The organism is Acidovorax sp. MR-S7 (genome assembly GCF_000400995.2).
GTDB lineage: Bacteria > Pseudomonadota > Gammaproteobacteria > Burkholderiales > Burkholderiaceae_C > MR-S7.
Genome location: NZ_DF238913.1, coordinates 56,806 through 111,899, shown reverse-complemented (window position 1 = coordinate 111,899; position 55,094 = coordinate 56,806). Strand labels below are relative to the sequence as shown.

General features: G+C 68.5%; 51 protein-coding genes, 1 tRNA gene and 2 pseudogenes (2 of these 54 only partly in view). 29 read left to right on the top strand and 25 right to left on the bottom strand.

Annotated elements, in window-relative coordinates; translation table 11 throughout:
* Together AVS7_RS09290 and AVS7_RS09285 are read left to right on the top strand one after the other, a co-directional pair.
* Nucleotides 1-918, top strand: partial view of a multidrug effflux MFS transporter gene (locus AVS7_RS09290; RefSeq protein ID WP_020228178.1) — the 3' portion only. It extends 321 nt beyond the left edge of the window; 918 of the gene's 1,239 nt are visible here — the last part of the coding sequence; its start codon lies off the left edge, out of view; its stop codon occupies nucleotides 916-918.
* A 50-nt stretch (nucleotides 919-968) separates the two neighbouring features.
* Nucleotides 969-2,306, top strand: a complete 1,338-nt coding sequence (locus AVS7_RS09285; protein WP_144425069.1) for an MFS transporter — start codon at nucleotides 969-971, stop codon at nucleotides 2,304-2,306.
* A gap of 26 nt (nucleotides 2,307-2,332) precedes the next feature.
* Here the strand turns inward: AVS7_RS09285 and AVS7_RS09280 are convergent, their stop codons facing one another.
* The 7 genes from AVS7_RS09280 to AVS7_RS09250 are packed head-to-tail and all read right to left on the bottom strand — an operon-like array spanning nucleotide 2,333 to nucleotide 9,291.
* Complete coding sequence (locus AVS7_RS09280) at nucleotides 2,333-3,307, bottom strand: tripartite tricarboxylate transporter substrate binding protein (protein WP_020228176.1); 975 nt, start codon at nucleotides 3,305-3,307, stop codon at nucleotides 2,333-2,335.
* A 22-nt stretch (nucleotides 3,308-3,329) separates the two neighbouring features.
* Entirely contained in the window at nucleotides 3,330-3,728 is a 399-nt protein-coding gene (locus AVS7_RS09275; protein ID WP_020228175.1) for a Zn-ribbon domain-containing OB-fold protein, read from the bottom strand.
* Nucleotides 3,725-4,897 carry a thiolase domain-containing protein gene (locus AVS7_RS09270; RefSeq protein ID WP_024001238.1) on the bottom strand — a complete coding sequence of 391 codons (1,173 nt, stop codon included), beginning with the start codon at nucleotides 4,895-4,897 and terminating at the stop codon, nucleotides 3,725-3,727. The genes AVS7_RS09275 and AVS7_RS09270 overlap by 4 nt, the downstream gene beginning before the upstream one ends.
* Before the next feature lie 5 nt (nucleotides 4,898-4,902).
* Nucleotides 4,903-5,883 carry a tripartite tricarboxylate transporter substrate binding protein gene (locus tag AVS7_RS09265; RefSeq protein ID WP_020228173.1) on the bottom strand — a complete coding sequence of 327 codons (981 nt, stop codon included), beginning with the start codon at nucleotides 5,881-5,883 and terminating at the stop codon, nucleotides 4,903-4,905.
* Nucleotides 5,884-5,910: 27 nt separating this feature from the next.
* The gene (locus tag AVS7_RS09260; protein WP_020228172.1) at nucleotides 5,911-6,711 is read right to left on the bottom strand and encodes an SDR family NAD(P)-dependent oxidoreductase; all 801 of its coding nucleotides are present in this window, start codon (nucleotides 6,709-6,711) and stop codon (nucleotides 5,911-5,913) included.
* A gap of 25 nt (nucleotides 6,712-6,736) precedes the next feature.
* Nucleotides 6,737-8,293 (bottom strand): class I adenylate-forming enzyme family protein, encoded by a 1,557-nt coding sequence (locus AVS7_RS09255; protein ID WP_034690469.1) that lies wholly within the window; start codon nucleotides 8,291-8,293, stop codon nucleotides 6,737-6,739.
* Between the two features lie 5 nt (nucleotides 8,294-8,298).
* Nucleotides 8,299-9,291 (bottom strand): tripartite tricarboxylate transporter substrate binding protein, encoded by a 993-nt coding sequence (locus tag AVS7_RS09250; RefSeq protein ID WP_034690427.1) that lies wholly within the window; start codon nucleotides 9,289-9,291, stop codon nucleotides 8,299-8,301.
* A gap of 90 nt (nucleotides 9,292-9,381) precedes the next feature.
* Here AVS7_RS09250 and AVS7_RS09245 point away from each other — a divergent pair, with 90 nt between their 5' ends.
* Nucleotides 9,382-10,404, top strand: a complete 1,023-nt coding sequence (locus tag AVS7_RS09245; RefSeq protein WP_034690424.1) for a LacI family DNA-binding transcriptional regulator — start codon at nucleotides 9,382-9,384, stop codon at nucleotides 10,402-10,404.
* A 91-nt stretch (nucleotides 10,405-10,495) separates the two neighbouring features.
* Here AVS7_RS09245 and AVS7_RS09240 read toward each other — a convergent pair whose 3' ends face one another.
* A complete protein-coding gene (locus AVS7_RS09240) occupies nucleotides 10,496-11,530 on the bottom strand; it encodes a DUF72 domain-containing protein (RefSeq protein ID WP_020228168.1) in 1,035 nt (344 codons plus the stop codon).
* On the bottom strand, nucleotides 11,531-11,935 hold the full coding sequence (locus AVS7_RS09235; RefSeq protein WP_020228167.1) for a hypothetical protein: 405 nt from the start codon (nucleotides 11,933-11,935) through the stop codon (nucleotides 11,531-11,533).
* A gap of 81 nt (nucleotides 11,936-12,016) precedes the next feature.
* On the opposite strand from AVS7_RS09235, the gene AVS7_RS09230 reads away from it, so the two are divergent.
* The 3 genes and pseudogenes from AVS7_RS09230 to AVS7_RS25130 all read left to right on the top strand — a co-directional run.
* Nucleotides 12,017-14,395, top strand: coding sequence for a Tex family protein (locus tag AVS7_RS09230; protein ID WP_020228166.1), 2,379 nt, complete (start codon nucleotides 12,017-12,019; stop codon nucleotides 14,393-14,395).
* Between the two features lie 86 nt (nucleotides 14,396-14,481).
* A complete protein-coding gene (locus AVS7_RS09225; protein WP_024001236.1) occupies nucleotides 14,482-15,306 on the top strand; it encodes an HDOD domain-containing protein in 825 nt (274 codons plus the stop codon).
* A gap of 27 nt (nucleotides 15,307-15,333) precedes the next feature.
* Nucleotides 15,334-15,495, top strand: a pseudogene (locus tag AVS7_RS25130) (phospholipase); the annotation flags it as partial.
* A 52-nt stretch (nucleotides 15,496-15,547) separates the two neighbouring features.
* Here AVS7_RS25130 and AVS7_RS09220 read toward each other — a convergent pair.
* The gene (locus tag AVS7_RS09220) at nucleotides 15,548-16,180 is read right to left on the bottom strand and encodes a glutathione S-transferase (protein WP_020228164.1); all 633 of its coding nucleotides are present in this window, start codon (nucleotides 16,178-16,180) and stop codon (nucleotides 15,548-15,550) included.
* A 33-nt stretch (nucleotides 16,181-16,213) separates the two neighbouring features.
* Entirely contained in the window at nucleotides 16,214-17,350 is a 1,137-nt protein-coding gene (locus AVS7_RS09215; RefSeq protein WP_020228163.1) for an iron-containing alcohol dehydrogenase, read from the bottom strand.
* Between the two features lie 63 nt (nucleotides 17,351-17,413).
* Here AVS7_RS09215 and AVS7_RS09210 point away from each other — a divergent pair, with 63 nt between their 5' ends.
* From AVS7_RS09210 to AVS7_RS09200, 3 genes are all read left to right on the top strand, one after another.
* Nucleotides 17,414-18,292: a 2-keto-4-pentenoate hydratase gene (locus AVS7_RS09210; protein ID WP_020228162.1), complete on the top strand. Its 879-nt coding sequence runs from the start codon at nucleotides 17,414-17,416 to the stop codon at nucleotides 18,290-18,292.
* 61 nt (nucleotides 18,293-18,353) lie between these two features.
* The gene (locus AVS7_RS09205) at nucleotides 18,354-19,274 is read left to right on the top strand and encodes an alpha/beta hydrolase (protein ID WP_020228161.1); all 921 of its coding nucleotides are present in this window, start codon (nucleotides 18,354-18,356) and stop codon (nucleotides 19,272-19,274) included.
* 13 nt (nucleotides 19,275-19,287) lie between these two features.
* Nucleotides 19,288-20,148, top strand: a complete 861-nt coding sequence (locus tag AVS7_RS09200; protein ID WP_020228160.1) for a YbgC/FadM family acyl-CoA thioesterase — start codon at nucleotides 19,288-19,290, stop codon at nucleotides 20,146-20,148.
* Between the two features lie 56 nt (nucleotides 20,149-20,204).
* Here AVS7_RS09200 and AVS7_RS09195 read toward each other — a convergent pair whose 3' ends face one another.
* Nucleotides 20,205-21,110, bottom strand: coding sequence for a folate-binding protein YgfZ (locus tag AVS7_RS09195; RefSeq protein ID WP_020228159.1), 906 nt, complete (start codon nucleotides 21,108-21,110; stop codon nucleotides 20,205-20,207).
* Between the two features lie 12 nt (nucleotides 21,111-21,122).
* On the opposite strand from AVS7_RS09195, the gene mltG reads away from it, so the two are divergent.
* Genes mltG through AVS7_RS09165 form a run of 6 tightly spaced genes read left to right on the top strand, consistent with a single transcriptional unit; the run spans nucleotide 21,123 to nucleotide 25,701 of the window.
* Nucleotides 21,123-22,145 carry an endolytic transglycosylase MltG gene (mltG, locus tag AVS7_RS09190; protein WP_369799096.1) on the top strand — a complete coding sequence of 341 codons (1,023 nt, stop codon included), beginning with the start codon at nucleotides 21,123-21,125 and terminating at the stop codon, nucleotides 22,143-22,145.
* Entirely contained in the window at nucleotides 22,142-22,801 is a 660-nt protein-coding gene (gene tmk / locus AVS7_RS09185) for a dTMP kinase (protein WP_020228157.1), read from the top strand. The genes mltG and tmk overlap by 4 nt, the downstream gene beginning before the upstream one ends.
* Nucleotides 22,794-23,792 (top strand): DNA polymerase III subunit delta', encoded by a 999-nt coding sequence (locus tag AVS7_RS09180; RefSeq protein WP_020228156.1) that lies wholly within the window; start codon nucleotides 22,794-22,796, stop codon nucleotides 23,790-23,792. The genes tmk and AVS7_RS09180 overlap by 8 nt, the downstream gene beginning before the upstream one ends.
* Before the next feature lie 16 nt (nucleotides 23,793-23,808).
* Nucleotides 23,809-24,168, top strand: coding sequence for a PilZ domain-containing protein (locus AVS7_RS09175; protein WP_034690418.1), 360 nt, complete (start codon nucleotides 23,809-23,811; stop codon nucleotides 24,166-24,168).
* Between the two features lie 58 nt (nucleotides 24,169-24,226).
* Nucleotides 24,227-25,033: a TatD family hydrolase gene (locus tag AVS7_RS09170; RefSeq protein WP_020228154.1), complete on the top strand. Its 807-nt coding sequence runs from the start codon at nucleotides 24,227-24,229 to the stop codon at nucleotides 25,031-25,033.
* Entirely contained in the window at nucleotides 25,030-25,701 is a 672-nt protein-coding gene (locus AVS7_RS09165) for an ankyrin repeat domain-containing protein (RefSeq protein WP_020228153.1), read from the top strand. The genes AVS7_RS09170 and AVS7_RS09165 overlap by 4 nt, the downstream gene beginning before the upstream one ends.
* Nucleotides 25,702-25,809: 108 nt before the next feature.
* On the opposite strand, the gene msbA is transcribed toward AVS7_RS09165, so the two are convergent.
* Complete coding sequence (gene msbA / locus AVS7_RS09160; RefSeq protein WP_024001233.1) at nucleotides 25,810-27,597, bottom strand: lipid A export permease/ATP-binding protein MsbA; 1,788 nt, start codon at nucleotides 27,595-27,597, stop codon at nucleotides 25,810-25,812.
* A 122-nt stretch (nucleotides 27,598-27,719) separates the two neighbouring features.
* On the opposite strand from msbA, the gene tolB reads away from it, so the two are divergent.
* The 5 genes from tolB (at nucleotide 27,720) to AVS7_RS09135 (ending at nucleotide 31,326) form a co-directional block, all read left to right on the top strand.
* Nucleotides 27,720-29,042 carry a Tol-Pal system beta propeller repeat protein TolB gene (tolB, locus tag AVS7_RS09155; protein WP_024001232.1) on the top strand — a complete coding sequence of 441 codons (1,323 nt, stop codon included), beginning with the start codon at nucleotides 27,720-27,722 and terminating at the stop codon, nucleotides 29,040-29,042.
* Nucleotides 29,043-29,085: 43 nt separating this feature from the next.
* Nucleotides 29,086-29,634 carry a peptidoglycan-associated lipoprotein Pal gene (gene pal / locus AVS7_RS09150; protein ID WP_020228150.1) on the top strand — a complete coding sequence of 183 codons (549 nt, stop codon included), beginning with the start codon at nucleotides 29,086-29,088 and terminating at the stop codon, nucleotides 29,632-29,634.
* Nucleotides 29,635-29,646: 12 nt separating this feature from the next.
* Entirely contained in the window at nucleotides 29,647-30,426 is a 780-nt protein-coding gene (gene ybgF, locus AVS7_RS09145) for a tol-pal system protein YbgF (protein WP_020228149.1), read from the top strand.
* Entirely contained in the window at nucleotides 30,423-31,208 is a 786-nt protein-coding gene (locus AVS7_RS09140; RefSeq protein ID WP_049696875.1) for a ThiF family adenylyltransferase, read from the top strand. The genes ybgF and AVS7_RS09140 overlap by 4 nt, the downstream gene beginning before the upstream one ends.
* A gap of 42 nt (nucleotides 31,209-31,250) precedes the next feature.
* Nucleotides 31,251-31,326: transfer RNA gene (locus AVS7_RS09135), tRNA-Lys, on the top strand.
* Nucleotides 31,327-31,540: 214 nt separating this feature from the next.
* Here AVS7_RS09135 and AVS7_RS23635 read toward each other — a convergent pair.
* Both AVS7_RS23635 and AVS7_RS25125 read right to left on the bottom strand, forming a co-directional pair.
* On the bottom strand, nucleotides 31,541-34,795 hold the full coding sequence (locus AVS7_RS23635) for a DEAD/DEAH box helicase (protein ID WP_234449991.1): 3,255 nt from the start codon (nucleotides 34,793-34,795) through the stop codon (nucleotides 31,541-31,543).
* 149 nt (nucleotides 34,796-34,944) lie between these two features.
* Entirely contained in the window at nucleotides 34,945-35,625 is a 681-nt protein-coding gene (locus tag AVS7_RS25125; RefSeq protein WP_020228146.1) for an N-6 DNA methylase, read from the bottom strand.
* Between the two features lie 16 nt (nucleotides 35,626-35,641).
* Between AVS7_RS25125 and AVS7_RS09115 the strand changes: the two are divergent.
* Nucleotides 35,642-36,319: pseudogene (locus tag AVS7_RS09115) on the top strand (Bug family tripartite tricarboxylate transporter substrate binding protein); the annotation flags it as partial.
* 27 nt (nucleotides 36,320-36,346) lie between these two features.
* Here AVS7_RS09115 and AVS7_RS09110 read toward each other — a convergent pair.
* Nucleotides 36,347-36,694: a helix-turn-helix transcriptional regulator gene (locus AVS7_RS09110; RefSeq protein ID WP_020228144.1), complete on the bottom strand. Its 348-nt coding sequence runs from the start codon at nucleotides 36,692-36,694 to the stop codon at nucleotides 36,347-36,349.
* Between the two features lie 80 nt (nucleotides 36,695-36,774).
* On the opposite strand from AVS7_RS09110, the gene AVS7_RS09105 reads away from it, so the two are divergent.
* From AVS7_RS09105 to AVS7_RS09070, 8 genes are all read left to right on the top strand, one after another.
* Nucleotides 36,775-37,833: an efflux RND transporter periplasmic adaptor subunit gene (locus tag AVS7_RS09105; RefSeq protein ID WP_020228143.1), complete on the top strand. Its 1,059-nt coding sequence runs from the start codon at nucleotides 36,775-36,777 to the stop codon at nucleotides 37,831-37,833.
* Between the two features lies 1 nt (nucleotide 37,834).
* Entirely contained in the window at nucleotides 37,835-41,056 is a 3,222-nt protein-coding gene (locus AVS7_RS09100) for an efflux RND transporter permease subunit (protein ID WP_024001227.1), read from the top strand.
* Between the two features lie 60 nt (nucleotides 41,057-41,116).
* Entirely contained in the window at nucleotides 41,117-41,479 is a 363-nt protein-coding gene (locus AVS7_RS09095) for a carboxymuconolactone decarboxylase family protein (RefSeq protein WP_020228141.1), read from the top strand.
* Between the two features lie 27 nt (nucleotides 41,480-41,506).
* Nucleotides 41,507-42,895, top strand: coding sequence for a TolC family protein (locus tag AVS7_RS09090; RefSeq protein WP_020228140.1), 1,389 nt, complete (start codon nucleotides 41,507-41,509; stop codon nucleotides 42,893-42,895).
* A gap of 75 nt (nucleotides 42,896-42,970) precedes the next feature.
* The gene (locus AVS7_RS09085) at nucleotides 42,971-44,320 is read left to right on the top strand and encodes an NAD(P)/FAD-dependent oxidoreductase (RefSeq protein WP_234449990.1); all 1,350 of its coding nucleotides are present in this window, start codon (nucleotides 42,971-42,973) and stop codon (nucleotides 44,318-44,320) included.
* A 23-nt stretch (nucleotides 44,321-44,343) separates the two neighbouring features.
* On the top strand, nucleotides 44,344-44,685 hold the full coding sequence (locus tag AVS7_RS09080) for a hypothetical protein (RefSeq protein WP_020228138.1): 342 nt from the start codon (nucleotides 44,344-44,346) through the stop codon (nucleotides 44,683-44,685).
* Between the two features lie 191 nt (nucleotides 44,686-44,876).
* Complete coding sequence (locus tag AVS7_RS09075; protein WP_020228137.1) at nucleotides 44,877-45,086, top strand: DUF2892 domain-containing protein; 210 nt, start codon at nucleotides 44,877-44,879, stop codon at nucleotides 45,084-45,086.
* Between the two features lie 17 nt (nucleotides 45,087-45,103).
* Nucleotides 45,104-45,484 (top strand): rhodanese-like domain-containing protein, encoded by a 381-nt coding sequence (locus AVS7_RS09070; protein ID WP_020228136.1) that lies wholly within the window; start codon nucleotides 45,104-45,106, stop codon nucleotides 45,482-45,484.
* A 43-nt stretch (nucleotides 45,485-45,527) separates the two neighbouring features.
* On the opposite strand, the gene bioB is transcribed toward AVS7_RS09070, so the two are convergent.
* From bioB to AVS7_RS09025, 9 genes are all read right to left on the bottom strand, one after another.
* The gene (bioB, locus tag AVS7_RS09065; RefSeq protein WP_020228135.1) at nucleotides 45,528-46,592 is read right to left on the bottom strand and encodes a biotin synthase BioB; all 1,065 of its coding nucleotides are present in this window, start codon (nucleotides 46,590-46,592) and stop codon (nucleotides 45,528-45,530) included.
* Nucleotides 46,593-46,937: 345 nt separating this feature from the next.
* The gene (locus tag AVS7_RS09060) at nucleotides 46,938-47,369 is read right to left on the bottom strand and encodes a PaaI family thioesterase (RefSeq protein WP_020228134.1); all 432 of its coding nucleotides are present in this window, start codon (nucleotides 47,367-47,369) and stop codon (nucleotides 46,938-46,940) included.
* Nucleotides 47,370-47,373: 4 nt separating this feature from the next.
* Entirely contained in the window at nucleotides 47,374-47,844 is a 471-nt protein-coding gene (locus AVS7_RS09055; RefSeq protein ID WP_024001225.1) for a VOC family protein, read from the bottom strand.
* 100 nt (nucleotides 47,845-47,944) lie between these two features.
* Nucleotides 47,945-48,709 carry an enoyl-CoA hydratase gene (locus tag AVS7_RS09050; RefSeq protein WP_020228132.1) on the bottom strand — a complete coding sequence of 255 codons (765 nt, stop codon included), beginning with the start codon at nucleotides 48,707-48,709 and terminating at the stop codon, nucleotides 47,945-47,947.
* Nucleotides 48,706-49,887 carry a CaiB/BaiF CoA-transferase family protein gene (locus tag AVS7_RS09045; RefSeq protein ID WP_020228131.1) on the bottom strand — a complete coding sequence of 394 codons (1,182 nt, stop codon included), beginning with the start codon at nucleotides 49,885-49,887 and terminating at the stop codon, nucleotides 48,706-48,708. The genes AVS7_RS09050 and AVS7_RS09045 overlap by 4 nt, the downstream gene beginning before the upstream one ends.
* Nucleotides 49,888-49,894: 7 nt before the next feature.
* Nucleotides 49,895-50,872, bottom strand: a complete 978-nt coding sequence (locus AVS7_RS09040; RefSeq protein WP_020228130.1) for a tripartite tricarboxylate transporter substrate binding protein — start codon at nucleotides 50,870-50,872, stop codon at nucleotides 49,895-49,897.
* Between the two features lie 115 nt (nucleotides 50,873-50,987).
* The gene (locus AVS7_RS09035) at nucleotides 50,988-51,875 is read right to left on the bottom strand and encodes a LysR family transcriptional regulator (protein WP_020228129.1); all 888 of its coding nucleotides are present in this window, start codon (nucleotides 51,873-51,875) and stop codon (nucleotides 50,988-50,990) included.
* A 34-nt stretch (nucleotides 51,876-51,909) separates the two neighbouring features.
* Complete coding sequence (locus AVS7_RS09030; RefSeq protein WP_020228128.1) at nucleotides 51,910-53,958, bottom strand: acetyl/propionyl/methylcrotonyl-CoA carboxylase subunit alpha; 2,049 nt, start codon at nucleotides 53,956-53,958, stop codon at nucleotides 51,910-51,912.
* Between the two features lie 21 nt (nucleotides 53,959-53,979).
* Nucleotides 53,980-55,094: the 3' portion of an acyl-CoA carboxylase subunit beta gene (locus AVS7_RS09025; RefSeq protein ID WP_020228127.1), read on the bottom strand. It continues 418 nt past the right edge of the window; only the last 1,115 of its 1,533 coding nucleotides appear in the window; the start codon falls outside the window, past its right edge; the stop codon is at nucleotides 53,980-53,982.

Sequence of the window (55,094 nt, the reverse complement as noted above, 5' to 3'; positions counted from 1 at the left end):
CTGGGCGCGGCGGCGGGCATGGTGATCCCGCGCGCCGTGGTGCGGGACCTGCACACGGGCACCGAGGCGGCGCGGCTCATGTCGCTGCTGATGCTGGTGTTCAGCGTGTCGCCCCTGCTGGCGCCGCTGGCCGGCAGCGGCGTGATCGCGCTGACCGGCTGGCGCGGCGTGTTCTGGGTGGTGGCCGTGGCGGCGCTGGCCGGGCTGGTGCTGGTGCAGCGGGCGCTGCACGAGACGCGGCCGGCCGCCCAGCGCGTGGAAAGCTCCCTGGGCAGCGCGGCATCCTCCTACGGCACGCTGCTGCGCGACTGGCACTACCTGGGGCTGGTGGGCATCGGCGGCTGCTCCATGGCCGGCTTCTTCGTCTACCTGGCGGGCTCGCCCTTCGTGCTGATCAACCACTACGGGCTGTCGCCCGTGCAGTACAGCGCGGCGTTTTCGGTCAACGCGGCGGCCTTCTTCGCCAGCGCGCAGTTCACGGCGCGGCTGGGGCGGCGCTACGGCATGGTGGCCGTGGTGAAGACGGCCGCCAGCGGCGCGGGCATGGTCATGCTGGCCCTGCTGGCGCACTACCTGCTGGGCGGCGACCGGCTGGCCGTGCTGCTGGTGCTCTACTTCATCGCCAGCGCGCTGATGGGGCTGGTGATTCCCACAACCTCCGTGCTGGCGCTGGAGGAGCACGGCGCCATCGCGGGCACGGCGTCCGCCCTCATGGGCACGCTGCAGATGCTGATCGGCACCCTCGCCATGGCGGCGGTGGGCCTGTTCGCCACCGACGCGCCCCTGCCCATGGTGGTGGGCATGGCCACGGGGGCGCTGGCGGGCGTGGCGCTCACCTGGATCACGCTGGGCCCGGTGGGCACGCAGCGCATCGCGCGAGGCACCGCGAAGGACACGGCCCAGGGGCGCCAACCGTGAGTGCGCCGCCCCTGGCCGACGGCCTGCCGCAGCCAGCGCGCCGGCAGGCGATGCTGGTCATCATCCTGGGGCTCACGCTGGCGGTGCTCGACAGCAGCATCGTCAACCTGGCGCTGCCCGACATCGCGCGCCAGCTGCGCTCCGGCGCCGCCCAGAGCGTGTGGGTGGTCAACGCCTACCAGATCGCCACCCTGGTGGCGCTGCTGCCGCTGGCCGCGCTGGGCGAGCGCCTGGGCTACCGGCGCGTCTACCTGGCGGGCATGCTGCTCTTCGCGCTGGCCTCCGTGGGGGCGATGCTGGCGGCCAGCATGCCTGCGCTGGTCGCGGCGCGCGCGCTGCAGGGGCTGGGCGCCTCTGGCGTGATGGCGGTGAACGCGGCCCTGGTGCGGCTCATCTACCCCCGGGCCCAGCTCGGGCAGGGCATGGCCGTCAATTCGCTGGTGGTGGCCACCGCATCCATGGCGGGGCCGTCGGTGGCGGCGGCCATCCTGTCGGTGGCGTCGTGGCCCTGGCTGTTCGCCATGAACCTGCCGCTGGGCCTGCTGGCCTGGTGGCTCGCCCGCCGGGCGCTGCCCGACAACCCGGCGGCGCAGCGCCCGGCGCCGCGCTTTTCCGCGCTGGACGTGCTGCTCAACGGCGCCATGTTCGCCCTGCTGTTCCTCGGCGGCGCCCAGCTGGGCGTGCGCGCCGCAGGGCAGGGCGGCGGGGCATCGGGCTGGCTGCTGCTGTGCGCCGGCCTGGCGGTGGGGGCGGTGCACCTGTGGCGGCAGTGGGGGCGCGCGGCGCCGCTCTTTCCCGTTGACCTGCTGCGCATCCCCGTGTTCGCGCTGTCCATGGCCTCGTCCGTGGGCGCGTTCTGCGCGCAGATGCTGGGCTTTCTCTCGCTGCCCTTCCTGCTGCTGGAGTCCTACGGCCGCAGCCACCTGCAGGCAGGCCTGCTCATCACCGCCTGGCCCCTGGCCACGGCGGTGGTGGCGCCGCTGGCGGGCCGGCTGATCGGCCGCTACCCGGACGGCCTGCTGGGCGGCATCGGCATGGCCGTGTTCGCGGCCGGCCTGCTGGCCCTGGGCCTGCTGCCAGCGCAGCCGGCGGACGCGGACGTCCTGTGGCGCATGGCCCTGTGCGGCGCGGGCTTCGCGCTGTTCCAGTCGCCCAACAACCACACCATCGTCACCTCGGCCCCGCTGCACAGGAGCGGCGCGGCCAGCGGCATGCTGGGCACGGCGCGGCTCACGGGGCAGACACTGGGCGCGGTGGTGCTCGCCGCGATCTTCGCTCTGCGGCCGGGGCACGACGGCAGCGCGGAGGCGCTGGCGCTGCTGGTGGCTGCGGGGTGCGCGGTGCTGGCGGGGGTGTGCAGTTCGCTGCGGGTGAAGCGGCAGGACTGATCTTCCTGCGCGCCTGGCAATGCCGCCTACTGCACTGTCGCGCCCGACGCCTTGACCACCTTCGCCCAGCGCTCGATCTCCTGGTGCACATAGGCGGTGAAGGCGGCAGGATCGGTCACCTGGGCCTCGGCACCCATATCGGCGATGCGCCGCAGCACGTCCGGCTGCGCGAAGATCCTCGCCATCTCGGCATGCAGCTTGTCGACGACCGGCCTGGGCAGGCCCGCGGGGCCCATGAGGCCGAACCAGGAGCGCACATCGAAGCCGGGCACGGTTTCCGAGATGGCGGGCAGGTCCGGAAAGGCCGGGTTGCGCTTGGCGCTGGTGACGGCCAGCGCACGGAGCTTGCCTGCCCGGATGTTGGGGGCCGCGGCGGGCAGGTTGTCGAACATCAGGTGCACATGGCCGCCCAGCAGGTCGTTGGTGGCGGGCGCGGCGCCTTTGTAGGGGACGTGCTGGTACTTGACGCCGGTCTCCATGCGGAACATCTCGGCGGAGAGGTGCTGCGACGTGCCGTTGCCGGAGGACGCGAACACCAGCGTGTCGTTGCTGCGCGCGTACTGGATGAACTCCGCCAGGGTCTTCACCGGGAGCGATGGATGCACGACGAGCACGTTGGGAATGGACACCAGGTGCGCGATGAAGGTGAAGTCCTTCACGCTGTCGTAGGGCAGCTTGCCGACCAGGCTGGCGTTGATGGTGTGGTTGATGGCGCCCATGAGCAGGGTGTGCCCGTCGCCGCCCGCGCGGGCGACCACCTGCGTGCCGATGACGCCGCCGCCGCCCGCGACGTTCTCGACCACCATGGGCTGCGGCCAGGCCAGGCTGGCCTGGTGGGCGACCAGGCGGCCGACGATGTCGGTGGCGCCGCCCGCCGCGGCGGGCACGATCAGCCGCACGGGCTTGGAGGGGTAGGCGGCTTGCGCGCGGGCGTGAAAAGGCCCGGTGCCGGCAGCTGCGGCAAGGGCCTGCAGCAGGCGGCGGCGTGTAAAGGGTGTCATCGGTCGTCTCCTTCGTTGTGATTCATGCGGGCCGGAATACCGGCGCGTGCCGGCCCTCGGCGGTCGCGCGGAAACCGCAGCGCAGCACCATTCCGATGTGTAGATGCTCCGGGTCCGCATCGACGATGTTGGTCATCAGCAAGGGGCCCTCTGTCACCTGCACGTAGGCCAGCACGTAGCAGGCACCGGGGCGCCGGATGACGGTGTAGGTGTGGAGCACCCCCTCGCCGCCGGCCTGCTTCCAGCGGACGGCATCCGAGCGGCAATAGGGGCAGCGTGGGCGCGGGTGCCAATGGAACTGGCCGCAGCTTGCACAGTGCGGCAGCAGGAGCCTGCCCTGTTCGGCAGCCTCCCAGAAGGGCCGGTTTTCGGGGAAGGCGGCGACGTAGGGGTCGCCGGCCAGGGCGTGGGCATCGTTCATGGCAGGCGCTCCAGCAGGACGGTGGCGTGGGCGTGGCCCGCGCCCATGACGAGGCCCGGGCCGCTCGCCAGGGCGATGTCGCAGCCTGGGACCTCCACGGCGGGATGGGCTTCCCCGCGCAGCTGGCGCACGGCCTCGATGACCTTGGTGATGCCGCCACGGTTCTGCGGGTGGTTGTTGCACATGCCCCCGCCGTCGGTGTTCCAGGGCAGCTTGCCCACGCCCGAGATGAGGTTGCCGTCGGCCACGAAGCGCCCGCCTTCGCCCTTGGCGCAAAAGCCCAGGTCTTCGAGCTGCAGCGCCACCATGATCGTGAAGTTGTCGTAGACCGAGGCGTACTTCACGTCGGCGGGCGCGAGGCCGGCCTCTGCGAACGCACGCGGCCCGGTGACCGCGGCGCCGGTCTGCAGCAGGTCCAGGCGCCCGGCCTCGTTGGTGCGGATGGTTTCCGCGAACCCGCGCACACCGACCAGCGGCCGCTTCAGCGACCGCGCGATGGACGGGTGGACCAGCACCAGCGCGCCCCCACCATCGGTGATCACGCAGCAGTCCAGCCGACGCAGCGGATCGGCCACCAGGGGAGAGGCGAGCACGTCGTCCGTGGTGTACACCGTTCGCAGCAGCGCATGGGGGTTGTGCTGGGCATGGTGCGATGCGGCGACCTTGACCCACGCCAGCTGCTCCATCGTCGTGCCGTATTCGTGCATGTGCCGGCGGGCCAGCATGCCGTACATGCCGGCGACCGTCCACGCGTAGGGTTGCTCGAAGGGGGCGGCGGGGCGCTCCGGGGGAATCTGGCGGATTTCGGTGCCCGTGGCCTGGCCGCTGCTGCGCGGCTTGCCGGCCAGGGTGACGAGCGCGACGGAGCACCGGCCCTGCGCGATCGCGGTGGCGGCGTGGCCCACGTGGGCGATGTACGAGCAGCCGCCGGACTCGGTGCCGTCGATGTGCCGCAGGCGCAGGTTCATGTAGTCGGCCATCAGCGCGGGGATGCCGCCCGGCGCATCGGCGGCGCAGAAGTAGCCGTCCACGTCGTCCAGGGACAGGCCCGCGTCGGCCAGCGCGCCGTGGGCGCATTCGGCATGCAGCTGGGCCACCGACTTGTCCGGCGCATGGCGCGTGGGGTGCTCGAAGGCACCGGCGATGAAGGCGGGGTGATGGAAACCCATGGCGTTCACCGGGACGCGGCGCAGCGCTCGGGCACCGCGGCGCAGGGCAGTTTGCCGATCACTTCGCCCCACTTGGCCGTTTCGGCTTTCAGGCGCGCTTGCAGATCGGCGGGCGTGCCTGGCAGGGGTTCGTAGCCAAGCGCGGCGAGCTGCTCGCGGAAGTCGGGCGATGCCTGGATGCGGTTGAGCTCCGTGTTCAGGCGCTGCACGATCGCTGGCGGCAGGTGGGCCGGCCCGATCAGCGCGAACCAGCCTCCCGATTCGTAGCCCGGCACGGTGTCCGCGATGGGCGGAACGCCGGGCAGTAGCGCGTGGCGCCTGGTGCCGCTGACACCGAGGGCCTTGACCTTGCCCCCTTCGACCTGCGCGATGGCGCCTCCCACCACGTCGAACATGAAGTCCGTGCGGCCCGCCATCACGTCCAGAATCGCCGGGCTGCCCCCGCGGTAGGGAATGCCGTTGAGGTCGGCCTGGGCGAGCTGGCCGAACAGCGCGGCCGCCAGGTGGTTGCCCGTGCCTACGCCGGAAGACCCGTAGGACACCGTGCCGGGGTTCCTGCGGGCGCGCTCGACCAGTTCCGCGGCGCTTTTGTACGGCGCGTCGGGCGCGGTGATCAGCACGTAGTCGAAGGCGGCGTAGATGCCGATGAAGCTGAAGGCGTTCAGGGCGTCGTACGGCAGCTTGCCCATGTGCGGCGCGATGGTGTGCAGGCTGTTGGCCGTGGCACCCAGCGTGTAGCCGTCGGGCTCGGCCTGCGCCAGCCGCTGCAGCGCGATGGCGCCCGAGGCACCGGTGATGTTTTCCGCGACGACCTGGTGGCCCAGCGCGGTTCCCAGCCGCTGGGCCAGCAGGCGCGCGGCCTTGTCGGTGGCGCCGCCGGCGGCCAAGTGAATGATCATCTTGATCGGTTTGTCGGGCCAGGTCTGGGCGCTGGCGCCCTGCGCAACGCACAGGCCGATGGCAGCGACGAGCGTCGTCCATTGCATGGGAGTCTCCTTCAGGGGTGCGCTGCCTCAGTGCGGCAGGGCGCAGGTGATGCCGCCATCGACGGGCATCACCACGCCGGTGACGTATCGGGATTCGTCCGAGGCGAAGAACAGCGCCGCGTTGGCGATGTCCCAGACGTCGCCCATGCGCTTCATCGGCACCGCCTGCGAGCGCGAGGCGCGCATCTTCTCCACGTCGCCGCCGAACACCGGCAGGATGGTCTGGTAGATGCGCGGGGAGTCGATCAGGCCCGGCATGATGCAGTTGCAGCGGATGCCCTCGGCCGCGTGCTGCACCGCGACCATGCGCGTGAGCTGGTTCAGCGCGGCCTTCGACGATTGGTAGGACAGCATGGCATGCCCCGTCCAGCCGACGGCGGCGATGGAGGAGACATGGACGATGGCGCCGCTGCCCTGGCGCTGCATGTGCGGGATCACCGCCTTGCACGCGAGGAAGGCGCCCCGGGCGTTGACGGCATAGACGCGGTCCCAGCTCTCCTCGCTGGAGTCCGGCGCGCCTCCGCGCACGCTGATGCCGGCGTTGTTGTGCAGTACGTCGATGCGCCCGTAGGTCCCGAGCGCCAGCGCCACCGCATGCTCCAGCTGCCCGAAGCTGGCGACGTCGGCGCGCACGTGCACCGCCTGGCCTCCTTCGCGGCGCACCAGCTCCGCGGTGTGCGCGGCGGATTCCTCCTCGATGTCGGCGCACACCACGCGGGCGCCTTCGCGCGCGAAGGTGACGGCGGCCGCATTGCCGTTGCCCCAGCCTTCGCCGATGCAGCCTGCGCCCAGCACCAGTGCCGTCTTGCCTTGGAGTCGGTCTGCCATGGATGTCTCCTTTTGGGGCCTGCGCTCAGACGCGCCGGCTGTGTCCTGCCCAGTAGCGCTCGCGGATCTCCCGCTTCAGCACCTTGCCCACCGTGCTGCGCGGCAGCTGCGGCCACACCTCGATGGACTTCGGCGCCTTCATGCTACCCAGGCGGTCGCGGCAGTAGGCGAGGGCGGCGCGCTCGTCCCACGGCACGCCGGGCTTGAGCTCGACCACGGCCTTCACGGCCTCGCCCCAGTGGCTGTCGGGCACGCCGACCACCGCGCAGTCGTTGACGGCCGGGTGCGCCCACAGCACCTGTTCGACCTCGCTCGGCGAGATGTTGAAGCCGCCGGAGACGATCAGGTCCTTCATGCGGTCGACGATGTAGAAGTAGCCGTCTTCGTCGCAATAGCCCACGTCGCCTGTGTGCAGCCAGCCGTAGCGCAGGGTCTCGGCGGTCTTTTCCGGGTCCTGGTAGTAGCCCTTCATGACGAGGTCGCCCTGCACGACGAGCTCTCCCCGCTCGCCGGGCGGCAGCAGCCGGCCCTCGGCATCCATGACACCCACGCGCACGAAGGGCGAGGCGCGCCCGCAACTGGACAGTCGGTGCGCCAGGGCCGGGTCGGCGAGGGTGCGCGCATGGTCGTCCGCGGTCATGACGGTGCAGACGAAGGGCGCCTCCGCCTGGCCGTAGGCCTGCACCATGACCGGGCCGAACACCTCCAGCGCCTCGCGCAGCTTGTCCACCGACATCGGAGCGGCCGAATAGACGAAATAGCGCAGCGAGCGGTAGTCGCCCCGGCGCACGTCCGGGTGCGCGAGCAGCTTGTAGATCACCGTGGGCGGCAGGAAGACCTGGGTGACCCGGTAGCGCCCGATCGCCTCGATGATGGCTGCGGGCTCGGCGCTCGGCAGGATGACGTTCGCCCCCCCGTAGCCGCAGGTGGCGAAGCACAGCGAGCCCGCCGCGTGCGTGAGTGGTGCCACCACCAGGTGCACGGGCCGCTCCTGCACCGGCATGGCGGCGTACCAGTTGGCATACATCGCCAGGTAGTTGCGGTGGCTGATCAGCACGCCCTTGGGCAGGCCCGTGGTGCCCCCCGTGCCACGGATGGCGACGACGTCGTCGGTCTGGTCGCCGCTGCGGCAGGGCTCGGCGGACTGCGCGTCCGCCCAGGCCTGCAGGCCGGGCACGTCCGGCAGGTCGGCGTCGATGCAGACGATGCCCTTGAGCTCCGGCATGGCTTCGCGCAGCAGCGGCAGCTGCGCCGCGAACTGGCTGTGCACGAAGAGAAATTCGCAGCCGCCGCGCACCAGGATGTTTGCGTTCTCCTCCGGTGCATTGCGCGCGTTCACGGGCAGCCAGATGCCGCTGGAGCGCACGATGCCCAGGATGGCGGCGAACGTCAGCACGTGGTTGGCGCTGAGCAGGCCGACCTTGCTGCCCTGCGCCACCCCGCTGGCCTGCAGGCCGTTGGCGATGCGGTGCGACATGTCCTGCACCTGCGCGTAGCTCAAGGTGCGGCCTCCGGGCTCGATCAGGCAGGGATGGTGGGCGCCATAGGTGGCACCGCGGTCGAACAGGTCGATCAGCTGCATGTCCTTCACTCCGCCTTGGCGCCGCTGGCGCGAACGACCTGCAGGTAGCGCTGCCGCTCCGCCGCGATGGTGCGGCCCCATTCGGCCTCGCCCATGAAATCGGCATCCATGCCTATGCCTTTGGTGAACTCGCGGTAGCCGTCGCTGCGGGCCTCCTCGCCCAGCGCGCCGGAGAGCTTGCGCACGATGTCGCGCGGGGTGTTCGCGGGCGCGAGGAAGAAGGTGCTGGCCACCCACTCGAAGTCCGGCACGCCGGCCTCGGCCACGGTGGGCACGTCGGGGAACGACGCGGACCGGCTGGATCCGCTGACGGCCAGCACGCGGATCTTGTCGGCCGCCAGCAGGGGCTTGGCCGTGGCGATGGCGATGAAGGAGAAGTCCACCTCGCCGGAGGCCGTGGCCACCGCCGCCGGCACCTGCGCCTTGTAGGGCACGTGCATCAGCTGCGTGTTCGACAGGGTGCCCAGCTGCGCGCCGGACAGGTGCTGCGAGCTGCCGTTGCCGCCGGAGGCATAGGTCAGCTTGCCGGGGTTGGCCCTGGCGAATTCCACCAGCTCCTTCACGCCGTGGAACCGCGAATTGGCGGGCACGCACAGCAGCAGCTGCACGCCGCCCACCTTGGCCACGGGCACGAAGCTGTCGAGCGGGTGGTAGGGCAGCCTGGACACCATGGCTTCGTTGGTGAAGAAGCCGGTGGAGGTGATGAGGAAGGTGTAGCCGTCGGGCGCGGCGCGGGCCACGTACTCGGTGCCGATGATGCTGTTGGCGCCCACCTTGTGTTCCATCACCGTGGGCACCTTCCAGCGCTCGGAGAGCTGCTGGGCGATGTAGCGCGAGGATGCATCGGTCGCCGTTCCCGGCGCATAGGGCTGCACGAAGGTGATGCTGCGCTCGGGCCACTGCGCTGCGTGCGCCGGCAGGCCAGCCGGCAGGGCCAGAGCCGCCAGGGTTTTGAGCACGGCGCGTCGCCGATAGGGGGGCAGGTTGTCTCGCGTCATGGTGTTTTGTGAAAGCGTTTTCATACAATGCATCCTATGAATGCAATGCTGGAACGGCAATCCTGTGGAACGTTTTCATCCGCGTAAACCATGACTGAACGGGTATCGATCAGAGATGTCGCCGCGGCGGCGGAGGTGTCCATCGGCACCGTCTCCCGCGTGCTCAACGGCAGCGGCTATGCGAGCCAGGCCGTGCGCCAGCGCGTGCAGCAGGCCATCGCCCGGCTGGGCTACGAGCCGGACTTCACCGCCCGCCACCTGCGCACGGGGCACAGCCGCACCATCGGCTACCTGCTGCCCAACATCGCCAATCCGTTCCTGGCGATCCACCTGTCCGAGGTGGAGAAGCTGGCGCAGGGCGCGGGCTATTCGCTGTTCATCGGCAGCTCGGAGCGGCCGGCGCGCGACAAGGAGCTGGTCGCCTTCTTCGAGAACCGGCGGCTGGAGGGCATCATCGCCTCGCCTTCGAGCGAATACGATGACCCGGAGGCATCGCCCTTCGGCAAGACGCGCCTGCCCACGGTGATCGTCGACCGTGACCTGGGGCCCGGCTTCGACAGCGTGCTGGTGGACCACTGCCAGGGCATGTTCAAGGTGATGGAATACCTGCTGGCCCTGGGGCACCGCCGCGTGGCGCTGTTCGCCTCGGGGCCGCGGCTGCGCCCGGGCCGCGAGAAGGTGCGCGGCTACCGGGCTGCGCTGGAGGCGGCGGGGCTGGCGTTCGACGAGCGCCTGGTGCACCTGTCCGAATCGTGGCTGGATTCGTCGCGCGAGCCCATGCAGCGCATGCTGCGGCTCGACGCGCCTCCCACGGCCATCATCGCGGTCGGCACCCAGTTGCTGTCGGGCGCCGTGCACGTGGTGCGCGAATCGGGCATGGACATCCCGCGCGACATGTCCGTGGTCGGCATCGGCACGCTGGAGACGCTGGAGCTGATGTATCCGCCCGTCACCGCACTGCGCTACAACTTCCACCAGAGCGCCAGTGCCACGGTGCAACTGATCCTGCAGCGCATCGAGAAGCTGGCGCCTGCGCACCCGCAGACGGTGGTCATCCAGTCGGATCTGATTCTGGGCGCGTCGTGCGGCGCCGCGCCGTCCACACGGGGCTGATATTCAAAAAAGAGAGCTGGCTGCGCTTTACTGCAAAGGGTTTGCGATGGGTAGCCATGTGAAACTACCAGCCAGAAAGCGCAGACAGCTATTATTTCGATAGCTGCGCCATGTGCTCCGCCAGCGTATGGATCGTGAGCGGCGCGCAGCCTTCGGCGTGGTTGCTGGTGGTCACGAAGGCGTTCTGGCCCCGCCCGCAGATACCGGCCAGCGTGCGCGCGAGCAGCGCGTGCTCGTCGGGCGCGGGGTGGTGGATGCGGTCGTAGGGGGCGTAGAGCTTTTGCGCATCCTCGTACCCGTGCGGGCCGTGCACCGGGTGCAGGTTCCAGCGGCACACGAGCGGGCCGGGCCAGAGCATGCGCAGCAGAGGCAGCTGGTCGGCCAGCGGCGGCATGCGTGCGTGCATGCCCAGGCAATAGGTGGCGCCGGTACTCTTGAGCACGTCGGCGAAATGGGGCAGATGCTCGGGCGCGAGCCATTCGGGGTCGCGCACCTCCACTGCCAGCACCGCATCGGGTGGGTTCAGTGGCGGCTGCGCCTGCAGCATGGCGCGCAGGCGCTCCAGCACCTGGGGCAGGCGGTCCAGCATCGTCCACGGCAGCGGGCTCAGCTGGAACACCAGCGCGCCGGTGAGCGCATCCAGCCCTTCGAGCGCGGGCAGGACGAACTCCTGCGCGGCGAGCTGCGGGTTCAGGAATGCGGGGTTGGGCTCGCGCCCGCGCCCGTCCTCGCTGCGCACGAGCGCGTCGGTCACCAGGCTCGGCGCCTTGACGACGAATCGGAAGTGGCCCGGCACCTGCGCGGCATAGCGCGCGTAGTCGCTCGCCGTGAGCGGGCGATAGAAGCTGCGGTCGATGCTCACGGTGCGAAACAGCGGGTGCTGGGCATAGACGCACAGGCCCTTCTTGGCCAGCGTCTGCTCGGAATGCGCGCCTTCCCACACCAGGCCCTGCCAGCCGGGGTAGCTCCACGACGAGGTGCCCAGGCGGAGCAGGGGCGGCAGCCGCGCCGCGAGTGCGCGCAGATCGTCGCCCCAGGCGGCGGGATGCACGCCGGTGCGGCGCTCCGGGGTCTTTTCGGGCGGCGGTGGGGGTGGCGGCGGGCCGCCGAACAGGTCGTCTTGCACCTACAGGCCCTCGAACAGCCCGCCTTCGTCGAGCAGGTCCCAGGCGATCTGCGGGCGCTGCTCCATGCTCCTGCGGATGGCGGCGGGGATGGCCTGGCGCGTCTTGCGGCACAGGCCCGGCTGCTCGTGCACGAGGATGGTGATGCCGCGCAGGCTGCGCACCTCGTTGGGGCTGGTGCCGATGGTCAGGCGCACGCCGAGCTGCTCGAACAAGCGCTGTTCCATGCGGCGCAGGTCTTCCAGGCTGGCTAGGTTCTCCAGCCGCTGCACCAGGCGTTTCTCTTCCTCGCGCGTCAGGCGCAGGATGCGCACGTCGCCTCCGGGCGCCTGCATGAGCGCCTCGCGCTCGCAGACGCAGGCGCCGGGCGGGCATTCGGTGCGGAGGGGGAAGGGCAGGGCGGACATGGGAACCGCCGATTCTAGGGAGAAGCCCTGTGGCAAACTCCCGCGCTTCGCGTTTTCCCGAGACTTCGTTTCCCCAGGCACATGCAGCACATCGTTCGGCAGTTGGCCGCAGAAATCAAGATCACCGAAACCCAGGTCCGTGCAGCCGTGGAGCTGCTGGACGGCGGGGCCACCGTGCCCTTCATCGCGCGCTACCGCAAGGAGGCCACGGGCGGCCTGGACGACGTGCAGCTGCGCGAGCTGGAGGCGCGCCTGTCCTACCTGCGCGAGCTGGAAGACCGCCGCGCCGCCGTGCTCAAGGCCATTGACGAGCAGGGCAAGCTGACCGATGCCCTGCGCGCGCAGATCGCCGCCGCGCCGACCAAGCAGGAGCTGGAGGACATCTACCTGCCCTTCAAGCAGAAGCGCCGCACCAAGGGCCAGATCGCCCGCGAATTCGGCATCGAGCCGCTGGCCGACAAGCTGTTCGCCGATCCCACGCTCGACCCGCACGCGGAAGCCCAGGCGTTCTGCCAGCCCGCGACCCTGCTCGACGACGGCAAGCCCGGCCCTGATTTCTCGACCACCTTCGCGGTGCTGGACGGCGTGCGCGACATCCTCTCCGAGCGCTGGGCCGAGGACGCGCCTCTCGTGCAGTCGCTGCGCGAATGGCTCTGGGCCGAGGGGCTCTTGCGCTCCAAGAAGGTGGATGGCAAGAACGAGAACGATCCCGAGGTTGCCAAGTTCCGCGACTATTTCGACTACGACGAGCCCATCGGCCGCGTGCCCTCGCACCGGGCGCTGGCGGTGTTCCGCGGCCGTGCGCTGGAAATCCTCGAAGCCAAGCTGGTGCTTCCCGTCGAGCCCGAACCGGGCCAGCCGAGCCTCGCCGAAGGCAAGATCGCCCTGCACCTGGGCTGGAGTCACGCGGGCCGCAAGAGCGACGACCTGATCCGCAAATGCGTGGCGTGGACGTGGCGCGTGAAGCTGTCCCTGTCCACCGAGCGCGACCTGTTCTCTCGCCTGCGCGAGGAGGCCGAGAAGGTGGCCATCAAGGTCTTCGCCGACAACCTGCGCGACCTGCTGCTGGCCGCACCCGCCGGCCCGCGCGCGGTGATGGGGCTGGACCCCGGCATCCGCACCGGCGTGAAGGTCGCGGTGTGCGATGCCACGGGCAAGCTGGTGGAGACGGCCACGGTCTACCCGCACGAGCCACGCCGCGACTGGGACGGCAGCCTGGCCACGCTGGGGCGCCTGTGCATGAAACACGGCGTGCAGCTCATCGCCATCGGCAACGGCACGGCCAGCCGCGAGACGGACAAGCTCGCCGCCGAGCTCATCAAATTGATGCAAAAACAGGCTCCAGCGCTTGCTGGACAAGCGCTAGCAGCTATCGAAAAGGTAGTGGTGAGCGAGGCCGGCGCCTCGGTCTACAGCGCCAGCGAATACGCATCGCAGGAGATGCCCGACGTGGACGTGAGCCTGCGCGGCGCCGCCAGCATCGCGCGGCGGCTGCAGGACCCGCTGGCCGAGCTGGTGAAGATCGAGCCCAAGAGCATCGGCGTGGGCCAGTACCAGCACGACGTGAACCAGAGCGAGCTGGCGCGCACGCTCGATGCCGTGGTCGAGGACTGCGTGAACTCCGTGGGCGTGGACTTGAACACCGCCAGCGCGCCGCTGCTCTCGCGCGTGTCGGGCCTCTCGGGCAGCGTTGCCAAGGCCGTGGTGCGCTGGCGCGAGGCCCACGGCGCGTTCAAGAGCCGCCGGCAGCTCATGGAGGTGAGCGGCCTGGGCGCCAAGACCTTCGAGCAGTCGGCGGGCTTCTTGCGCATTCGCGGCGGCGACAACCCGCTGGACATGACCGGCGTGCACCCCGAGACGTATCCGGTGGTGGAGCGCATCATCGAGAAGACCGGCAAGCCCGTGGCCGAGCTGATGGGCCGCGCCGACATGCTCAAGGCCCTCAAGCCCGAGCTGTTCACGAGTGACCGGTTCGGCGCCATCACCGTGAAGGACATCCTGTCCGAGCTGGAAAAGCCCGGCCGCGACCCGCGCCCGGACTTCAAGGTGGCGCGCTTCAACGAGGGCGTGGAGGAAATCTCCGACCTCAAGGAAGGCATGGTGCTGGAGGGCACGGTGAGCAACGTGGCCCAGTTCGGCGCCTTCGTGGACCTGGGTGTGCACCAGGACGGGCTGGTGCACGTGAGCCAGCTCGCGCACAAGTTCGTGAACGATGCGCGCGAGGTGGTCAAGACCGGCGACATCGTGAAGGTGAAGGTGCTGGAGGTGGACGTTGCACGTGGGCGCATCAGCCTGACCATGAAGCTGGACGCCGCGCCTGCCCGCCGCGACGGCCCGCGCGAGAACCGCTTCGAAGGGGCAGGGCGCGGGTATGCCCAGCCGCAGCGCCGCGGCAGCGAGCCGGCGCCGCAGTCGGCCATGGCGTCCGCGTTCGCCAAGTTGCAACAAGCCAAGCGTTAGGGCGACTTATTCAGCGTCGCCTTGGGTAAACAACCGTAAAAGTTGCATGGATAATGGTCGGACCTTCTGTTCTGGCCATCCCATCCATGGAGTTGAACGCATTGCTGGCGCAGCCCTTCGTGCTGCCCAGCCTGCCCCGCGCGGTAGCGCTGCTGATGAATGAACTGGGCGCCGCAGAACCCAATTTGCGGCGCCTGAACCAGCTCTTCGGCTCCGACCCGGCCTTGGCCGCACGCCTGCTGGAGGAGGCCAACTCGCCCGCGTTCGCTGCCCAGCGCCAGATCGTGGGCATTCCCGAGGCGCTGGCCCTGCTGGGCGTGGCGCAGCTGCGCTCGCTGGTGTCCAGCGCGCCGCTGGGCACCACCTCGCGCTCGGTGCCCGGCGTGAACCTGCAGCACTTCTGGCGCTACAGCCTCAACACGGCCAAGCTCGCGCGCTCGTTCGCCGGACTGGTGCACCACAACCAGATCGCCGCCTACACGGCCGGGCTGCTGCACGGCGTGGGCGAGCTGGCGCTGCACTTGGCCGACCCGGCGCGCATGCACTCCGTCAACACCCTGGTGGCGCCTTTAGACCCGCGCCGCGCCAAGCTGGAGCAGCACCTGTTCGGCTACAGCTACGCGCAGGTCAGCGCGGGCCTGGCCTGGCGCTGGCAACTGCCGGAGGTGGTGGTGGACGCGCTGCGCCATCACGGCGCGCCGTTCGACAACGAGGTGTACGAACCCCTGGCCGGCGTGCTGCACCTGGCCGCCTGGCGCGCACGCGCCCGCGAGGCGGGGCTGGGCCAGCGCGAACTGGCCGTCTCCTTCCCAGGCGAGGTGGGCGTGGCCCTGGGGCTGGACATCGACATGGTGCTGCAGCAGGACCCGATCGACTGGACCGTGCGCCCCGATGCGGGTGACTACGTCTGAGAACGCGTCCTGACCCGGAAGCTGACGTTGAACGCGCTGCGCATCTACGCCGGGCCGGTGGCGCGCCGTCACATCGAGCGCCAGGGCCTGTCGCCGGCCGACGTGTCCGTGGTGCCGGCCGCGGCGGGCGGCCCCAAGGGGCTGGTGCTCGGCCCGCTGGATCGCTTCCTGTTTGGCCAACGAATGGCAGGCCTGGCTGGAGCGGCCCGACCCGGGCCAGGTCTTGCCGATCTAGCCGCCCTCAGGCGGGCGCGCGGTACGTGCCCTCGCCATGCGGCGCGGCCTGGAACTCGGGCAAGGCCTCGGCACGCGTGGAAAGCGCCGCCAGCGCCGGGTGGCGCTGCGCGTCCACCATGCCTGGCAGCAGGGCCTGGGTGAAGTGCCAGGCCACGGCGGCGCTCACGCCCGCGCGGCCCACGGTGCCGCGCTCCATGGGAGGAGGGCGGCGCGCCACCTCCTGCTCCAGGGCTGCGTACGCGGCACGCAGCTGCACCGCCACGCGGTCCAGCCAGGGGGCGTGCTGTTTCCCGGCGGGGCGCAGCTGCTGCTCGTACACGATCTGCACGCTCTTTTCGCAGGCCGCGAGCGCCAGGCCGTCGATGCGCAGCGCCTGCTGCAGCTCCGGCAGGGCTTCGGGCAGCAGGCGCCGGCCTGCGAGGGCCTGGGCGTATTCCAGGATCAGCGTGGAGTCCATGAGCACACCGCCGTCGTCGCACACCAGCGTGGGAGCCTTCACGACAGGGTTGATGGACTGGAACTGGTCGAAGGTGCGAAAGACCGACAGGGGGTTGTGCTCGAACCGGAGCCCCAGCAGCTGCAGCGCGATCGCCACGCGGCGCACATAGGGAGAGTCGAGCATGCCGATGAGTTGCATGGCGCGTGTCCTCGAGATGGATGGCAGCGCAGCTTACATCGACGCTTCGAGCATGGCCTCGTAGTCCTGGACGCTGGCCTCGCGCGGGTTGGTCTTGTGGCAATGGTCGGCCAGTGCGCCCTCGATGATCTTGGGGAACCAATCGCGCTGCACGCCCATCGCGGCCAGTCCGGTGGGCAGGCCCAGGCGCGCGCTCATGTCGTGGATGGCATCGGGAATATCGCTCGCCTGGTCCAGGCCCATGGCGTGGGCCATGCGCTCAAGGCGGCGTTCCTTTCGCACCGATTCGGCCTGCGCGTTGAAGCGCACCACGGCCGGCAGGAACACGGCGTTGAGCGTGCCGTGGTGCAGGCGCGGGTTCAGCCCGCCCAGGCTGTGGCTCAGGGAGTGCACGCAGCCCAGCCCCTTCTGGAAGGCCATGGCGCCCTGCATGCTGGCGCTCATCATGGCCTGGCGCGCCTCGCGGTCGCTGCCGTCTCGCGTGGCGGCCTCGATGTGGCGCCAGCCGCGCTCCAGGCCGTCCAGCGCGATGCCGTCGGCGGGCGGGTTGAAGGCGGCCGACATGAAGGTCTCCATGCAGTGCGCGATGGCGTCCATGCCCGTGGCGGCCGTGAGCTGCGGCGGCAGGCCCAGCGTCAGGCCGGGGTCGCAGATCGCGGCCTTGGGCACCAGGTGCCAGGAGTGGAAGCCCAGCTTGCGGTGGTCGTCCACGATGATGATGGCGCCGCGCGCCACCTCGCTACCCGTGCCGCTCGTGGTGGGCACGGCGATGAGCGGCGCCGCGCGTTCGGTGATCTTCGGCGAGCCGCCTTCGATGGTGGCATAGGTCTTGAGCGGACCCTCGTGCGTGGCGGCGATGGCGATGCCCTTGGCGCAGTCGATGGCGCTGCCGCCGCCCACGGCGATCAGGCCGTCGCAACCCTGGGCACGGTAGACCTCCGCGGCCGCGCGCACGGCGGCTTCGGTGGGGTTGGGTGGCGTCTGGTCGAACACGGCCACGGGCAGCCCGGCCAGGGCGTCCAGCGCCTGCTGCAGCACGCCGGCGGCCTTGACGCCCGGGTCGGTGACGACCAGCGGGCGCGTGATGCCGATGCGCTCGCATTCCTGGCGCAGCAGCCGGACGGCGCCGAATTCAAATTGGATCTGGGTGACGTAGTAAATGAAAGCCATGGTGCGCGGGGAGGAAAAGTGCCATTACGATCAGCCCGCAACACTAACAGGATGGAGACACGCATGACCATGAAACAAACCCTCGCAGTGCTCACCGTATGGGGCATGGGCGTCGCCGCGGCGACAGGCGCGCAGGCCGCGTGCCTGGACGACGCGCAGGCCGGCGCGCTCGCGCAGCACTACGCGGCCAAGACACCTGCGCCCAACTTCCCCGCGCTGTCCGACGAGGACGGCGCCTGCACGCGCGCCAAGTTCAACGTGCTGCTGGCCACGCGCCTGGGCAAGGTGGTGGGCTACAAGGCGGGCCTCACGAACCCGGCCGTGCAGAAGCGCTTCAACACCGACAAGCCCGTGTGGGGCAAGCTCTACGAGGGCATGGTGCAGCCCGGCGGCTTCACGGTGGAGGCCGCCTTCGGCGCGCGTCCCCTGTACGAGGCCGACATGCTGGTGCGCGTCAAAAGCGCCGCCGTCAACCACGCGCGCACGCCGGCCGAGGTGCTGGAGCACATCGACCAGGTCATCCCCTTCATCGAGCTGCCCGACCTCATCGTGCAGGCGCCGCCGCAGCTCAACGGCGCGGGCGTGGCCGCCATCAACGTGGGCGCGCGGCTGGGCGTGGCCGGCCAGCCCGTCGCGGTGCCGCTCACGCGCGGCGAACGCTACCGCCTGCTCGACGCGCTGGAGCGCATGGAGGTGCAGCTCACCAACAACAACGGCGAGCTGCTGGCCAGCGGCAAGGGCAGCGACATCCTCGGCCATCCGCTCAACGCCGTGGTGTGGATCGCCCAGGCGCTGCAGAAGGAAAACATCACGCTGCAGCCGGGCGACCTGGTCAGCCTGGGCTCGTTCTCCCCGCTGCTGCCGCCGCGCCCCGGCCTGGACGTCACCGCCACCTACCAGGGCCTGCCGGGCGCGCAGCCCGTGCAGGTGCGTTTCAAGTGAACCCGGGAACCCCGCATTGAAGACGACCGCCCCTCTCCACCATGCGCGGCTCACGCCGCAGATGCGCAGCGTCATCGACCGCATGGCGCGCGCCGGCCGCCCCCCGCTGCACTCCCTGGCTCCCGCCCAGGCCCGCGCGGCCTACGAGGCGGGCGCGGGCGTGCTCGAAATCCCCAAGGCCGAGCTGCCGCGCGTGGAAGACCTGCGCATTCCCGCGCGCGACGGCGCGCCGCTGCCCGCGCGCCTGTACGCGCCCGTGCCGGACGCCGGCCTGCCGCTGCTGCTGTACCTGCACGGCGGTGGCTTCACCATCGGCAGCGTGGCCACGCACGACGTGCTGTGCCGCGAGCTGGCGCGCCTGGCGGGCTGCATGGTGGTGTCGCTGGACTACCGGCTCGCGCCGGAGCACCGCTTTCCCACCGCGAGCAACGACGCCTGGGACGCGCTCGCCTGGCTGGCCGGCCATGCCGGCGCGCTGGGCGCCGACGCGGCGCGCCTGGCCGTGGGCGGCGACAGCGCGGGCGGCACCCTGGCCGCCGTGAACGCCATCCTGGCGCGCGACGCGGGCCTGCCGCTGGCATTGCAGCTCCTGATCTATCCCGGCACCACGGCCCACCAGGACACGCCCTCGCATGCGCGCTTCGCCCAGGGGCCGGTGCTGGACGAGCCCGCCATCACCTGGTTCTTCGAGAACTACGTGGCCAGCCGCGCAGAGCGCGAGGACTGGCGCTTCGCCCCGCTGCTGGCGCCCGACGTGGACGGCGTGGCCCCCGCCTGGATCGGCCTGGCCGAATGTGATCCGCTGGTGGACGAGGGCATCGACTACGCCGACAAGCTGCGCGCCGCCGGCGTGCCGGTGGAGCTGGAAATCTACCGCGGCGTGACCCACGAATTCATCAAGATGGGCCGCGCCATCCCCGAGGCGCGGCAAGCCCACCAGCACGCCGCGCAGGCCCTGCGTGCCGCTTTCCGACAGGACTGAACACTCTTCTCTCATGCAACGCCAAGACTTCCGCTGCTTCCACCGCCTGCGCGTGCGCTGGGCCGAGGTGGACATCCAGAAAATCGTCTTCAACGCCCACTACCTTACCTATGCCGACTGCGCCATGACCGAATACTGGCGCGCGCTGGCCTTGCCCTACGAGGCCAGCATGCACGCGCTGGGCGGCGAGATCTACCTGAAGAAGGCCAGCGTCGAATACCACGCCTCCGCCCGCCTGGACGACCTGCTCGATATCGGCATGCGCTGTGCGCGCGTGGGCACCACCTCCCTGTTGTTCGAGTGCGGCGTGTTCGCGGGCGACCGGCTGCTGGTGTCCGTCGAACTCGTCTACGTCTTCGCCGACCCGGCCACGCAAACCAAACGCGCCGTGCCGCCTCAGCTCCGCGCCGTGATCGAGCACTACGAGGCCGGCGGCGAAGTGGTGGAGCTGCGCGTGGGCGACTGGACCACGCTGGGCCGCGACGCCGCCCGGCTGCGCACGGCGGTGTTCGTGCAGGAGCAGGGCATCGCCCCGGAGCTGGAGCTCGACGCGCTGGACGCCACGGCCGTCCACGCCGTGGCCTACAACCGCCTGGGCCTGCCCGTGTCCACCGGCCGGCTGCTGCAGCCCGCGCCCGGCGAAGGGCGCATCGGCCGCATGGCGGTGGACCGCGTGGTGCGCGGCCAGCGCTGGGGCCGCATGGTGCTCGACGCGCTGGTACAGGCAGCCCGGGCGCGCGGCGACGCGCTGGTCACGCTGCACGCGCAAAGCAGCGCCGAAGGCTTCTACCGCCGCGCGGGGTTCGAAACGGAGGGCGCGCCGTACGAGGAAGCGGGCATTGCCCATGTCACCATGCGCAAGGCCTTGCCGTAGCTTCTGTTTTGATAGCTTCCAGCGCTTGTCTGTCAAGCGCTGGAGCCCGTTTTCATTCAAATATCTTCGAGCAGCGCGTAGGGTAGCGGCAGCAGCGCGAGCGCGTGTCCGCCGGCCTGCAGCGCGCCGCCCGCTGCCGCGATCTGCAGCGACACCAGCGCGTCCGTGCCGCCGCCCGGCGCGCCGGCGGCCTGCACCACGGTGCCTACGGGCTGCTCGGCATCGCCCTGCGCGAACACCTCGGCGCCCGCCGCCACGTCGCCGCCCAGGTGGGCCACGTAGGTCCGGCGCTTGAGCGTGCCGCGGAACTGGCTGCGCGCCACGACCTCCTGGCCGGGGTAGCAGCCCTTCTTGAAGTTCACGCCGCCGACGGATTCGTAGTTCAGCATCTGCGGCACGAAGGCCTCCACGACCGGGGCGGTGAGCGTGGCGACGCCGCTGCGCACCTCGCTCCACAGCCACAGGTCCTCGCCCAGCGGCGCGCCCTGCGGCGCCGGGCTGCCCGCAGGCGCCACCCACAGCGCGCGCGGCTGGCCGTCGGCAGGGTAGAGCTGCACCACGGTGGCGTCCCCCACATCCGCACGGCTCCAGGGCTCGCCGCCCGGCGGCAGCACGGCGCGCGCCGCGTCGCCCGCCAGGCCGCAGAGCCGGAAGTCGGCCGTGGCGTCCGTCAGCTTGGCCCTGGAGCGCAGCACGAACATGGACAGCCGCTTGAGCGTGGGCGCCAGCAGGTCGCGCGCGCAGATGAGCAGCACCTCGGCCGGGCCGCGCTTGAAGCCGATGAAGCTGGCCTGCATGCGGCCCTTGGGGCTGAGGTAGGCGGACAGGCGGGCATGCTGCATGCCCAGCAGCGCGAAATCCTGGGTGAGCTGGCCGTGCAGGAAGGCCGCCGCATCGTCGCCGGCCACGCGGATCACGCCCAGGTGGGTCAAGGGGGCGATGCCATTCAAGGGGTAGGTCATTGCTGAATTATCATGCCCGGCTCCATTCATAAAGACAGCAGGGTTGTGCGCCGTTTCTTCGTTCTGGTGTTGTTGATCGTGATCGCCGCGGGCGCTGCAGCGGCCTGGTGGCTGCAGGCGCCGCTGCCCGTGCGCGCGGGACCGGCGCTGGAGCTGGAGATCGAGCCCGGCACCACGCCGCGCGGCGTGGCCCGCGCGGTGGTGCAGGCGGGCGTGCAGACCGATGCGCGCCTGCTGTTCCTCTGGTTTCGCCTCTCGGGCAAGGACCGGGAGATCAAGGCCGGCAACTACGAGATCCCGCCGGGCACCTCGCCCTATGGGCTGCTGCAGAAACTCGTGCGCGGCGAGGAACTGCTGCGCGCCGTGACCCTGGTCGAAGGCTGGACCTTCCGCCAGGTGCGCGCCGCGCTCGCGCGCGCCGAGAACCTGAAGCCCGACACCCAGGGCCAGAGCGACGAGGCCGTCATGGCCGCGCTGGGCCGTGCGGGCGTGCCGGCCGAGGGCCGCTTCTTCCCCGACACCTACACCTACGCCAAGGGCAGCAGCGACCTGGCCGTGCTGCGCCGCGCGCTGCACGCCATGGACCGGCGCCTGGAGGCCGCGTGGTCGCAGCGCGCGGGCGACACGCCGCTCAAGACCGCCGACGAGGCGCTGATCCTCGCCAGCATCGTCGAGAAGGAAACCGGCCGCGCCGAAGACCGCGCCGAGATCGCGGGCGTGTTCACCAACCGCCTGCGCGTGGGCATGCTGCTGCAGACCGATCCCACGGTGATCTACGGCCTGGGCGAGAAGTTCGACGGCAACCTGCGCCGCCGCGACCTGACCGCCGACACGCCCTGGAACACCTACACCCGCGCGGGCCTGCCGCCCACGCCCATCGCCATGCCGGGCAAGGCGGCATTGCTGGCGGCCGTGCAGCCCGCGCCCACCAAAGCGCTGTATTTCGTGGCGCGCGGCGACGGCACCAGCCACTTCAGCAGCACGCTGGATGAGCACAACCGTGCCGTCAACCGTTATCAACGAGGGCAGAAATGACGTCGGGCCTGTTCATCACCTTCGAGGGCATCGACGGCGCGGGCAAGTCCTCCCACATCGGAGAACTCGCCCAGGTCTTGCGCGATGCGGGCCGCACCGTCACCGTGACGCGCGAGCCCGGCGGCACGCCGCTGGCCGAAAAGCTGCGCGAACTGCTGCTGCACGACGCCATGGACCCGCTGACCGAGACGCTGCTGGTCTTCGCCGCGCGGCGCGACCACCTGCGCTGCGTGATCGAACCGGCGCTGGCGCGCGGCGAGGCGGTACTGTGCGACCGCTTCACCGACGCCACCTTCGCCTACCAGGGCGCGGGGCGCGGCTTCGACCTGCGGGTGCTATCGGAGATGGAGCGGCTTGCGCAGACAGGGCTTGGCCCGCGGGCCGATGCGATGCGCAACCCCGACCTGACGCTGTGGTTCGACGTGGCGCCCGAAGTGGCGGCCGAGCGCCTGGCTGCCGCGCGCGCGCCCGACCGTTTCGAGGCCCAGCCCGTGGAGTTCTTTGCGCGCGTGGCGCAGGGCTACGCCGACCGCGCCGCCGGTGCGCCCGGCCGCTTCGCGCGCATCGACGCCGCCCGGCCGCGCGACCAGGTGGCCGCGCAGATGCTCGCGGCCGTCGCCGCGCGCGGCTGGCTGCCGGGAGTGGCGCATGGGTGAGGCGGTGGCTCCCTGGATCGCAGCGCAGCGCCAGGCGCTGCTGGCCCAGCGCGGCCATGCGTGGCTGCTGCACGGCCCTTCGGGCCTGGGCCAGTACGCGCTGGCGCTGGAGCTGGTACGCGCCTGGCTGTGCGACGCGCCCACCGGGCACGGCGCTTGCGGCCAGTGCGCGAGCTGCCACGGCGTGGACGTGCGCACCCATGCCGACCTGTGCGTGCTGATGCCCGAGACGCAGATGCTGGCCCTGGGCTGGCCCCTGCCCGAGAAGGCGCAGGGCGAGATCGACGACAAGAAGCGCAAGCCCAGCCGCGAGATCCGCGTGGAGGCCATGCGCGATGCGGTGGAGTTCGCCCAGCGCACCAGTGCGCGCGGGCGCGGCAAGGCGGTGCTGGTCTACCCGGCCGAGCAGATGAACCACGTGACGGCCAATGCGCTGCTCAAGACATTGGAGGAGCCGCCCGGTGACGTACGCTTCGTGCTCGCCACCGAGGCTGCACACGAACTGCTGCCCACCATCCGCAGCCGCTGCCTGGGCCACACCATGCTCTGGCCCCAGGCGCAGGACATGCAGGCGTGGCTGGCGGGGCAGGGCGTGGCGCAGGACGCGGCCGACGCCTTCCTGCGCGCGGCAGGCGGGCGGCCCGACGACGCGCTGGCCCTGGCCCGCTCCGGCCGCAGCCCGCAGGCCTGGGCGCTGATTCCCAAGGCCGTGGCGCGCGGCAACGTGTCCGCCTTGGCCGACCTCGATCTGCCGCAGGCCGTCGATGCGCTGCAAAAGCTCTGCCACGACCTGCTGGCGCTGCGCGTGGGCGCCGCGCCGCGCTACTTCGCGCAGGCCGACCTGCCCGCCCCGCCGGGCGTGGGGCCGCTCACGCGCTGGGCGCGGCTGCTCGCCAAGGAGGCGCGCACCGCCGAGCACCCGTTCAACGCCGGCCTGATGCTGGAGTCGCTTGTGGCGCAGGCGCGCCAGACACTACACTCGCGCCATTGACCTCCATCCACGCCCCATGAGCAGTCCCTCCACAGCGCCGCGCCCGAGCGTCATGCAGCTCAACATCAAGGAGAAGGCAGCGCTCTATGCGGCCTACATCCCCTTCTTCGAGGACGGCGGCATCTTCATCCCCACCCCGCGCGAGTACAAGCTGGGCGACGACGTGTACGTGCTGCTCACGCTGCCCGACGACCCGCAGCGCTACCCCGTGGCCGGCCGCGTGGCCTGGGTGACGCCGGCGCGCGCGGCGGGCAACCGCACGCAGGGCGTGGGCATCCAGTTTCCCAAGGACGACAAGTCGCGCCAGCTCAAGCTCAAGATCGAGGAAATCCTGGGCACCAGCCTGGCCTCGGACCGGCCCACGCAGACCATCTGACAGCACTCCCCCGCACCATGCCGACCGCGCGCCGGTCGGCATTTGTTTTTTCACCGCCATGTTCGTCGATTCCCACTGCCACCTGAACTTTCCCGAGCTGGTCAGCCAGCTGCCCCAGATCCGTCAGGCCATGCAGGAGGCGCAGGTGGACCGGGCCCTGTGCATCTGCACCACGATGGAGGAATTCCCCGCCGTGCACGGCCTGGCCACGGGCTACGACAACTTCTGGGCCACCGTGGGCGTGCACCCGGACAACGAGGGCGTGACCGAGCCCGGCGTGCAGGACCTGGTGGAGCGCGCCGCGCTGCCGCGCGTGGTGGCCATCGGCGAGACAGGGCTGGACTACTACGGCATGGAAGACCGCAAGGGCGGGCGCAGCGTGGCCGACCTGGAGTGGCAGCGCGAGCGCTTCCGCACCCACATCCGCGCGGCCCGTGCCACCGCCAAGCCGCTGGTGATCCACACGCGCAGCGCGTCGGCAGACACGCTCGCCATCCTGCGCGAGGAGGGCGAGGACGGCCCGGGCAACCGCGCCGGGGGCGTGTTCCACTGCTTCACCGAAACCGCCCAGGTGGCGCGCGCGGCGCTGGAGCTGGGCTACTACATCTCGTTCTCCGGCATCGTCACCTTCAAGAACGCGCAGGACCTGCGCAACGTGGCCGCCTTCGTGCCCCTGGACCGCCTGCTCATCGAGACCGACAGCCCCTACCTCGCCCCTGTGCCGTACCGGGGCAAGACCAACAATCCGTCTTACGTGCCTTACGTGGCGCGGCAGATCGCCGAGGTCCGGGGGCTGTCCGTCGAGGAAGTGGCCGCCGCCACCAGCCGCAACTTCGAGCGACTCTTCCTGAAGGAGCCCGCATGACCCGCCGCCGCACCACGCTCGCATGGCTGGCCCTGGCGGCCGTGGCCGGAGCGGCCCGCGCCGGCGCCTATGAAGACTTCTTCCGCGCGGTCGAGCTCGACAACGGCGTGGCCATCACCGGGCTGCTGCGCCGCGGCTTCGACCCCAACGCACGCGACCCCAAGGGGGAGCCCGCGCTCATCGTGGCGCTGCGCGGCGAGTCGTACAAGGCCGCCATGGCGCTGATCGCGGCCAAGGGCCTGAAGCCGGAGGAGCGCAACGCCAAGGACGAGAGCCCGCTGATGATGGCGGCGCTGCGCGGCCACCTGGAGGCGGCCCGCGCGCTCATCGCGCGCGACGCCGACGTGAACAAGACCGGCTGGACGCCGCTGCACTACGCCGCCTCGTCCACCGCCGCGCAGGCGCCGGACATGGTGGCGCTGCTGCTGGAGCACCATGCCTACATCGACGCTGCCTCGCCCAACGGCACCACGCCGCTGATGATGGCCGTGCGCTACGGCACAGCGGACACCGCGCGGCGGCTGGTGGAGGAGGGGGCCGACCCCACGCTCAGGAACCAGCTCGGCCTGACGGCCACCGACTTCGCGCGGCAGGCCGACCGCGCCGACATGGTGGAGCTGATCGCCGAGGCCATGCGCAAGCGCCAGCCCAACCGCGGCAAGTGGTGATGCTTCCGATTCGATAGCTGCTTGCGCTTTCCAGCCAAGGGATTCAAGGCGATTTATCGCTGAATGCCTTGCTGGATGAGCGCAGCCAGCTATGGTTTTTGCATTGGCTCAGGCACCGCCGGAGCGCGCCTGCAGCCGCGCATACAGCCCGCCGGCGGCCACCAACTCGGCGTGCGTGCCTTGCTCGGCGATCTGCCCGCGCTCCATCACCACCACGCGGTCCGCGTGCTCGATGGTGGACAGCCGATGCGCGATGACCAGCGTGGTGCGCCCGCGCATCAGGCGCTGCAGGGCCTCCTGCACCAGCCGTTCGGATTCGGTGTCGAGCGCCGACGTGGCTTCGTCGAGGATCAGGATGGGCGCGTCCTTGTAGAGCGCCCGCGCGATCGCCAGCCGCTGGCGCTGCCCGCCCGAGAGCTGCGTGGCGTTGTGTCCCACGACGGTGTGGATGCCCTGGGGCAGGGCGGCCACGTGATCGGCCAGGTTCGCGGCGGCCAGGCACTCGCGCACGCGCTGCTCGTCGATGGCCGCGCCGGGCGCCGTGCCGAGAGCCACGTTGGCGGCGATGCTGGCGTTGAACATCACCACGTCCTGGCTCACCAGCGCGAACTGCGTGCGCAGCGCGCGCAGGTCCCAGTCCTGCACCGGCACGCCGTCCAGCAGCACCGCGCCGGCGCTGGGCGCGATGAAGCGCGGCAGCAGGTTCACCAGCGTGGTCTTGCCCGCGCCCGAGGGGCCAACCAGCGCCACCACCTCGCCGGGGCGGATGGCCAGGCTCACGCCGTTCAAGGCGGGCGCCTGCTCGGCGTTGAACGCCACGGACACGTTCTGCAGCGTGATCGCTCCTTCGGCGCGCGCGGCGCGGTGGCTGCCGCTGGATTCGGGCTCGGTCTCGCCCAGCAGCAGCAGGCCGCGCTCCAGCGCCGCAACGCCGCGCGTGATGGGGTTGGCCACGTCGGCCAGCCGGCGGATGGGCGCGATCAGCATCAGCATGGCGGCGATGAACGCGGCGAAGCCGCCCACCGTCACGTCCTGCGCGCCGGCGCCGCGGCTTTGCCACAGCGCGATGCAGATCACGGCCGACAGCGACACGGCGGCCAGCAGCTGCGTGGTGGGCGTCATCGCGGCCGAAGCGATGGTGGACTTGATCGCCAGGCGGCGCAGGCTCTGGCTCAGTGCGCCGAAGCGCCCGGCCTGGTCCTGCTGCGCGCCGTGCAGGCGCACCATGCGGTGGGCGAGCACGTTTTCCTCCACCACATAGGCCAGGTCGTCGGTGGCCTGCTGGCTGCTCTTGGTGATCTTGTAGAGCCGGCGCGAGAGTGTCTTCATGATCCAGGCCACGCCTGGCACCATCACCGCGACGATCAGTGTGAGCTGCCAGTTCAGGTAGAGCAGGTAGCCCAGCAGCGCCACCAGCGTGAAGCCGTCGCGCGACAGGCCCAGCAGCGCCTGCACCAGCGCGTTGAAGCCGTTCTGCACCTCGTAGACCACGGTGTTGGACAGCGTGCTGGCCGACTGCCGGCCGAACAGGGCCATGTCGGCCACCAGCAGCCGGTCGAAGAGGGCGGTGCGCAGGCGCAGCATGCCCTCGTTGGCGATGCGCGCCAGCGCGTACTGCCCGGTGAACTGCGCCAGCCCGCGCACGAAGAACACGCCGACGATGGCCAGGGGAACCATCCACAGGTCCAGCGATCCCTCGGTGAACCCCTGGTCCAGCAAGGGCTTGAGCAGCGCGGGAATCAACGGCTCGGTGACCGCCGCGACCAGCGTGGCGAGCACCGCCAGGCTCCATGCCAGCCGCTGGTGACCGAAATACACATGCAGGCGTCGCAGTCGTGTCAGCAGCGGAAGAGGCCGTGCGGCAGCCGCCGGCGCGCTATGATTCGGGTCTTGCATGAGGGGCGGATTCTACGTTTCGGTGGTGGCTGGCGTGCACAGTTTGTCACAGCGCACGCTACGTTATGTGTAACATGCGAGGCTCTGTTTGCCGGCATTTCACGGTTATTCGATGGTTGCCAATGTCTATTGACCGCTCCCCTTTCCCCCCTTCCTTTCCCGCGGCCCTGCCGCAGCCTTCCCGGCGCACTCTGGTCGCCGCGCTCGCATCCACTCCCGCATTGCCCGCCCTCGCGCAGTTCCGCGTCGAGATCACCGGCGTGGGCCTGACGCAGCTGCCCATCGCCCTGGCGCCGTTCCGCGGCGAGGCGCAGTCGCCGCAGAAAATCTCGGCCATCGTGCAGGCCGACCTGGAGCGCAGCGGGCGCTTCGTCGGCGTGGACGCATCGGGCGTGGCGCTGGACGAATCCTCGCGCCCCGACGTCGCCCTGTGGCGCCAGCGCAAGGCCGACGCGCTGGCCTCCGGCAGCGTCACGCGCATGGCCGACGGCCGCTTCGACGTGCGCTTTCGCCTGTGGGACGTGGTCAAGGCCCAGGACCTGGGCGGCCAGAGCTTCGTGGTCACGCAGGCCGACCTGCGCCTGGTGGCCCACCGCATCGCCGACTTCATCTACGAAAAGCTCACCGGCGAGCGCGGCATCTTCTCCACGCGCATCGCCTACGTCACCAAGGTCGGCGCGCGCTACAGCCTGTGGGTGGCCGACGCGGACGGCGAGAACGCGCAGTCGGCGCTCTCCAGCCCCGAGCCCATCATCTCGCCGGCCTGGTCGCCCTCGGGCGGGCAGCTGGCCTACGTGTCGTTCGAGTCGCGCAAGCCCGTGGTCTATGTGCACGACGTCTCCACCGGGCGCCGGCGCCTGATCGCCAATTTCCGCGGCTCCAACAGTGCGCCGGCCTGGTCGCCCGACGGCCGCACCCTGGCCGTCACGCTCAGCCGCGACGGCGGCTCGCAGCTCTACACCATCGACGCGAACGGCGGAGAGCCGCGCCGCCTCATGCAAAGCGGCGGCATCGATACCGAGCCGGTGTTCTCCGGCGACGGCCGGAGCATCTATTTCGTGAGCGACCGCGGCGGCTCGCCGCAGATCTACCGCGTGGCGGCCTCCGGCGGCGGCGCGGAGCGCGTCACCTTCAGCGGTTCCTACAACATCTCGCCCAGTATCAGCCCCGACGGTCAGTGGTTGGCCTACATCTCCCGCTCCGGCAACGCCTATAAGCTCCATGTGATGGACCTGAAATCGGGCACCGTGACCGCTCTCACGGACACCACCGCCGACGAGAACCCCAGCTTCGCGCCCAACAGCCGGCTCATCGTGTACGCCACGCAGCAGCAGGGCCGAGAGGCGCTCATGACCACCACGCTGGACGGCAAGATCAAGGCACGCCTGGCCGGGCAGGGCGGAGACATCCGCGAACCCGACTGGGGCCCGTTCCAGAAGCAGTGATCCCTATCCCAATACAAACAACCCGCTCTTCAGGAGAGTCACCATGAACCGCATCCATTTCAAGCGCGTATCGATCGCGCTCACCATCGCCGCCCTCATCGCCGGCTGCAGCTCCGGCGTGAAGCTGGACGACGTGCCCGTCGAGGACAAGGGCGCCACCTCCACGGTTCCTCCGGGCGGCGCCAATGCCGGCGGCACGAGCCAGAGCGGCGTGGCACCCGTGGACCTGAGCCAGTCGGCCGGCAACCAGGGCGGTCCCGTGGGTGTGGCGCGCATCGTGTACTTCGACTTCGACAGCTACAGCATCAAGCCCGAGTTCCAGTCGGTGATCGATGCACACGCGCGCTATGTCAAGGCCGCGCCCGGCCGCAAGGTGATGATCGAAGGCCACACCGACGAGCGCGGCGGCCGTGAATACAACCTGGCCCTGGGCCAGAAGCGCGCCGAGGCCGTGCGCCGCGCCATGGGCCTGCTGGGCGTGCCCGACAGCCAGATGGAAGCCGTCAGCTTCGGCAAGGAAAAGCCTGCGGCCCAAGGGCACGGTGAAGAGGCGCACGCGCAGAACCGCCGCGCCGAGCTGTCGTACCGCTGATAGGGGAGGCGCATGCGTCGTACGATCCAGCCGCGCGCCCTGACCGCAGCCGCCGCCTGCGCACTGGCCGCCCTGTGGGCCACGCCGAGTTATGCCCTGTTCGAGGATGACGAGGCGCGCCGGGCCATCCTGGAGCTGCGCCAGCGCGTCGATGTGATGCAGCAGGCCAACCAGCGCACCGGCGAGCGCTCCGGCGAGGACGTCTCTCAACTGCGCCGCAGCCTGCTCGACCTTCAGACCCAGATCGAAACCCTGCGCACGGAACTGGCCACGATGCGGGGCCAGAACGAACAGCTGCAGCGGGACGTGGCGGAGCTGCAGCGCCGCCAGAAGGACATGGCGCAGGGCATGGACGAGCGCCTGCGCCAGTTCGAGCCCACCGACGTGCAGGTGGACGGCCGCGAATTTCGGGCCGACCCGGCCGAGAAGCGCGACTTCGAGGCTGCACTGGCCGTGTTCCGCTCTGGCAAGTTCGCAGACGCCGTCCCGGCATTCGGCGGCTTCCTGCGCCAGTATCCCCAGTCGGGCTATGCCCCTTCGGCGCGCTTCTGGCTGGGCAACGCGCAGTACGCCACGCGCGACTACAAGTCCGCCATCGACAACTTCAAGGCGTTGCTGTCCGCAGCGCCCGACCATGCGCGTGCCCCCGAGGCGGCACTGTCGATCGCCAATTGCCAAGTTGAGCTGAAGGATACGCGCGGGGCCCGCAAGACGCTGGAAGACTTGCTGCGTGTCTATCCCCAGTCCGAAGCTGCTGCTGCGGCCAAGGAGCGCCTGGCGCGCTTGAAGTGAGCGCGGCAGACACGTCTCCTTTGCAGGACGGCGACCATGGCCGCCGCTTCGGCGGGCTGGCGCGCTTGTATGGCACCGAGGGGGCAGGGCGCATCCGCGCTGCACATGTGGCCGTGGTCGGCATCGGCGGTGTAGGTTCTTGGGCTGCCGAGGCATTGGCACGCAGTGGCGTTGGTCATTTGACGCTGATCGACCTGGACCATGTGGCGGAGTCCAACATCAACCGCCAGATCCATGCGCTCTCCACGACGGTGGGCCAGGCCAAGGTACGGGCCATGGCCGAGCGCATACGCCTGATCAATCCCGATTGCCGGGTCGAATGCGTCGAGGACTTCGTGGAAGCCGCCAACTGGCCCGCGATCCTGCCCGGGCCGGTCGATGCGGTGATCGACGCTTGCGACCAGGTCCAAGCCAAGACAGTCATGGCGGCATGGGCCCTGCAGATGCGGCGGCTACCGTTCATTAGCGTCGGCGCAGCCGGCGGCAAGCGGCTGGCGCACAAGGTGGACATCGAGGATCTTTCGCAAACCACCCATGACCCGTTGCTCGCGCAACTGCGCTACCGTCTGCGCAAGCAGCACGGCGCGGCGCGCGATGGCAAGCGCATCGGCCTGGCCTGCGTTTTCAGCCGCGAGTCTGTCGCACCACCGCATGCGTCGTGTGAAATGCCCGGAGGCGACGGATCGTTGAACTGCCACGGCTACGGTTCGTCAGTCGCCGTCACGGCTACCTTCGGGCAATGTGCCAGCGGATGGGTACTCGACAGGCTCGCTGCCGCGTAGCAGGCTGTAAAAGCCGGCTATAATCTTGTGCTTTGCTGGTACGGGACGTTAGCTCAGTTGGTAGAGCAGCGGACTTTTAATCCGTTGGTCACAAGTTCGAATCTTGTACGTCCTACCAAATAAATCCGAAAGGCTCTGTTGAAGAACAGAGCCTTTTTTATGCCTCTTTAAATTTATACGATGTATATTATGTTAAATATCAAAAGCAACCAGGCAAACTGCAGCTGACAGGTGTCGGGCCAACAAAATTTTGGTAACCAACTGAGAAATCTTAGTAACCCACAGTGAGCCACTTCTCAAAGGTGGCGTAGACAGCCGTGTCGGTAACCCTGCTATGAACTGCACACCACTATGAACGGAACCTGGTAAGTCTCATAGAGGTATCTTTCGGTAGCACCTAACAGCACTCGGACAGGTGCACTTGCGCCATGCTTAGAAAGCCCTGGTTGAACGACATAGACAGACAGCCGTACTTCATGTCGTCGACTGAGCTCCCTTACCCGAGCAAGGGTTGCCTTATCACCTATTTCGAACCGTGTGGCCAATCCCTTCGCCAGACGACGCTCTTCACGTTTTAGAAGATGCGCAAAAAGGTCTGTCGTTTTTTCCTTATTGAACAGCCACATCAAACTCTTCTGAGCTTGCCCGCAGACCGCGTAAAAGTCGTCAACCCGACTGCCGGGCTGGCCGCTAGAGAATTTGCAGTGATAAAACTCAACTTCGATGCGTCGTTGATTTCCATCTTCCTGAACTTTAATGCCGACAACGTCAGCAGCCTCCCCTGCATCGTCATCGTCGAAGAGGACGGCGTAACAAGTCTTCTTGCGAAGCTGTTCAAGAAGCCGGAATTGAATGGAATCAGTTCGCCGAGTTGCGTGCTGTGACTCCTTCGTTAGGTCTATACCGCTCCAATCTAATACTTGGAGCTTGTCAGTATCGTACTGAGGCGCTGCGCGTGGAAGTTCAACGAGCAGATTTCCTTCGAGCGACGAGCCATCTGCAAACCAGACTGTCGGTGGGTGCGCCGTAAGGTATTGACACAGGTCTTGCCCGCCAGAGGCACCCGTGCGAACGTCAAGCTGCCCTGCTCCAACGTATGAAAATCGGTAGTCAGTGGTATCGCCAGATGGAAAAATCTCAAGGAGAACCTGTCGCGTCCACTCATCGCAGCGTAGCTCGAGTATGAGTGGCTCAGTCAGTGGGCCATCAAGCACGTTGAATTCAACGTCCGAAATTGAGACTTCGGAACGTCCAATCGGAACGAAGCCAACTTGATGCTCTTGGCGAGATACAAAGTCCAGAGGCCAGTCGACTCCAATTGGATGCTGCTCTGGGCGCGCCGCAACAATTTTCGGAATCAGTGTGCCCTTAAGCACCTCGTCGGGGTCGATGGACTCATCAACAATCTTGGTCGCAAGATGCCGACACCATTTGGCAAAAGTGTCCACCCGCAGCCGCAATACCGACCAGACCCGACCTCGTTTCGCAGCACCGATAGTCACAGGCGTACCGTTCTCAAATCCGGCGCCAGCAACTACCGCCTTTCTTGCGCTTTGGCGAGTGGCGTCACCAAGCCTCGCAGCGACATCTGCTCCCATACGACCTGTATATCGAATCTGCCTCCCGAAATGCTCATCAAGGCCAACGTTTGTAAGTAGTAGCCGGTTGATGCCGTGCAAGACGCGGTAGACCTGCGGGTCAGCAATGAGGACTACATCGCGCCCGCCAATTGCTTTTGCCACATCCTTGAACTCGCTACTGTTACTCGAGCCGTGGATGAACAACAGAGATTTCTCGCGGTCCCAGACGGAAACGAAGAGCTCCCAGTGCCACTCTGTCACTGAAGATATGGACGTCCAGGGAACACCCGTTTCGCGAGCAGTCAAAGCGACCAGAGTGTTTTCACGCTCATTGATGGTAACTAGAACTTTGTCTCTCGCCTTCAGCCCACGAAGTCCCGCTCGAAACGCTCGAGGCGTCCAATTGGCACAAGTGGTCTTGTAGATAACGGTACTTGCAGAAGGCCGGAGGTCTTTTAACGGAATAGAGTCGATGGACCTGTCGAACCCGCGCATGTACTCTTGGGCGCCCACTTCATCCGCGATGGCTTCATCGCTGAGGTCAGGTAGCAGTTCATTCCAATCAGGGTCCTGAGCATAGAGCTGCAGCAATTCATCACGCACGTCCAGATTCGCGATGTTTGCGATGAAGACTGGGTCTCCCAAATCGGCCCGTGACCGCGTGAACCTTCCGGCCAATTGGAGCGTGACGGCTAAGCTCTTTCGGATGTCGTGAAACGCTGCGATTTTTAGTTCCGGCATGTCGAAACCTTCGCCAAGCATGTCGACGCAAACCACAATTCTTGACTGCCCGCTTTCAAGCTTCTGGATTGCCTCCGTTCTAGCCTTAGAAGACAGACCTGTGTGCAACATGACAGGTTCAAATCTGTCGAAGGCTCGATAAGTTTCGAACACCGCTTCTGCGCGTTTGATGTTCGCTACGCGAGCCATGACCACATGCTTCCCGGTAATGTCTGAATCGAGTTCTTCGATTGCCTTTGCCGCAATCGCTTGGTCAGCCCGTGCTACGTCGAATTCATAGACCGAGCTGAAACTGATAGGCCTGAAGTAGCCCTCCGCCATAGCTTTGCGCAGTGGATAAATGTAGACCACTCGCCCGTCAATGAGTTGGCCGTCTTCCCTGAATGGAGTAGCGGTGAACTGTAGAACTCTGCTTAAACTGAACTTGGCTTTGAGGTCGCGCCACGTATTTGCCTCGACATGGTGTGCTTCGTCAATGAACAGATGGGTACACTGCTTCGCCATCTGCGCCTGGACATCAGAAGAACACCCTCCTGCAAGCTGGCTAGTCGTCACGACGACGTTACAAGGGCCAAAGAAGGTATCAACCTCTTCTATGGTGGAGGGTTTTTTCAGTAGGGTACCAACTACCGGTCGATGGGCCCCTTCAAGAAGTACTGCATTATTTGCAGCCTTCAAAAGACCAAGCGTTAGGAACTTGTTCGCGATTTGCGTGCGCAGCGCATCGGTTGGGACGATGACAAGTACGCGAGAACACCTGTCTGAAACAAGCGTTGACAGCATCGTCTCTGTCTTGCCTGTGCCCGTCGGCATCACTACCGTTGCAACTTCTATGCTCGTAGACCAGTGCGCATGTATGGCGTGCAACGCTCCAACCTGTGGAGACCGAAGCGCAGGGCGTCCACCTGACGATGCTTCGTTGGTGAATTGAAATGCGTTTATCCAGGACGACAGAGCCGCGTCGCGCGCGGATGCTGTCTGCTGAGCTGTATTGTGTGGATGCTGAACCCAGTAGCCTTTGCGCAGGTCGGCGTCATCAATTTCGGTACCCAGACCCTTCGCGACCAGAACCGGTGCGTCGTCCTTGAATGCCCCGACAGGCGGCTTGGCAAATACGTACGCGACTACATCCCCATTTGTGCCAGTAACCAAATGACCCTTGTCGGAGCCATTAGTGTATTTTGCGACGGTAGCAATATGACGAGTCGCGGGTTGCGCCAGTTGTTCAATGGGGCCACATCTGTGTGCAACCTCGAAGGCTTTCATGGGCGGAAGCAGTACTTCCATATTCTCCTCCCCTCCGAACAGCTTGGACTGATATAACGCCCTGAGCCGTGGATATTTAATTTTTGCGGTACTGTGGGTTACGTCAGTGGCCCTAGTTGGCCTATCAGTCCTTAATTGGAAAATCGGGTTCAGCCCCAGCTGTCACCAATCGACTCTGCCTGCTGCAGCACCAATTCAATGGCCGCATCCGTCTGGTCTGGCGGGTACTTGTATTTGCGCAAAATGCGTTTGACCATCAACCGCAGTGTGGCTCGCACGCTCTCGCGCTGCGCCCAGTCCACGGTGATGTTCTTTTTAAGGTTCTCGGTGAGCTCGTGGGCAATTTTCTTGAGGGTCTCGTCGGTCAGTTCCTTGACGGCCGACTCGTTGTTGGCCAGCGCATCGTAGAAGCGCACCTCATCATCTGACAGGCCCAACTGCTCGCCTTCCAGGCTGCCGTGCCACCAGTCGGAAATGTTGAACGGCGGGTTGGCCAGAATGAAGTCAGCCCGCAGGTCCGGGTGCTGGTTGCGGACGAAGGTGTCGGCCGGTTCACGCCCCAGGTTGAAGTCGATGCCCCGGATGGCCAGGTTCATGGCCGCTAGGCGCCAGGTGGTGGGGTTGGCTTCTTGCCCGTAGATGGACACATCCCCCAGCTTGCCGCCGTGGGCTTCGATGAACTTTTCACTCTGCACAAACATGCCGCCCGAGCCGCAGCAGGGGTCGTACACCTTGCCCTGGTGCGGAGCCAGCACAGCCACCAGGGTTTTGACGATGCTGGCCGGTGTGTAGAACTGCCCGCCGCGCTTGCCTTCGGCGTTGGCGAACATGCCCAGGAAGTATTCGTACATCTTTCCCAAGCTGCCCTACGATGCCAACCGCGATTTCGCGCCGATCACGCTGCTGTCCAAGGTGCCCAGCCTGTACGTTGTGCACCCCGATCTGCCCGTGAAGAACCTGACCGAGTTCATTGCCTATGTGAAGGCCAAGCCAGGCCAACTCAATTACGGCTCGGCCGGCAATGGCAGCGCGGGCCACCTGGCGTTCGAATACCTCAAGATGGTCACGGGCACCTTCATGCTGCACGTGCCTTATCGCGGCACGGGCCCGATGTTGACGGACTTGATGGCAGGGCGGCTGCAGGCCGCTTCCGTGGGCGCCCCTGCCCTGCTGCAGTTCATCAAGTCGGGCAAGCTGCGCTGCATCGCGACCGGCACGACGCAGCGCCTGCCTCAGTTGCCCGACGTGCCCACGGTTGCCGAGCAGGGCTTCAAGGGCTTCGAGATGACGCAGTGGTATGGCCTGATCGCTCCCTCCAAATGGCCGAAGGCGCATCTGGCCAAGCTGGAAGCCGAGGCCATCAAGGCCACGCGCAGCACGCTTGTGCGTGACAAGCTGGCGCAGGAAACGGCCCTGGCCGTGGGCAATACCGCGGCCGAGTTCGATGCTTTCATCAAATCCGAGCAGGCGCGCTGGAAGCCCGTGATCGAACGCGCACAGATCAGGCCCGAAGGCCTGGGCTGATTCCCCAGCCGGCCGGCCGCCCCGCGCTCAGGCGGCCGGATCCGACGGGCTGAACAGCGCCCGGTGGTGTGCCTGGCGGCCGAACTGCCGCGCCAAGCTGCCGCATACCAGATCGCACAGCGCGTACACCGATGCATCCTCGATGCGGTAGTACACGCTCGTGCCCCGCCCTTCCCTTGCCACGAGTCCGTGCTTGGTCAGTACCGACAGGTGCTTGGACACGTTCGCGGCCGTGTAGCCGCACAGCTGCGCCAACTCGCCCACATTGCGCTCGCCATCGCGCAGCAGGTTCAGGATGCGCAGGCGCGTGGGCTCGGCCAGAGCCTGGAAGTAGGCGGCGACCTGCTCCAGGGCTTCGGGCGGCAAGTCTTTCATGGGCAATCCTTGGATAGAAGGTCTGGAGCGGATTGTATTCTTTGATTGACTATTTAACTAATTGATTAAATAATCAAACTATGAATCTTGCCTGCCGCTTCCTTCCACTGTCCGCCCGCGCCGCGATCGCACTGGCCGCTGCTCTGGTGACGGCGGCCAGCTCCGCAGCCGAATTGGCGACGGTGACCGTCCAGGCGGCCGTGGACGGCGGCTGGACCAGCGCCGACGCCGTGGTGGAAGCCGTGCGCGACACCACGGTGTCGTCCCAGGTCGCGGGCGCCGTGGTTTCCCTCGCGGTGCGTGCCGGCGACCGCGTACAGGCCGGCCAAGAGCTGGCGCGCATCGACGCCCGAGCCGCGAGCCAGGCCGCGGCGGCCAGCGCAGCCCAGGCGGAAGCCGCGCGCACGAATGCGCAGATCGCCGGCAAGGAGCTGGAACGCCAGCGCCGCCTGTTCGAGAAGCGGTACATCAGCCAGGCAGCGCTGGACCGCAGCCAGGCCCAGTTCGATGCCGCCCAGGCCCAGGTGCGCGCCCAGCAGGCCCAGGCCCATGCGGCCCAGGCGCAGTCGAGCCACTACGTGGTGCGCGCACCCTACGCCGGCGTGGTGGGCGAGGTGCCCGTGTCCCTGGGCGACATGGCTGCGCCGGGCAGGCCGCTGGTGCGCCTGTACGACCCGCGCGCGCTGCGCATCACCGCGACGGCGCCGCAAACGCTGCAGCTGCCCTCCTCGGCCCGGTCTGCCCAGGCCGCCATCGAACTGCCCGGACGGGAGCGCATCGCCATCGAGGCACGGCAGCTGCAGCGCCTGCCCCTGGTGGACAGTGCCACGCACACCGTGCAAGTACGCGCCGACCTGCCTGCGGGTCTGGAGGATGTTGTGCCAGGCACTTTCGCGCGCTTGTGGCTGCCCGCAGGCAACACCGCAGCCGCCCTGCCTGCCGTTCCTGCCAGCGCCGTGGTGCGGCGTGCCGAGATGACCGGCGTGTACGTGGTGGACGCCCAGGGCCGCCCGCGCCTGCGCCAGGTGCGCCTGGGCCGCGCCGCGCCCGGCACTGCAGGCACCGTGCAGGTGCTCAGCGGCCTGCGCAGCGGCGAGCGCGTGGCCCTCGACCCCCAGGCCGCCGCGCAGGTGCGTTGACATGAGCCGCAGCAGCAGTGCCATGGGCATTTCGGGCCGCATTGCCGCCCTCTTCCTGCAGGCGCAGATCACGCCGCTACTCGCATTGCTGGCGTTCCTTCTGGGCACGTTCGCCGTGCTGGTCACGCCGCGCGAGGAAGAGCCGCAGATCGACGTGACCATGGCCAATGTGCTGATTCCCTTCCCCGGCGCCTCGGTGCGCGACGTGGAGCAGATGGTGGCCACGCCCGCCGAGCAGTTGCTCTCGGGCATGGAGGGCACGGAGCACGTGCTGTCCGTCTCGCGCCCGGGCCTGGCCGTGCTCACGGTGCAATTCAAGGTGGGTGTGCCGCGCACCGAAGCGCTGGTGCGCCTGCACGACCAGCTGCGCAGCCACAGCGATTTCCTGCCTGACGGGCTGGGCGTGCTGCAGCCGCTCGTCAAGCCCAAGGGCATCGACGACGTGCCCATCGTCAGCTTCACGCTGCACGGCAAGGACCAGGATACCGGCGCATTCGACCTGGAGCGCGTGGCGCACAGCGTCGAATCCGAGCTGCAGCGCGTGCCTGGCGCGCGCGAGGTGCGCACCATCGGCGGCCCCGGCCGTGCGGTGCTGGTGCGCCTGGACCCCGAACGCATGGCGGGCTCCGGCGTGACCGTGCCCGAGCTGCGCGGCGTGCTGCAGTCGGCCAGCCTGGGCCTGCCCGTGGGTGACCTGCTCGCGGGCGAGAAGATCGTGGCCCTGGAGGCGGGGCCGTTTCTCTCCTCCGCCGACGAGGTGGCTGAGCTGGTCGTGGGCGCGCGCGGCGGCAGGCCCGTCTTCCTGAAGGACGTGGCCGAGGTGCGCGACGGCCCGCCGCCCGCCCAGCGCATGGTGTGGCTGGGCCAGCCCGGTGCCGACGGGCCGCGGGAATTCCCCGCCGTCACGCTGCAGATCACCAAGAAGCCGGGCGAGAACGCCATCGACGTGGCGAACGCACTGGCCGCACGCATGGACCAGTTGCGCAATACCGTCATTCCCGACGCGGTCCAGGTGGTGGAGACGCGCAACTACGGCGAGACCGCCAACGACAAGGCGCAAAAGCTCATCCAGAAACTGCTGTTCGCCACCGCTTCCGTGGTGGCGCTGGTGTTCATCGCGCTGGGGCGGCGCGAGGCCGCCATCGTCGGCCTGGCCGTGGTGCTCACGCTCGCGGCCACGCTGTTCGCCTCGTGGGCCTGGGGGTTCACGCTCAACCGCGTGTCGCTGTTCGCGCTGATCTTCTCCATCGGCATCCTGGTGGACGACGCCATCGTGGTGGTCGAGAACATCCACCGCCACCAGCAGCTCGAACCCGGTATGCCGCTGCTGCAGAGCATCCCGCGCGCCGTGGACGAGGTGGGCGGTCCGACCATCCTCGCCACCCTCACGGTGATCGCCGCGCTGCTGCCCATGGCTTTCGTCTCGGGACTCATGGGGCCCTACATGGCGCCCATCCCCATCAATGCCAGCATGGGCATGCTGCTGTCGCTGGCCATCGCCTTCGTGGTCACGCCGTGGCTCGCGCGGCGGTGGATGAAGCCGCACGCGGGCGATGCCCATGCAGGCCTCGCGGCGAAGCTGGAGCCGCGCCTGCAGCGCCTTTTCGCGCCGCTCCTCGACGAGCAGCGCGGCGCGCGCAACCGGGCGCTGCTGGGCCTGGCCGTGGCCGCGCTCATCGCCCTGTCGGTGCTGCTGCCCGCCGTCGGCCGGGTGCAGCTCAAGATGCTGCCGTTCGACAACAAGTCCGAATTCCAGGTGGTGGTGGACATGCCCGCGGGCACGCCGCTCGAAGAGACGGCCGCCGTGCTGCGCGAACTGGGCACCCACCTGGCCACGGTGCCCGAGGTGCGCGACTGGCAGGCCTACGCGGGCACCGCCTCGCCCATCAACTTCAACGGCCTGGTGCGCCAGTACGACCTGCGCGCAGCGAGCGAGCTGGGCGACATCCAGGTCAACCTGGTGGACAAGGCCCACCGCAAAGACCAGAGCCACGCCATCGCCATGCGCGTGCGCCCCGCCCTGCAGGAGATCGGCCGGCGCTGGAATGCCAACGTGAAGGTGGTGGAAGTGCCTCCCGGTCCGCCCGTGATGGCCCCCATCGTGGCCGAGATCTACGGCCCCGAATCCGAAGGCCGCCGCCAGGTGACCGAAGCCGTGCGCGCCGTGTTCGAGCGAGCCGATGGCGTGGTGGACGTGGATTCCACGACCATCGCCGCCGCGCCCCGCAAGCTGCTGCTGGTCGATCGCCGCAAGGCCGCGCTGGCCGGCGTGCCGCAGCAGGCCATCGTCGCCACGCTGCGCGCGGGCCTGGCGGGCGAGACTGCCACCTGGCTGCGCGACGGCAGCAAGGTGCCCGTGCCCGTATGGCTGCAACTGCCGGACGAGAGCCACGGCAGCCTGGACGCGCTGCTGCAGCTCACCGTGCGCGGCGTCTCGGGCCAGGGCGAGCGGATCCAGGTGCCGATACGCGAGCTGGTCACGGTGAGCGACACGCAGCGCGAGCAGCCCGTCTACCACAAGGATCTGCTCCCGGTCGACTACGTCCAGGGCGACATGGCCGGGCGCGTGGACAGCCCGCTCTACGGCATGTTCGCCATGCGCAGCGAAATCGCGAAGATCCAGGCACCGGGCGGCACGGCCTTGAAGGAAACCTTCGTCGCCATGCCCGAGGACGCCATGCGCGACTACACCCTGCGCTGGGACGGCGAATGGCGCATCACCTACGAGACCTTCCGCGACATGGGCGCCGCCTACGCCGTGGGCCTGGTGCTGATCTACCTGCTGGTGGTGGCGCAGTTCGGCTCCTACCTGGCGCCGCTCATCATCATGGCGCCCATCCCGCTCACCGTCATCGGCGTCATGCCCGGCCACGCGCTGCTGGGCGCGCAGTTCACCGCCACCAGCATGATCGGCATGATCGCGCTGGCCGGCATCATCGTGCGCAACTCCATCCTGCTGGTGGACTTCGTGCGGCTGCAGCAGGCAGCGGGCGTGCCGCTGGACCGGGCCGTGGTGCATGCCGTGGCCACGCGCGCACAGCCCATCGTGCTCACGGGTGTGGCGGCCATGACCGGCGCCTTCTTCATCCTGGACGACCCCATCTTCAACGGCCTGGCCATCTCGCTGGTCTTCGGCATCTTCGTCTCCACGCTGCTCACGCTCGTCGTCATCCCCACGCTGTACTACGCGGCGTACAGGAAACACAGCAAAACAAGCCCCTAGCGCTTGCTAGACAAGCGCGAGCAGCTACCCATTCCATAGCAAACCCAAGGAGCCAACGCCATGTTTCCCAGCTACCAGGACCTCACCCGCGACACCAGCGCCGCCATCGCCAAGCTGCGCGGCGAGATCCCCGACACGATGCGCGGCTTCAGCGCCATGGCCCTGGGCGCCAGCAAGCCCGGCGTGCTCGACGCCAAGACCAAGGAGCTGATCGCCACCGCCCTGTCCGTCGCCGCCCGCTGCGACCCCTGCGTGGGCTACCACACCCAGGCGCTGGTCAAGCTCGGCTGCACGCGCGAGGAGCTGGCCGAAACGCTGGCCATGGCCGTCTACATGGGCGGCGGCCCCTCGCTGATGTATGCGGCGCGCACCAGCGCCGCGTTCGACGAATTCGCGCAGGCCGCTCAGAAAACCACGGCTTGATGGCGCGCAGCGGAACGGATAACTGACATGCGCCTGCCCCTTCGCCCCTTGGCCCTGGCCGCCGTGCTGGCGGCCTTGCCCGGTCTGGCCTGCGCCACCGGCCTGCTGCAGGCCTGGCAGGCCGCCTGGCAGCACGACCGCGAGCTGGCCGTGGCCCGCGCCGACCATGCGCGTGCGCAGCCGCTGCGCGACCAGGCCGCCGCGCTGTGGCGGCCCGGCGTGGCGCTGACGGCGGCCGCCGGCGTGGCCACGGGCGAGACCGACATGCGCGGCGCGCAGTTCTCGGCGCCGGGCTTCGGGCGGTCCACCGGCGTGGACTTCGGCACCTCGGTCACCGGGGGCACGGCCACGCGCTGGGCGCTGCAGGCCAGCCAGCCGCTGTACAACCCCCAGCGGCGCGCGCAGCAGCGGCAGCTGGGCCTGCAGGCTGAGATGGCCGAGCTGCAGTGGCAGGCACAGCGGCAGCAGGCCATGCTGCGCACGGCGCAGCGCTACCTGGCCCTGGCCGTGGCGCAGGAAGCCCTGCGCGTGCAGGACCAGCAGCTCGCCGCCGTGCGCCAGGCGTTCGGCGAGGCGCAGGAGCGCTTCGACATCGGCGACGCACCCGTCACCGACGTGCACGAGGCCCGCGCGCGGCTGGCCGCGCTGCAGGCCCAGCGCCTGGCCGCGCAGACCGAGCGCGACCTCCAGCGCCAGGCCCTGGCCGACACGACCGGCCTGCCCTCTTCCTCCCTGGCCGCGCGCCTGCCGCGGCCCGGCATGGACACGCCGCCGCAGGCGCTGGCCCAGCCTCTGGAGGCGTGGCAGCGCGAAGCGGACGGCGCCAACCCTGCCATCCGCCTGCAGGCCCTGGCCGTCCAGGCCGCCCGCGCCGAGGCCGAGCGGCACGGCCGCGCCGCCTCACCCAGCATCGACCTGGTTGCCCAGGCCGGGCAGGACCGCCTGCGCGGCAGCGGCGACTATGGCAGCGCCCGCAGCGGCGGCACGCAGGCCCTGGTGGGCGTGCAGCTCACCGTGCCGCTCTACACCGGCGGCTGGCGCAGCGCCAAGGAAGAAGAAAGCCTGCGCCTGCAGGACAAGGCCCAGGCGCAGGAGGACAGCCTGCGCGAGCAGGTGGCCGCCCAGGTGCACGCCGCCTGGCTGGGCCTGAGCCTGGGCGCCGAGCGCGTGCAGGCCCTGCAGCAGGCCCTGCAGGCCAGCGAGGCCCGGCTGGATGCCACGCACACCGGCCGCGAGGCGGGTGACCGCACCTTGCTCGACTGGCTGAACGCCCAGAGCGACACCGCCGCCGCCCGGCTGGCGCTGGCGCAGGCGCGCAGCGCCCTGCTGCTGGACGGCCTGCGCCTGGCGCTGCTGGCCGGGCAGCAGGGCGAAGACGCCCTGCGCCAGGCCGACCAGATGCTGGCGCTGCCATGAACTATCGAATCAATAGCTGCTTGCGCTTGCCCCATATGCCCTGAAACCGTTTTTGACCACAAAGAGGAGACAACCATGAACCACCGAGCATCCACCGGAAAACCGCCGATGGCCTCGCGCCGCGCCTGGCTGGGCGGCATGGCAGGCACCAGCGCTGCATGGGGGCTGGGCCTGCACGCCGCACCGGCGCATGCCGCAGGCCAAGCCGCCCAGGCCACCCGCGCGCACGTCGTCATCGCGGGCAGCGGCTTGGCAGGCATCGCCGTGGCGCACCGGCTGCAGGCCCTGCTGGAGGGCGCGCGCATCACCATCGTCGACGCCAAGGAAGTGCACAACTACCAGCCCGGCTTCACGCTGGTGGCCACCAGCGTGTGGCCCGTGGACAAGGTCATCGACCGCAATGCCGACCTGCAGCCCGCGGGCGTCGAATGGGTCAAGGAGATGGTGGCCGAGTTCGACCCCGCCGCCAACGCCGTGGTCACCGCCAGCGGCAAGCGCATCGCCTACGACTACCTCGTGGTCGCCACCGGCACGCACCAGGACTGGTCCCAGATCGAAGGCATGGACGTGCAGGCCATCGGCAGCAACGGCCTGGCCAGCGTTTACCCCAGCTCCGCCGCCGCCGTGGCCACCTGGGCCGCCATGGACCAGTTCCGCGCCAAGGGCGGCCAGGCCGTGATGACGCTGCCGGCCACACCGCTCAAATGCGCGGGTGCGCCGCTGAAGATGACCTTCATGGTGCGCGACCGCCTGGCCCAGGCGGGCACGCTGGCGCGTTCGCAGGTCACGTTCTACTCGGCGCTGCACAACGTCTTCGGCGTCAAGCCCGTGAACGACAACGTGCTGGAACGCTGGCAGGCGCTGGGCGTCGGCGTGCAGTTCACGCAGAAGCTCCAGGCCATCGACATCGGCGCGCGCCGCGCCACCTTCGCCAGCCCGGAGGGCGAGAAGACCGAAGTGCCCTACGACTTCATCCACATCGTGCCGCCCATGCGCGCGCCCGATGCGGTGAAGAACTCCGACCTGGCCTGGAAAGACGGCCCCATGGCTGCCGGCGGCTGGCTGGAGGTGGACAAGGACACGCTGCAGCACCGCCGCTACCCCAACGTCTTCGGCCTGGGCGATATCAACGGCACGCCGCGCGGCAAAACCGCCGCCACCGTGAAGAAAAGCGCCCCCATCGTCGCGCAGCACCTGGCCGACGTGATCGCCGGGCGCGCTCCCGGCCAGAAGTTCGACGGCTACACCTCCTGCCCGCTGATCGTGCGCGAGGGCTCGGCCCTGCTGATCGAGTTCGACTACGAGGGGCGCCTGACCCCTTCGCTGCCCATGATCGAGCCGCTGCAGGAGAGCTACTTCGCCTGGCTCATGAAGGTGCGCATGCTCAAGCCCGCCTACCTGTCCGTGCTCAAGGGCCGGGTCTGACCGCCTCGAAAGGAAACTACGCCATGTACGAAATCTGGCTCGCCCTGAACATCGTCTACGAAATCGCGCTGGGCGTCTGGCCCGCGCTGCTCGTGCTGCTGCTCGTCTGGATCGCCCTGCTGGTGGCCGCGCGCGGCCGGCTCAGCGCACACGCGCTGCGCCCGGCGCTGGCGCTGGGCGCCCTCGTCGCCGCCGCGCTGGTGCTGGCCGTGCCGTCTCTCACCCAGTCGTCGCTGGCCAACATGGGCTACTGGGTGGACTGGGCCAACCTGCTCGCCATCGCCCTGGGCCTGGGCGCGCTGGCGGCCGTGTTCGCCTGGCCGCTGGCCGCCCTGGCCTGCCCGCGCTGCCGCAGCGCGGCCTAGAGGCTGAGAGTCTTTTGTCCATACCCGCCTTGCACGCCAAAACACCCCGGCTCGTCGTTGCAAATGCTCGCCATAGCCCGAGCTATGGCTGCGCTTCGCGCCTAGATCTGGTGCGTTTTGACCCGCCTTGCGGGCACGGCCAAAAAACTCTCAGCCTCTGCACCACTTTGTTATTCCCAAGGAGAACCTCCATGACCTCATGGCAAATCGTGCGCATCGTCGCCGGACTCTTCATCCTGATCAGCCTGGCCCTGGGCATTCCCGGCAGCCCGCTGTTCATGAACCAGTGGTGGCTGGCCTTCACCGCCTTCGTGGGCATCAACCTGCTGCAAAGCGGCTTCACCCGGTGGTGCCTGATGGAAACCCTCCTGCGCAAGCTCGGCGCACGCCAGGGCTGCTGAAGCGAAAGGACGGACCGATGAAAACCGCCCTCGACCTCGTGGCTGCCGCCAAGGCCCGCATCCAGGAAATCCCCGTCGATGCCGCGGAGGCCGCCATCGCCCAGGCCGACGTGCTGATCGACGTGCGCGAGCCCGACGAATACCGCCAGGGCCACCTGCCCGGCGCCATCAACCTGCCGCGCGGCGTGCTGGAATTCCAGATGAGCAGCCAGAGCGCCATGGAGCCGCGCGGCCTGCGCATCGTGCTGTACTGTAAGACCAGCGGCCGCGCGGCCCTGGCGGCCTGCGCCCTGCAGGACATGGGCTACCTGGACGTGCGCTCCGTCGCGGGCGGCTTCGATGCATGGAAGGCGGCAGGCAAGGCCGTGGCCGTGCCCGTGGCGCCGGTCTTTGGCTGAGAGTTGGCAGTCTTTTCAGGCTTCAGCGCTTGTCCAGCAAGCGCTAGCAGCTCTCATTACAGGAGTGCCCTGTACCGTTCGGCGCCTCCTGTGTGCGGTGGCCGCGCAGGCCCAGCTTCGCCAGCAGCTGCGTGTCGGCCTCCACGTCAGGGTTGCCGGTGACTAGCAGCTTGTCGCCATAGAAGATCGAGTTGGCCCCCGCCATGAAGCACAGCGCCTGCACGGCGTCGCCCAGTTGCTGGCGCCCGGCGGACAGCCGCACGCGCGCTTTGGGCATGGTGATGCGGGCCACGGCGATCACGCGCACGAAGTCCAGCGGGTCCACGGGGTCGCTGTCGGCCAGCGGCGTGCCGGGCACGCGCACCAGGCTGTTGATGGGCACGGATTCGGGGTAGGGATCGAGGTTGGCGAGCTGCGTGATCAGGCCCGCACGGTGCACGGGCGCCTCGCCCATGCCGACGATGCCGCCGCAGCAGACGCTAATGCCGGCCGCGCGCACGTGGGCCAGGGTGTCCAGCCGGTCTTGGTACTGGCGGGTGCTGACCACGTCCTGGTAGTACTCGGGCGCGGTGTCCAGGTTGTGGTTGTAGTAGTCCAGGCCCGCGTCCCTGAGCGCCTGGGCCTGGTGCGATTGCAGCATGCCCAGCGTGGCGCAGGTCTGCAGGCCCAGGCCCTTCACGGCGCCGATCAGCGCGCTCACCTTCTCGATGTCGCGGTCCTTGGGCGCACGCCAGGCCGCGCCCATGCAAAAGCGCGTGGCGCCCGCGTCCTTGGCGGCCTGGGCGGCGCGTGTGACCTCTTCCACGCTCATGAGCTTTTGCGCCTGCACGCCCGTGTCGAACTCGGCGGACTGGGGGCAGTAGCCGCAGTTCTCGGGGCAGCCGCCCGTCTTCACCGACAGCAGAGTGGCCAGCTCGATGTCGCCCGCAGGCCAGTGCGCGCGGTGCACCGACTGGGCGCGCCACAGCAGGTCCATGAACGGCATGTCGAGCAGCGCCTGCACGGCGTCGAGGCTCCAGCGCTGCGACGCAGCGCTCTGCTGCGGAGCGCGCGGATGGAACTGCAGCGGCTGCGGGGTGGAAGGCGGGGTGGGGGCAAGGACGGTCATCTGTTCGCTCCTGGACTGGCAAGCCTGCGGCTGGGCTGGGTTCCGACGGGGCGATTGTGGTGGCCTTGCGCGGCGCCTGGAAGGGCCCGAGCCGCAAAAAAGCTCCCTTGAAAACATGCACTCAAATGCCGCCAAATTCCGTATTTTTTGACAGAAGATGATGAAGGAAGGCGGCAAAAGAAGGAATGTTGCCGGCGCTGGAAAAGCCGTGCGGCAACAGTGTGCTTCTGTCGGCCAACAGCGCTCAAAACCATCGAACCCGCAGGATTGCGCGCGGAAAGTTGTGCGGAGAACAAAAAAGGCCCTGGTCGACGACCAGGGCCTTCGTGCGCGAAGCGCAGCCGATCAGCCGCCCTTGCGCGGATAGAGCACCATCTGCGTGCAGCGGAACAGCACCAGGGTCTTGCCCGTTTCGCGGTGCGTGACGGTGGCGTCCCACACCTGGGTGCTGCCGCCCAGGTGCACGGGCCGCGCCACGCATTCCACCGTGCCTTCGCGCGCGGTGGACATGTGGTTGGACTTGAGTTCGATGGTGGTGAACCCCTGCGCGCCTTCGGGCAGGTGGGCGCGGCAGCCATAGCCGCAGGTGGTGTCGGCCAGCGTGACGAGGCTGCCCGCATGCAGGAAGCCGTTGGGCGCCATCAGGTGCGGCTGGACGGCCATCTCGGTGCGGATCTCGCCCTGCTGCAAGGAGACCACGTGGATGCCCAGGTGCCCGGGCAGCGTGCCCTGGCTGGCACGGTTCAGGGCCTCGACGGTCTTGCGTTCCTCGGCCATGCCCTCACCCCAGCGCGGCGATCACTTCGGGCGGCGCCTGCACCAGCTCGATCAGCACGCCCTCGCCCGCGATGGGGAACTCGTCGTTGCTCTTGGGGTGCAGGAAGGTGATGTCGTACCCCGCCGCGCCCTTGCGGATGCCGCCCGGCGCGAAACGCACGCCCCGGCTGGCGAGCCATTCGACGGCCTGGGGCAGGTCGTCGATCCACAGGCCGATATGGTTGAGCGGGGTGGCGTGCACGGCGGGTTTCTTCTCGATGTCCATCGGCTGCATGATGTCCACCTCCACCTTGAAGGCGCCCTGCCCCATGGCCAGGATGTCTTCGTCCACGTTCTCGCGTTCGCTCTGGAAGGTGCCGGTCTGCTCCAGGCCCAGCATGTCCACCCACAGGCGCTTCATGCGGGCCTTGTCGGTGCCGCCGATGGCGACCTGCTGGATGCCCAGCACGCGGAAGGGACGTCGTTCAATGCTCATGGTTGCTCCTTGATTGATAGCTGGTCGCGCTTGACTGTCAAGCGCTGCAGGGCTATTTGGCTTGTATTTTGCCATGGAGCGCCATGCGCATGGAGCCGTCTTACCCCTTGATGAAGGCCGCCACCCCGGCGCGGAACGCGGCGCTGCCGTAAACGGAATCCACCAGGTCGTCGTCGGCCAGGCTGTGCTCGGCCACGATGCGGCGCAGGCTTTCCTTGACGGCGGCCTGGGTGGTGCCCGACAGCGCCATGAGCCGCTGCACGAGCGCATGCGCCTCGTCCGGCAATTGCCCTGCCGGCACGGCTGCGTGCACGAAGCCGCAGGCCAGCGCCTCGTCGGCCGAAAGGTAGTCGGCCAGCAGCAGCATGCGCTTGACGCGCGGCACGCCCAGCGCGGCCACCAGCCGCGCGATGTTGCGTGACGAGAGGGTGTTGGACAGCGTCTTGGCGATCGGCGCGCCGAAGCGCGAGCCCGCGCTGCACAGGCGGAAGTCGCAGGCCGTGGCCAGCGCCAGGCCGCCGCCCACGCACCAGCCGTCGACGACGGCGACGGTGGGCACGGGGATGCGCTCCACCGCGTCGATCACGCGCTCCACGAAGGCTTCGTAGGCGATGCCGTCGCTGCCATCGCGGAAGTCCCGGAAGTGCGCGATGTCCGTGCCCGAGACGAAGGACTTGCCGCCCGCGCCGCGCAGCAGCACGCTGCGCACGGCCGGGTCGGCGCGGCAGGCGGCGATGTGCGCGAGCAGCGCCTCGTACATGGGCGCGGTCATGGCGTTGTGGCGCTCGGGCCGGTAGATGACGATCTCGGCCGCGCCCGAGGCGTGCACCACGCACGTCACCCGTTCCTGCACGGCGGCGCTCATGCGGTTGCCTTTGCGCGGATCTCGGCCACGATCTCCTCGGTGTGCTCGCCCAGCAACGGCGGGTGACGGCGCACCTGTTGGGGCGTGCCCAGCATCTTGACCGGGAAGCCGATGTTCTTGACCTTGCCCTCGATGGGGTGGTCGATCTCCATGCACATGCGCCGGTGCGCGCCGTGCTCGCCCTCGAAGGCCTCGGGGTAGGTCAGGATGGGACCGGCCGGAATGCCGGCGGCCAGCAGCGTGTCCACCCACTCGGCGCTGTCTCGCTTGGCGAATTCGGCCTCCAGTGCCTCGATCAGCGCCTCGCGGTGTTTGAGGCGCAGTGCCACGGTGGCGAAGTCGGGGTGCTCCTGCAGGTCGGGCCGCTCGATCAGCGCGCACAGCTTGGCCCAGAGCTTCTGGTTGGTGGCGCCCATGACGAAGTAGCCGTCGCGCGCCTTCACGGCCTGGTAGGGCGCGCTCATCTTGTTGCTGGTGCCCAGCGGCACCGGCGGCTTGCCTGTGCCCCAGTACTCGGACATGTCCCAGATCGAGAACGCCATGGCCGAGTCGAACAGCGAGGCGTCGATGTGCTGGCCCTGCCCCGTCTTCTGCGCGCCGATGTAGGCCGCGAGCAGCCCGTAGGTGGCGAACAGCGCGCAGCCGATGTCGGCCACGGGCACGCCGGCCTTGACGGGCTTTTCGCCCGGATAGCCGGTCACGCTCATCACGCCGGACATGGCCTGGGCCATGAGGTCGAACCCCGGCCGGCTGGCCCAGGGGCCGCTTTGGCCGAAACCGGAAATGCTCACGTAGACGATCTTCGGGTTGATCTGGCGGATGGTCTCGTAGTCGATCCTCAGCCGCTGCACCACGCCGGGGCGGTAGTTCTCGACGATCACGTCGGCCGTGCGGGCCAGCTCGTAGAAGAATTCGCGGCCCTCGTCGCTTTTCAAGTCGAGCGCGAGCGAGCGCTTGTTGCGGTTCATGTTCAGGAAGCCCATGCTGTCCGGGCCCTTCATCTTGAAACCCATGGCGCCGCGCGTCTGGTCGCCGGTGCCGGGCGGCTCCACCTTGATGACGTCGGCGCCCAGGTCGGCCAGCAGCATGCAGGCGAAGGGGCCGGCCATGACCTGGCTCACGTCGAGCACGCGGATGCCCTGCAGCGGCAGGGGCTGGGAGTGGGGGGTGTGGCTCATGTCGTTCTCAGCTTTCCTCGGTGACCTTGGCGGCGCGCACCACGTCGCCCCATTTCCGGTACTCGTCCACCATGAAGGCGGCGAACTTGTCGACCGAGCCGCCGCCGTCTTCCGCGCCGTAGCCGTCGAAGCGGCTGGCCACGTCAGGCAGGGCCAGCACGGTGTTGATGTCCGCATTGATGCGCTGGGCCAGCTCGCGGGACATGCCCTTGGGCCCCACCACGCCGTACCAGCTCGACGCGTCGAAGCCCTTGAAGCCCTGCTCGTCCATGGTGGGCATGGCGGGGAAGCCCTTGGCGCGGCTCAGGCGCGTCTGCACGATGCACTTCATCTTTCCGGACTTCACCTGCGCGGTGGCGGCCGTCATGGTGTCGAAGCTGAAGTCGATCTGCCCGCCGATCAGGTCGGTCTGCATGGGGCCTGAGCCCTTGTAAGGCACGTGGATGCTCTTGACGCCGGCGGCCATGTTGAACATCTCGGCCGCCAGGTGCTGCACCGAGCCGGTGCCCGAGGAGCCGAAACTGATCTTGCCGGGGTTCTTGCGGCACACCTCCACCACCTCCTGCACGCTGGCGTAGCCGTTCTGGCTGCCCGTCACCAGGATGTGCGGCGTGGCGCCGATCAGCACGATGGGCGCGTAGTCCTTGAGCGGGTCGTAGGTGATGCTCTTGAAGATCTGCGGCGAAATGGCGTGCGTGTTCACGTGCGCCATGAGCAGGTTGATGCCGTCGGTGAATTTGGTCTTGGCGAAATAGTCGGCCGCCAGCGCGCCCGTGGCACCCGGCTTGTTCTCCACGACAACGGGGCGGCCCCACAGCTCGGACAGCTTCTGGCCCACGATGCGGGCGAACACGTCGGTGCCGCCGCCGGGCGCCCAGCCCACGAGGATCTTGACCTGCCCCTTGGGCAGGTCCGCGGCGGACGCATGGGCCCAGGGGACGGCCAGCGTCGCGGCGCTGGCGGCAAGGAAGGAACGGCGTTGCAAGTGCTTGTCTCCTGACGGGTGGTTGTTGGCAGCCACTGTCTCCGCCCGGAGGTTTTGCGGCAAGAATGTGCCGGGCATATCTGATTTCGCCAATGACGAAATCAGTTGAGCGCCGTCAGGCCCGGTGCAGCAGCTCGGCCACCACGTTGCGCAGGGTCTGCTCCTGCGCCTGGCCTTCGACGAAGGAGAGCACGTAGCGGCGCTCGTGCCAGTCGCCCTCCAGCGCCACGGCGGCCAGCGCGGCCTCGGGGTGGAAGCTCTCGAAGATGGCCGGCGGCATCAGCCCCACGCCCAGGCCTTGGCGCACCAGGGCCAGCATGGTGTCGAAGCCGTTGACGGTGTAGTTGGCGTGGAACACGCGCCCGCGGCTCTGGTAGGCCCGCTGCACGGCCGCGAGGATGGCCGAGCCCCGGCCCAGGGTCACCAGCGGAACGCCCAGCACCGCGTCGAGCGGCAGCGCGGACGGGCCGAACTGGAAATGCGCGCGGCTGTAGACCAGCACCAGGCGGTCGCGCCGGTAGTCGGCCTGGGGCAGGTCGATGAAGCCGCTGGTCTTCTCGAAGATGCCGATGTCGATCACCTTGTCGCGCAGCAGCTGCTGCACGATCTTGCTGTTCTCCTCCTGCACCTGCAGGGTGATCTCGGGGTACTTGGCCTGCAGCGCGGCGAGGTCGCGCGCCAGGAACTCGATGATGGCGGCCTTGGGCGCGCCGATGAGGATGCGCCCGTCCCGGCCGTGGCCGAGCGCGAGCGCATCGCCTTCCAGGCGCTGCATCAGGTTGTCCACCTGCCGGATGTGGCCCAGCAGGCGCAGGCCCGGCTCGGTGATGCGCACGCCGTGCGGCTGGCGCTTGAAGAGCCGGGTGCCGAGCTGCTGCTCCAGGTCGGTCAGCCGCTTGGAGGCCGCGGCCACGGCGAGCTGCATCCGGTCCGCTGCGCGGGAGATGCTGCCCTCCTCCGCCACCGCGAGCACCAGCCGCACGGTGGTGGTGTCCATCTTCATCACCGTGCGGGCTCCGTGCGTGGCGGTGAGCGCTTCAGGCGAACTCGATGATCACCTGGTCCACGGCCAGCGACTCGCCCTTGCCCGCGACGACCTTGCCCACCACGCCATCCTGCGCGGCGAAGAGGATGTTCTCCATCTTCATGGCCTCGATCACGGCGAGCTTCTCGCCTGCCTGCACCTTCTGGCCCGGCTGCACGGCCACGTCGACCAGCAGGCCCGGCATGGGCGAGAGCAGGAACTTGGATAGGTCCGGCGGTGCCTTGTAGGGCATGAGCTGGTGCAGCCGCGCGCCCAGCGGCGAGAGCACCAGCGCGTCGATCTGCGTGCCGTTGTGCGCGATGCGCAGCGCCAGCGGGTTCTTGGCCGTGCCGCGCTCCACCTGGGCGGTGAAGCCCATGCCATTGCACTGGCCCTGCACGCGGATGTCGCCCAGGCCCGCGGTGCTGCTGATGCGATAGGTCTTGCCGTTCAGCGTGATGGCGCTGGAGCGGTTGGCTTGGTCGTAGTCGGTCACTTCCACGTCGTGGTGCGTGTTGTTGCCGCCCGCGCCCAGCACCACCACGGTGAACTTGACACCCACCTGCACTTCGTGGCCGGTGAGCTGGCCGCTGATGCCCGAAGCACGCGCGCGGTAGCGGCGGTTCATGTACGCGGCGAGCGCGACGAGGAAATCCGGGTCGTCGTGCGGCACGTCCTCGGCGTTGAAGCCGTGGGCGTAGTGCTCGGCGATGAAGCCGGTGTTGAACTGTCCGCTGACGAACTTGGGGTGCGCCAGCAGCGCGGCCTGGAACGGGATGTTGCTGCTGATGCCGCGGATCACGAAGCCGTTGAGCGCGGCGCGCATCTTGGCGATGGCGTCGTTGCGATCGGTACCGTGCACGATGAGCTTGGCGATCATCGAGTCGTAGTACATCGGGATCTCACCGCCCTCGTACACGCCGGTATCCACGCGCACGCCGTACTTCTTGCTGGTATCGGCCTGGAACATGGACTGCTCCGGCGCCTGGAAGCGCACGAGGCGGCCGGTGGACGGCAGGAAGTTGCGGAACGGATCCTCGGCATTGATGCGGCACTCGATGGCCCAGCCGTCGCGCTTCACGTCGGCTTGCGTCAGGGGCAGCTTCTCGCCCGCCGCGACACGGATCATCAGCTCCACCAAGTCGAGGCCGGTGATGCACTCCGTCACCGGATGCTCCACCTGCAGGCGGGTGTTCATCTCCAGGAAGTAGAAGTCCTGGTCCTTGCCGACCACGAACTCCACCGTGCCCGCCGACTGGTACTTCACTGCCTTAGCCAGCGCCACGGCCTGCTCGCCCATCGCCTTGCGCGTGGCTTCGGAGATGAAGGGCGAAGGCGCTTCCTCGATCACCTTCTGGTGGCGGCGCTGGATGGAGCACTCGCGCTCGTTCAGGTAGATCACGTTGCCGTGGCTGTCGCCCAGGATCTGGATCTCGATGTGGCGCGGCTCCTGAACGAACTTCTCGATGAAGATGCGGTCGTCGCCGAAGCTGTTGCGCGCCTCGTTCTGGCAGGCGGTGAAGCCTTCGAGCGCTTCCTTGTCGTTGTAGGCCACGCGCAGGCCCTTGCCGCCACCGCCAGCCGATGCCTTGATCATCACCGGGTAGCCGATGCCCTTGGCGATTTCCACCGCCCGTTCGGCGCCTTCGATAGCGTCGTTGTAGCCGGGGATGGTGTTGACCTTGGCTTCGTTCGCCAGCTTCTTGGACGCGATCTTGTCGCCCATCGCGGCGATGGAATGCGCCTTGGGGCCGATGAAGGCAATGCCCTCGTCTTCGCAGCGCTGGGCGAAGGCTTCGTTCTCCGACAGGAAGCCGTAGCCGGGGTGCACGGCCTGGGCGCCGGTCTGCTTGGCGGCGGCGATGATCCTGTCGGCCAGCAGGTAGGACTCGCGGCTGGGTGCGGCGCCGATGTGCACGGCCTCGTCGGCCAGCTTGACGTGGCGCGCGTCCTTGTCAGCGTCGGAATAGACGGCGACGGTGGCGATGCCCATTTTCTTGGCCGTAGCAATCACTCGGCAGGCGATTTCGCCGCGGTTGGCGATCAGAATTTTCGTAAACATGTTCTTGTTCTCCTTGGCCGCTTAGAGGGGAATGTTCCCGTGCTTGCGCCACGGGTTGTCGAGCTGCTTGTTCTTGAGCATCGCCAGGCTGCGGCAGATGCGCTTGCGCGTCTCGTGCGGCAGGATCACGTCGTCGATGAAGCCACGCGCGCCGGCGACGAACGGGTTGGCGAAGCGGGCCTTGTACTCGGTCTCGCGGGCGGCCAGCTTGGCGGGGTCGTTCTTGTCCTCGCGGAAGATGATTTCCACCGCGCCCTTCGCGCCCATCACGGCGATTTCGGCATTGGGCCAGGCCAGGTTCACGTCGCCGCGCAGGTGCTTGGAGCTCATCACGTCGTAAGCTCCGCCGTAGGCCTTGCGCGTGATGACGGTGATCTTGGGCACCGTGCATTCGGCGTAGGCGTAGAGCAGCTTGGCGCCGTGCTTGATGATGCCGCCGTACTCCTGCGACGTGCCGGGCATGAAGCCGGGCACGTCCACGAAGGTGAGCACGGGGATGTTGAACGCATCGCAGAAGCGCACGAAGCGTGCGGCCTTGATGCTGGACTTGATGTCCAGGCAGCCCGCCAGCACGAGCGGCTGGTTGGCGACGATGCCCACGGTCTGCCCTTCCATGCGGGCGAAGCCGATGATGATGTTCTTGGCGTAGTCGGGCTGCAGCTCGAAGAAGTCGCCGTCGTCCACCGTCTTGACGATCAGCTCCTTCATGTCGTAGGGCTTGTTGGGGTTGTCGGGCACCAGGGTGTCGAGCGACAGGTCGGCGCGGTCGGCCGGGTCGTTGCTGGGGCGAACGGGGGCCTTTTCCTTGTTGTTCAGCGGCAGGTAGTTGTAGAGGCGGCGCAGCATCATCAGCGCCTCCACGTCGTTCTCGAACGCCATGTCGGCCACGCCGCTGCGCGTGGTGTGGGTCACGGCGCCGCCGAGTTCCTCGGCGGTCACTTCCTCGTGCGTGACGGTCTTCACCACCTCGGGGCCGGTCACGAACATGTAGCTGCTGTCCTTGACCATGAAGATGAAGTCCGTCATGGCGGGCGAGTACACCGCGCCGCCCGCGCAGGGGCCCATGATCATGCTGATCTGCGGGATCACGCCGCTGGCCATCACGTTCTTCTGGAACACGTCGGCATAGCCGCCGA

What these genes read in the sequence shown, in the direction of transcription:
- AVS7_RS09285 (WP_144425069.1), top strand. Translation starts at nt 969, where the DNA reads ATGCTGGTCATCATCCTGGGGCTCACGCTGGCGGTGCTCGACAGCAGC.
- AVS7_RS09280 (WP_020228176.1), bottom strand. Translation starts at nt 3,307, where the DNA reads ATGACACCCTTTACACGCCGCCGCCTGCTGCAGGCCCTTGCCGCAGCT.
- AVS7_RS09275 (WP_020228175.1), bottom strand. Translation starts at nt 3,728, where the DNA reads ATGAACGATGCCCACGCCCTGGCCGGCGACCCCTACGTCGCCGCCTTC.
- AVS7_RS09270 (WP_024001238.1), bottom strand. Translation starts at nt 4,897, where the DNA reads ATGGGTTTCCATCACCCCGCCTTCATCGCCGGTGCCTTCGAGCACCCC.
- AVS7_RS09265 (WP_020228173.1), bottom strand. Translation starts at nt 5,883, where the DNA reads ATGCAATGGACGACGCTCGTCGCTGCCATCGGCCTGTGCGTTGCGCAG.
- AVS7_RS09260 (WP_020228172.1), bottom strand. Translation starts at nt 6,711, where the DNA reads ATGGCAGACCGACTCCAAGGCAAGACGGCACTGGTGCTGGGCGCAGGC.
- AVS7_RS09255 (WP_034690469.1), bottom strand. Translation starts at nt 8,293, where the DNA reads ATGCAGCTGATCGACCTGTTCGACCGCGGTGCCACCTATGGCGCCCAC.
- AVS7_RS09250 (WP_034690427.1), bottom strand. Translation starts at nt 9,291, where the DNA reads ATGACGCGAGACAACCTGCCCCCCTATCGGCGACGCGCCGTGCTCAAA.
- AVS7_RS09245 (WP_034690424.1), top strand. Translation starts at nt 9,382, where the DNA reads ATGACTGAACGGGTATCGATCAGAGATGTCGCCGCGGCGGCGGAGGTG.
- AVS7_RS09235 (WP_020228167.1), bottom strand. Translation starts at nt 11,935, where the DNA reads ATGTCCGCCCTGCCCTTCCCCCTCCGCACCGAATGCCCGCCCGGCGCC.
- AVS7_RS09230 (WP_020228166.1), top strand. Translation starts at nt 12,017, where the DNA reads ATGCAGCACATCGTTCGGCAGTTGGCCGCAGAAATCAAGATCACCGAA.
- AVS7_RS09225 (WP_024001236.1), top strand. Translation starts at nt 14,482, where the DNA reads ATGGAGTTGAACGCATTGCTGGCGCAGCCCTTCGTGCTGCCCAGCCTG.
- AVS7_RS09220 (WP_020228164.1), bottom strand. Translation starts at nt 16,180, where the DNA reads ATGCAACTCATCGGCATGCTCGACTCTCCCTATGTGCGCCGCGTGGCG.
- AVS7_RS09215 (WP_020228163.1), bottom strand. Translation starts at nt 17,350, where the DNA reads ATGGCTTTCATTTACTACGTCACCCAGATCCAATTTGAATTCGGCGCC.
- AVS7_RS09210 (WP_020228162.1), top strand. Translation starts at nt 17,414, where the DNA reads ATGACCATGAAACAAACCCTCGCAGTGCTCACCGTATGGGGCATGGGC.
- AVS7_RS09205 (WP_020228161.1), top strand. Translation starts at nt 18,354, where the DNA reads ATGCGCAGCGTCATCGACCGCATGGCGCGCGCCGGCCGCCCCCCGCTG.
- AVS7_RS09200 (WP_020228160.1), top strand. Translation starts at nt 19,288, where the DNA reads ATGCAACGCCAAGACTTCCGCTGCTTCCACCGCCTGCGCGTGCGCTGG.
- AVS7_RS09195 (WP_020228159.1), bottom strand. Translation starts at nt 21,110, where the DNA reads ATGACCTACCCCTTGAATGGCATCGCCCCCTTGACCCACCTGGGCGTG.
- mltG (WP_369799096.1), top strand. Translation starts at nt 21,123, where the DNA reads ATGCCCGGCTCCATTCATAAAGACAGCAGGGTTGTGCGCCGTTTCTTC.
- tmk (WP_020228157.1), top strand. Translation starts at nt 22,142, where the DNA reads ATGACGTCGGGCCTGTTCATCACCTTCGAGGGCATCGACGGCGCGGGC.
- AVS7_RS09180 (WP_020228156.1), top strand. Translation starts at nt 22,794, where the DNA reads ATGGGTGAGGCGGTGGCTCCCTGGATCGCAGCGCAGCGCCAGGCGCTG.
- AVS7_RS09175 (WP_034690418.1), top strand. Translation starts at nt 23,809, where the DNA reads ATGAGCAGTCCCTCCACAGCGCCGCGCCCGAGCGTCATGCAGCTCAAC.
- AVS7_RS09170 (WP_020228154.1), top strand. Translation starts at nt 24,227, where the DNA reads ATGTTCGTCGATTCCCACTGCCACCTGAACTTTCCCGAGCTGGTCAGC.
- AVS7_RS09165 (WP_020228153.1), top strand. Translation starts at nt 25,030, where the DNA reads ATGACCCGCCGCCGCACCACGCTCGCATGGCTGGCCCTGGCGGCCGTG.
- msbA (WP_024001233.1), bottom strand. Translation starts at nt 27,597, where the DNA reads ATGCAAGACCCGAATCATAGCGCGCCGGCGGCTGCCGCACGGCCTCTT.
- tolB (WP_024001232.1), top strand. Translation starts at nt 27,720, where the DNA reads ATGTCTATTGACCGCTCCCCTTTCCCCCCTTCCTTTCCCGCGGCCCTG.
- pal (WP_020228150.1), top strand. Translation starts at nt 29,086, where the DNA reads ATGAACCGCATCCATTTCAAGCGCGTATCGATCGCGCTCACCATCGCC.
- ybgF (WP_020228149.1), top strand. Translation starts at nt 29,647, where the DNA reads ATGCGTCGTACGATCCAGCCGCGCGCCCTGACCGCAGCCGCCGCCTGC.
- AVS7_RS23635 (WP_234449991.1), bottom strand. Translation starts at nt 34,795, where the DNA reads ATGAAAGCCTTCGAGGTTGCACACAGATGTGGCCCCATTGAACAACTG.
- AVS7_RS25125 (WP_020228146.1), bottom strand. Translation starts at nt 35,625, where the DNA reads ATGTTCGCCAACGCCGAAGGCAAGCGCGGCGGGCAGTTCTACACACCG.
- AVS7_RS09110 (WP_020228144.1), bottom strand. Translation starts at nt 36,694, where the DNA reads ATGAAAGACTTGCCGCCCGAAGCCCTGGAGCAGGTCGCCGCCTACTTC.
- AVS7_RS09105 (WP_020228143.1), top strand. Translation starts at nt 36,775, where the DNA reads ATGAATCTTGCCTGCCGCTTCCTTCCACTGTCCGCCCGCGCCGCGATC.
- AVS7_RS09100 (WP_024001227.1), top strand. Translation starts at nt 37,835, where the DNA reads ATGAGCCGCAGCAGCAGTGCCATGGGCATTTCGGGCCGCATTGCCGCC.
- AVS7_RS09095 (WP_020228141.1), top strand. Translation starts at nt 41,117, where the DNA reads ATGTTTCCCAGCTACCAGGACCTCACCCGCGACACCAGCGCCGCCATC.
- AVS7_RS09090 (WP_020228140.1), top strand. Translation starts at nt 41,507, where the DNA reads ATGCGCCTGCCCCTTCGCCCCTTGGCCCTGGCCGCCGTGCTGGCGGCC.
- AVS7_RS09085 (WP_234449990.1), top strand. Translation starts at nt 42,971, where the DNA reads ATGAACCACCGAGCATCCACCGGAAAACCGCCGATGGCCTCGCGCCGC.
- AVS7_RS09080 (WP_020228138.1), top strand. Translation starts at nt 44,344, where the DNA reads ATGTACGAAATCTGGCTCGCCCTGAACATCGTCTACGAAATCGCGCTG.
- AVS7_RS09075 (WP_020228137.1), top strand. Translation starts at nt 44,877, where the DNA reads ATGACCTCATGGCAAATCGTGCGCATCGTCGCCGGACTCTTCATCCTG.
- AVS7_RS09070 (WP_020228136.1), top strand. Translation starts at nt 45,104, where the DNA reads ATGAAAACCGCCCTCGACCTCGTGGCTGCCGCCAAGGCCCGCATCCAG.
- bioB (WP_020228135.1), bottom strand. Translation starts at nt 46,592, where the DNA reads ATGACCGTCCTTGCCCCCACCCCGCCTTCCACCCCGCAGCCGCTGCAG.
- AVS7_RS09060 (WP_020228134.1), bottom strand. Translation starts at nt 47,369, where the DNA reads ATGGCCGAGGAACGCAAGACCGTCGAGGCCCTGAACCGTGCCAGCCAG.
- AVS7_RS09055 (WP_024001225.1), bottom strand. Translation starts at nt 47,844, where the DNA reads ATGAGCATTGAACGACGTCCCTTCCGCGTGCTGGGCATCCAGCAGGTC.
- AVS7_RS09050 (WP_020228132.1), bottom strand. Translation starts at nt 48,709, where the DNA reads ATGAGCGCCGCCGTGCAGGAACGGGTGACGTGCGTGGTGCACGCCTCG.
- AVS7_RS09045 (WP_020228131.1), bottom strand. Translation starts at nt 49,887, where the DNA reads ATGAGCCACACCCCCCACTCCCAGCCCCTGCCGCTGCAGGGCATCCGC.
- AVS7_RS09035 (WP_020228129.1), bottom strand. Translation starts at nt 51,875, where the DNA reads ATGAAGATGGACACCACCACCGTGCGGCTGGTGCTCGCGGTGGCGGAG.
- AVS7_RS09030 (WP_020228128.1), bottom strand. Translation starts at nt 53,958, where the DNA reads ATGTTTACGAAAATTCTGATCGCCAACCGCGGCGAAATCGCCTGCCGA.